The organism is Nonomuraea sp. NPDC050733, assembly GCF_040654215.1.
In the GTDB taxonomy this organism is placed as follows: domain Bacteria; phylum Actinomycetota; class Actinomycetes; order Streptosporangiales; family Streptosporangiaceae; genus Nonomuraea.
Genome location: NZ_JBFAHO010000044.1, coordinates 1 through 56,623 on the forward strand (window position 1 = coordinate 1; position 56,623 = coordinate 56,623).

At 71.6% G+C, this 56,623-nt stretch carries 50 protein-coding genes and 1 other RNA gene (1 of these 51 cut by a window edge); 19 read left to right on the top strand and 32 right to left on the bottom strand.

The window, feature by feature from the left end; translation table 11 throughout:
* Positions 1-36: 36 nt before the first annotated feature.
* Positions 37-192 carry a hypothetical protein gene (locus AB0H64_RS38375; protein ID WP_175587533.1) on the bottom strand — a complete coding sequence of 52 codons (156 nt, stop codon included), beginning with the start codon at positions 190-192 and terminating at the stop codon, positions 37-39.
* A 214-nt stretch (positions 193-406) separates the two neighbouring features.
* Here AB0H64_RS38375 and AB0H64_RS38380 point away from each other — a divergent pair, with 214 nt between their 5' ends.
* Entirely contained in the window at positions 407-1,273 is an 867-nt protein-coding gene (locus AB0H64_RS38380) for an alpha/beta hydrolase (protein ID WP_357634913.1), read from the top strand.
* 12 nt (positions 1,274-1,285) lie between these two features.
* On the opposite strand, the gene AB0H64_RS38385 is transcribed toward AB0H64_RS38380, so the two are convergent.
* A complete protein-coding gene (locus AB0H64_RS38385) occupies positions 1,286-2,314 on the bottom strand; it encodes a helix-turn-helix domain-containing protein (protein ID WP_357634916.1) in 1,029 nt (342 codons plus the stop codon).
* 96 nt (positions 2,315-2,410) lie between these two features.
* Here AB0H64_RS38385 and AB0H64_RS38390 point away from each other — a divergent pair, with 96 nt between their 5' ends.
* The gene (locus tag AB0H64_RS38390) at positions 2,411-3,670 is read left to right on the top strand and encodes an MFS transporter (protein ID WP_357634919.1); all 1,260 of its coding nucleotides are present in this window, start codon (positions 2,411-2,413) and stop codon (positions 3,668-3,670) included.
* Positions 3,671-3,693: 23 nt separating this feature from the next.
* Here the strand turns inward: AB0H64_RS38390 and ssrA are convergent.
* From ssrA to ftsE, 5 genes are all read right to left on the bottom strand, one after another.
* Positions 3,694-4,077, bottom strand: a transfer-messenger RNA (tmRNA) gene (ssrA, locus tag AB0H64_RS38395).
* A 393-nt stretch (positions 4,078-4,470) separates the two neighbouring features.
* Positions 4,471-6,348 carry a penicillin-binding transpeptidase domain-containing protein gene (locus tag AB0H64_RS38400; protein WP_357634922.1) on the bottom strand — a complete coding sequence of 626 codons (1,878 nt, stop codon included), beginning with the start codon at positions 6,346-6,348 and terminating at the stop codon, positions 4,471-4,473.
* Positions 6,345-6,812 carry an SsrA-binding protein SmpB gene (gene smpB / locus AB0H64_RS38405; protein WP_357634924.1) on the bottom strand — a complete coding sequence of 156 codons (468 nt, stop codon included), beginning with the start codon at positions 6,810-6,812 and terminating at the stop codon, positions 6,345-6,347. Before smpB ends, AB0H64_RS38400 begins: the two co-directional genes overlap by 4 nt.
* A 99-nt stretch (positions 6,813-6,911) precedes the next feature.
* Positions 6,912-7,823 carry a permease-like cell division protein FtsX gene (gene ftsX, locus AB0H64_RS38410; protein WP_357634927.1) on the bottom strand — a complete coding sequence of 304 codons (912 nt, stop codon included), beginning with the start codon at positions 7,821-7,823 and terminating at the stop codon, positions 6,912-6,914.
* Positions 7,824-7,843: 20 nt separating this feature from the next.
* Positions 7,844-8,533, bottom strand: a complete 690-nt coding sequence (ftsE, locus tag AB0H64_RS38415; RefSeq protein ID WP_185088544.1) for a cell division ATP-binding protein FtsE — start codon at positions 8,531-8,533, stop codon at positions 7,844-7,846.
* A gap of 203 nt (positions 8,534-8,736) precedes the next feature.
* Between ftsE and AB0H64_RS38420 the strand changes: the two genes are divergently transcribed.
* Positions 8,737-8,928, top strand: coding sequence for a hypothetical protein (locus tag AB0H64_RS38420; protein WP_355442730.1), 192 nt, complete (start codon positions 8,737-8,739; stop codon positions 8,926-8,928).
* On the opposite strand, the gene prfB is transcribed toward AB0H64_RS38420, so the two are convergent.
* Positions 8,925-10,040 carry a peptide chain release factor 2 gene (gene prfB / locus AB0H64_RS38425; protein ID WP_357634932.1) on the bottom strand — a complete coding sequence of 372 codons (1,116 nt, stop codon included), beginning with the start codon at positions 10,038-10,040 and terminating at the stop codon, positions 8,925-8,927. The genes AB0H64_RS38420 and prfB overlap by 4 nt on opposite strands.
* 47 nt (positions 10,041-10,087) lie before the next feature.
* Here prfB and AB0H64_RS38430 point away from each other — a divergent pair, with 47 nt between their 5' ends.
* The gene (locus tag AB0H64_RS38430; RefSeq protein ID WP_357634934.1) at positions 10,088-11,125 is read left to right on the top strand and encodes a hypothetical protein; all 1,038 of its coding nucleotides are present in this window, start codon (positions 10,088-10,090) and stop codon (positions 11,123-11,125) included.
* Positions 11,126-11,182: 57 nt separating this feature from the next.
* Here AB0H64_RS38430 and AB0H64_RS38435 read toward each other — a convergent pair whose 3' ends face one another.
* From AB0H64_RS38435 to AB0H64_RS38445, 3 genes are all read right to left on the bottom strand, one after another.
* Positions 11,183-16,126, bottom strand: a complete 4,944-nt coding sequence (locus AB0H64_RS38435) for an NAD-glutamate dehydrogenase (protein WP_357634937.1) — start codon at positions 16,124-16,126, stop codon at positions 11,183-11,185.
* Between the two features lie 444 nt (positions 16,127-16,570).
* Positions 16,571-16,768, bottom strand: a complete 198-nt coding sequence (locus AB0H64_RS38440) for a zf-HC2 domain-containing protein (RefSeq protein WP_357634939.1) — start codon at positions 16,766-16,768, stop codon at positions 16,571-16,573.
* On the bottom strand, positions 16,768-17,313 hold the full coding sequence (locus AB0H64_RS38445) for a sigma-70 family RNA polymerase sigma factor (RefSeq protein WP_357634941.1): 546 nt from the start codon (positions 17,311-17,313) through the stop codon (positions 16,768-16,770). Before AB0H64_RS38445 ends, AB0H64_RS38440 begins: the two co-directional genes overlap by 1 nt.
* A gap of 117 nt (positions 17,314-17,430) precedes the next feature.
* On the opposite strand from AB0H64_RS38445, the gene AB0H64_RS38450 reads away from it, so the two are divergent.
* From AB0H64_RS38450 to AB0H64_RS38475, 6 genes are all read left to right on the top strand, one after another.
* On the top strand, positions 17,431-18,075 hold the full coding sequence (locus tag AB0H64_RS38450; protein ID WP_357634944.1) for a DUF4142 domain-containing protein: 645 nt from the start codon (positions 17,431-17,433) through the stop codon (positions 18,073-18,075).
* Positions 18,072-19,499 (top strand): DUF1996 domain-containing protein, encoded by a 1,428-nt coding sequence (locus AB0H64_RS38455; protein WP_357634947.1) that lies wholly within the window; start codon positions 18,072-18,074, stop codon positions 19,497-19,499. The genes AB0H64_RS38450 and AB0H64_RS38455 overlap by 4 nt, the downstream gene beginning before the upstream one ends.
* Positions 19,500-19,725: 226 nt before the next feature.
* The gene (locus AB0H64_RS38460; protein WP_357634950.1) at positions 19,726-20,508 is read left to right on the top strand and encodes a hypothetical protein; all 783 of its coding nucleotides are present in this window, start codon (positions 19,726-19,728) and stop codon (positions 20,506-20,508) included.
* A complete protein-coding gene (locus AB0H64_RS38465; RefSeq protein WP_357634953.1) occupies positions 20,505-20,687 on the top strand; it encodes a hypothetical protein in 183 nt (60 codons plus the stop codon). Before AB0H64_RS38460 ends, AB0H64_RS38465 begins: the two co-directional genes overlap by 4 nt.
* Positions 20,684-22,180, top strand: coding sequence for an NADH-ubiquinone oxidoreductase-F iron-sulfur binding region domain-containing protein (locus AB0H64_RS38470; RefSeq protein WP_357634955.1), 1,497 nt, complete (start codon positions 20,684-20,686; stop codon positions 22,178-22,180). Before AB0H64_RS38465 ends, AB0H64_RS38470 begins: the two co-directional genes overlap by 4 nt.
* 150 nt (positions 22,181-22,330) lie before the next feature.
* Entirely contained in the window at positions 22,331-23,779 is a 1,449-nt protein-coding gene (locus AB0H64_RS38475; protein WP_357634958.1) for an FAD-binding oxidoreductase, read from the top strand.
* Here AB0H64_RS38475 and AB0H64_RS38480 read toward each other — a convergent pair.
* The 3 genes from AB0H64_RS38480 to AB0H64_RS38490 are packed head-to-tail and all read right to left on the bottom strand — an operon-like array spanning position 23,747 to position 27,565.
* Positions 23,747-25,735: an acetoacetate--CoA ligase gene (locus AB0H64_RS38480; protein WP_357634961.1), complete on the bottom strand. Its 1,989-nt coding sequence runs from the start codon at positions 25,733-25,735 to the stop codon at positions 23,747-23,749. The two genes, AB0H64_RS38475 and AB0H64_RS38480, sit on opposite strands and share 33 nt — an antisense overlap.
* A 58-nt stretch (positions 25,736-25,793) precedes the next feature.
* Positions 25,794-26,651, bottom strand: a complete 858-nt coding sequence (locus tag AB0H64_RS38485) for a serine hydrolase (protein WP_357634964.1) — start codon at positions 26,649-26,651, stop codon at positions 25,794-25,796.
* A complete protein-coding gene (locus AB0H64_RS38490; protein WP_357634966.1) occupies positions 26,648-27,565 on the bottom strand; it encodes a LysR substrate-binding domain-containing protein in 918 nt (305 codons plus the stop codon). The genes AB0H64_RS38485 and AB0H64_RS38490 overlap by 4 nt, the downstream gene beginning before the upstream one ends.
* 86 nt (positions 27,566-27,651) lie before the next feature.
* Here AB0H64_RS38490 and AB0H64_RS38495 point away from each other — a divergent pair, with 86 nt between their 5' ends.
* Positions 27,652-29,265, top strand: coding sequence for a penicillin-binding transpeptidase domain-containing protein (locus AB0H64_RS38495; protein ID WP_357634968.1), 1,614 nt, complete (start codon positions 27,652-27,654; stop codon positions 29,263-29,265).
* 3 nt (positions 29,266-29,268) lie between these two features.
* Here the strand turns inward: AB0H64_RS38495 and AB0H64_RS38500 are convergent, their stop codons facing one another.
* The 11 genes from AB0H64_RS38500 to AB0H64_RS38550 all read right to left on the bottom strand — a co-directional run bounded on the left by AB0H64_RS38500 (position 29,269) and on the right by AB0H64_RS38550 (position 38,132).
* Positions 29,269-29,961, bottom strand: coding sequence for a haloacid dehalogenase-like hydrolase (locus AB0H64_RS38500; protein WP_357634971.1), 693 nt, complete (start codon positions 29,959-29,961; stop codon positions 29,269-29,271).
* An 82-nt stretch (positions 29,962-30,043) separates the two neighbouring features.
* Positions 30,044-30,670 carry an HAD family hydrolase gene (locus tag AB0H64_RS38505; RefSeq protein WP_357634974.1) on the bottom strand — a complete coding sequence of 209 codons (627 nt, stop codon included), beginning with the start codon at positions 30,668-30,670 and terminating at the stop codon, positions 30,044-30,046.
* A 103-nt stretch (positions 30,671-30,773) separates the two neighbouring features.
* The gene (locus AB0H64_RS38510) at positions 30,774-31,223 is read right to left on the bottom strand and encodes a DUF2690 domain-containing protein (protein WP_357634977.1); all 450 of its coding nucleotides are present in this window, start codon (positions 31,221-31,223) and stop codon (positions 30,774-30,776) included.
* A gap of 99 nt (positions 31,224-31,322) precedes the next feature.
* Positions 31,323-31,904 (bottom strand): hypothetical protein, encoded by a 582-nt coding sequence (locus AB0H64_RS38515; RefSeq protein ID WP_357634979.1) that lies wholly within the window; start codon positions 31,902-31,904, stop codon positions 31,323-31,325.
* A gap of 54 nt (positions 31,905-31,958) precedes the next feature.
* Positions 31,959-32,606: an HAD family phosphatase gene (locus AB0H64_RS38520; protein WP_357634982.1), complete on the bottom strand. Its 648-nt coding sequence runs from the start codon at positions 32,604-32,606 to the stop codon at positions 31,959-31,961.
* A 62-nt stretch (positions 32,607-32,668) separates the two neighbouring features.
* Positions 32,669-34,018, bottom strand: a complete 1,350-nt coding sequence (gene nagZ / locus AB0H64_RS38525) for a beta-N-acetylhexosaminidase (RefSeq protein WP_357634984.1) — start codon at positions 34,016-34,018, stop codon at positions 32,669-32,671.
* A gap of 229 nt (positions 34,019-34,247) precedes the next feature.
* On the bottom strand, positions 34,248-35,975 hold the full coding sequence (gene ptsP / locus AB0H64_RS38530; protein WP_357634987.1) for a phosphoenolpyruvate--protein phosphotransferase: 1,728 nt from the start codon (positions 35,973-35,975) through the stop codon (positions 34,248-34,250).
* Positions 35,972-36,229, bottom strand: a complete 258-nt coding sequence (locus AB0H64_RS38535; RefSeq protein ID WP_310715744.1) for an HPr family phosphocarrier protein — start codon at positions 36,227-36,229, stop codon at positions 35,972-35,974. The genes ptsP and AB0H64_RS38535 overlap by 4 nt, the downstream gene beginning before the upstream one ends.
* A 113-nt stretch (positions 36,230-36,342) precedes the next feature.
* Positions 36,343-36,789: a PTS glucose transporter subunit IIA gene (locus tag AB0H64_RS38540; protein ID WP_357634989.1), complete on the bottom strand. Its 447-nt coding sequence runs from the start codon at positions 36,787-36,789 to the stop codon at positions 36,343-36,345.
* 11 nt (positions 36,790-36,800) lie between these two features.
* Positions 36,801-37,037 carry a glucose PTS transporter subunit EIIB gene (locus AB0H64_RS38545; RefSeq protein WP_310715748.1) on the bottom strand — a complete coding sequence of 79 codons (237 nt, stop codon included), beginning with the start codon at positions 37,035-37,037 and terminating at the stop codon, positions 36,801-36,803.
* 60 nt (positions 37,038-37,097) lie between these two features.
* A complete protein-coding gene (locus tag AB0H64_RS38550) occupies positions 37,098-38,132 on the bottom strand; it encodes an SIS domain-containing protein (RefSeq protein WP_357634992.1) in 1,035 nt (344 codons plus the stop codon).
* Between the two features lie 117 nt (positions 38,133-38,249).
* Between AB0H64_RS38550 and AB0H64_RS38555 the strand changes: the two genes are divergently transcribed.
* From AB0H64_RS38555 to AB0H64_RS38565, 3 genes are all read left to right on the top strand, one after another.
* The gene (locus AB0H64_RS38555; RefSeq protein ID WP_357634995.1) at positions 38,250-38,990 is read left to right on the top strand and encodes a GntR family transcriptional regulator; all 741 of its coding nucleotides are present in this window, start codon (positions 38,250-38,252) and stop codon (positions 38,988-38,990) included.
* Positions 38,991-39,098: 108 nt separating this feature from the next.
* Positions 39,099-40,454, top strand: a complete 1,356-nt coding sequence (locus tag AB0H64_RS38560; protein WP_357635040.1) for a PTS transporter subunit EIIC — start codon at positions 39,099-39,101, stop codon at positions 40,452-40,454.
* Positions 40,455-40,813: 359 nt separating this feature from the next.
* Positions 40,814-41,254 carry an Rv3235 family protein gene (locus AB0H64_RS38565; RefSeq protein WP_357634998.1) on the top strand — a complete coding sequence of 147 codons (441 nt, stop codon included), beginning with the start codon at positions 40,814-40,816 and terminating at the stop codon, positions 41,252-41,254.
* 164 nt (positions 41,255-41,418) lie between these two features.
* On the opposite strand, the gene secA is transcribed toward AB0H64_RS38565, so the two are convergent.
* Positions 41,419-44,211: a preprotein translocase subunit SecA gene (gene secA, locus AB0H64_RS38570; RefSeq protein WP_357635001.1), complete on the bottom strand. Its 2,793-nt coding sequence runs from the start codon at positions 44,209-44,211 to the stop codon at positions 41,419-41,421.
* 162 nt (positions 44,212-44,373) lie between these two features.
* Here secA and AB0H64_RS38575 point away from each other — a divergent pair, with 162 nt between their 5' ends.
* Together AB0H64_RS38575 and AB0H64_RS38580 are read left to right on the top strand one after the other, a co-directional pair.
* Positions 44,374-44,697, top strand: coding sequence for an HGxxPAAW family protein (locus AB0H64_RS38575; protein ID WP_310715760.1), 324 nt, complete (start codon positions 44,374-44,376; stop codon positions 44,695-44,697).
* Positions 44,698-45,284: 587 nt separating this feature from the next.
* The gene (locus tag AB0H64_RS38580) at positions 45,285-46,598 is read left to right on the top strand and encodes a crosslink repair DNA glycosylase YcaQ family protein (protein ID WP_357635004.1); all 1,314 of its coding nucleotides are present in this window, start codon (positions 45,285-45,287) and stop codon (positions 46,596-46,598) included.
* Here AB0H64_RS38580 and AB0H64_RS38585 read toward each other — a convergent pair.
* From AB0H64_RS38585 to mtrA, 6 genes are all read right to left on the bottom strand, one after another.
* Positions 46,591-47,289 carry a response regulator transcription factor gene (locus AB0H64_RS38585; protein ID WP_357635007.1) on the bottom strand — a complete coding sequence of 233 codons (699 nt, stop codon included), beginning with the start codon at positions 47,287-47,289 and terminating at the stop codon, positions 46,591-46,593. The two genes, AB0H64_RS38580 and AB0H64_RS38585, sit on opposite strands and share 8 nt — an antisense overlap.
* Before the next feature lie 160 nt (positions 47,290-47,449).
* Positions 47,450-48,127: a ribosome-associated translation inhibitor RaiA gene (gene raiA / locus AB0H64_RS38590; RefSeq protein WP_357635010.1), complete on the bottom strand. Its 678-nt coding sequence runs from the start codon at positions 48,125-48,127 to the stop codon at positions 47,450-47,452.
* Between the two features lie 624 nt (positions 48,128-48,751).
* The gene (locus AB0H64_RS38595; RefSeq protein ID WP_357635013.1) at positions 48,752-49,447 is read right to left on the bottom strand and encodes a phosphoribosyltransferase family protein; all 696 of its coding nucleotides are present in this window, start codon (positions 49,445-49,447) and stop codon (positions 48,752-48,754) included.
* A gap of 46 nt (positions 49,448-49,493) precedes the next feature.
* Positions 49,494-51,278 carry an LpqB family beta-propeller domain-containing protein gene (locus tag AB0H64_RS38600; RefSeq protein ID WP_357635015.1) on the bottom strand — a complete coding sequence of 595 codons (1,785 nt, stop codon included), beginning with the start codon at positions 51,276-51,278 and terminating at the stop codon, positions 49,494-49,496.
* A complete protein-coding gene (mtrB, locus tag AB0H64_RS38605) occupies positions 51,265-53,007 on the bottom strand; it encodes an MtrAB system histidine kinase MtrB (RefSeq protein WP_357635018.1) in 1,743 nt (580 codons plus the stop codon). Before mtrB ends, AB0H64_RS38600 begins: the two co-directional genes overlap by 14 nt.
* Before the next feature lie 21 nt (positions 53,008-53,028).
* Positions 53,029-53,706 (bottom strand): MtrAB system response regulator MtrA, encoded by a 678-nt coding sequence (mtrA, locus tag AB0H64_RS38610; protein ID WP_106236674.1) that lies wholly within the window; start codon positions 53,704-53,706, stop codon positions 53,029-53,031.
* A gap of 267 nt (positions 53,707-53,973) precedes the next feature.
* Between mtrA and AB0H64_RS38615 the strand changes: the two genes are divergently transcribed.
* The 3 genes in view from AB0H64_RS38615 to AB0H64_RS38625 are tightly spaced (at most 11 nt apart) and all read left to right on the top strand, a layout consistent with a single transcriptional unit that may run on beyond the window.
* A complete protein-coding gene (locus AB0H64_RS38615; RefSeq protein WP_357635022.1) occupies positions 53,974-55,269 on the top strand; it encodes a glycerophosphoryl diester phosphodiesterase membrane domain-containing protein in 1,296 nt (431 codons plus the stop codon).
* Positions 55,270-55,280: 11 nt separating this feature from the next.
* Positions 55,281-55,910 (top strand): DUF4129 domain-containing protein, encoded by a 630-nt coding sequence (locus tag AB0H64_RS38620; RefSeq protein WP_357635025.1) that lies wholly within the window; start codon positions 55,281-55,283, stop codon positions 55,908-55,910.
* Positions 55,907-56,623, top strand: partial view of a DUF4350 domain-containing protein gene (locus AB0H64_RS38625; protein ID WP_357635028.1) — the 5' portion only. Its footprint extends 513 nt past the window's final position; the window shows 717 of its 1,230 coding nt (coding positions 1-717); it begins with the start codon at positions 55,907-55,909; its stop codon lies off the right edge, out of view. The genes AB0H64_RS38620 and AB0H64_RS38625 overlap by 4 nt, the downstream gene beginning before the upstream one ends.

The following is a 56,623-nucleotide window of genomic DNA, read 5'->3' on the forward strand; positions in this document are numbered from 1 at the left end:
GTGGCGGGCGGGCGCCCGCCACGCCGGCGACCGACCTCACCACCAGTACCGCCGCCCACCGACGGGACGCCCGACCGATCCGAGGACGAGGAAGACGACGCCGATGAGCAGCAGGATGCCGCCGATGGTGTAGAGAATCGAGATGCCGAGCAGCCATCCCAGCACCACGAGAATCAGACCGAGAATGATCACATTGCCCTCCATGGACAACCGGGACTGACCCGGACTCGCCTCTTCCACTTCCCCACCACCGATCTCTAATCACCCTGGTTCCCATTAAGCCTTCGACCAGGGCTTTCATCGATGATCTCGGAGGGAGTCCCGCGCCGGCACGCCGTGCTCGGCGGAAATCCGCCCAGAACGAAACCATGTGAGTCATAAGTCCCGTCCCAGCTAGATTGCCGGAATGCGCGAAGTGATCACCGTGGACGGCCGCACGCTGGCCGTCGAGGAGTGGGGCGTGCCCGACGGGACGCCGGTCTTCTGTCTGCACGGCAGCCCGATGGGCCGGCTGGCCCGCCACCCCGACGACTCCCTGTTCACCGGCCTCGGCATCCGACTGATCACCTTCGACCGCCCCGGCTTCGGCGGCTCCACGCCCCTGCCCGGACGGCGGGTGGTGGACGGGGCCGACGACGTCGCCGCCGTCGCCGACGCCCTCGGCCTCGACCGTTTCGCCGTGTACGGCGTCTCCGGGGGCGGGCCGCACGCGCTGGCGTTCGCCGCCCGCCATCCCGGCCGGGCCCTGCGCGTCGCCTCGCTGGCCGGGCTCGCGCCGCGCGACGCCGGCGGGCTCGACTGGACGGCCGGGATGATGGACGGCAACGTCCGCAGCGCCGAGGTCGCCCTGCGGGACCGGGCCGCCATGGCGGCGTACCTCGCCGCGGAGAGCTCCGGCGCCTCGGGGCCGCCGCGGCTCCCGGCCACCGAGGCGGCCGTCCTCGGCCGCCCCGAGATCGGCTCCATGCTCGCCGCCGCGTACGCCGAAGCGGTCCGTCCCGGCCTCGGCGGCTGGGTGGACGACGTGCTGGCGCTGTTCGGCAGCCCGTGGGGCTTCGACCCGGCCACCATCACCGTGCCGGTGCGGCTGTGGCACGGGGAGCTGGACTCGGTCGTGCCGGTCGCCCACGCGCGCTGGCTCGCCTCCCGCATCCCCACCGCGACGCTCACGGTGCAGCCGGACGCGGGCCACGCCGGCCACTTCGACGCCACCCCCGCCACGCTCGCCTGGCTCCTGGAGCCGTCTTCGGCCGGTGTCGCAGCGAGCGGCTGAGCAAGGGGCCGGTCAGCCGCTGACGCCGGTCCGGGCTTTCATCGCGGCTGCCGCCGGGTTGACCGAGGTCTCGGTCAACCGGTCGCCCAAGCCGCTGCGGCGGTACAGCACCTGCCGTCCGTCACGCGAGCGGGTGACCAGGCCGGTGGCGTACAGCACGCGCAGGTGCTGGGACACCGCGCTCGGCGTCACCCGGAGCCGGCGGGCGATCTCGACCGTCGGCAACGGCTCCGCGAGCAGGCCGAGCAGCCTGGCCTTGGGTTCCCCGAGAAGTGAGACCAGAGCGGCCGCGTCGGTGGGCGGCGCCGGGCTCCACAGCGTCGCCACCCCACGGCTGGGATAGGCCAGCATCGGCGCCTCCTCCGCGCTGACCGGCGGCGCGGGCTTGTGCGCGAACACCGACGGCACCAGCAGCAGACCGCGGCCTGACGCTTCGACGCGGTGGTCGCCCATCACGTTGTCGATGTGCAGCACGCCGTCGTGCCATCGCAGGTTCGGGTGCATGTCGGCGAACAACAGCCGGGCGCCGCCCATGGCCAGCCGCCTCGCGCGGTAGGTCATGTCCGCTTCCAGGACGAGGCGCATCTGCGGCCACAGCGGCTCGACGGCCAGCTCCCAGTACCGCCGCAGAAGCGCGCAGATCTCGTCGCGGAGTCCGATGACGGACGCGTCGTCGCCCACGCAGGCGTCGTGCAGAACATCGGGGAGCGGGTCCGGCCTGTGTGCGGCCAGCAGGTCCCGGCGCACCACGTCAGAGGAAGTGCCGCGGATGACGGCCAGCTCTTCCTCCCACGCGGGGGCGAAGGTCGCGGGCCGCGGAGTCAGGAAGTCGGGCAGGGTGAGCCTGCCCGCGACCAGGGACATCAGCAGGCGAGTGTCGCTCGGGGCGAGTGCGCCGAGCACCGACCTGCGCCACGGCAGGTGCAACGCGTGCAGCCCCGGATCGCGGAGCACCCGCAGGCTGAGAATGGTCTCGTACATGGGCGAGACGGCGAAACGGGTGTCGGCCAGGTCCTCGACGCCGAGCGCAAAGCTGATCATTAAGTCACACGCTACATCGATTGGCGGCGAAGCGGCGGTGCCGTGCAATGCATGGCATGACACCTGGACTCCATGTTCGACGGACGGTGGGCTGAGATGAGCCGCAGGCTGCTCCTGCTCCTGTCCCTGACCTGCGCGGTCGCGGTGGGCAACCTGTACTTCCCGCAGGCGATCAGCCCGCTGATCGCCGACGCGCTGCGGGTGTCACCGGACTCGGCCGCGCTGGTGGTGAGCGCGACCCAGCTCGGCTACACGGTGGGAATCTTCCTGCTGGTGCCGCTCGGTGACCGGGTCCGGCACCGGCCGTTCATCGTCACCCTGCTCGCTCTCACCGCTCTGAGCCTGCTCGCCGCGGGCAGCGCGCCCACACTGCCGTACCTCGTCGGCGCCGCCGCCCTGATCGGCGTCACGACCATGGCCGCGCAGATCGTCGTCCCGCTGGCCGCCGGGCTGGTGGCCGATGATCGCCGCGGGGCGGTGATGGGCACCCTGCTGAGCGGGTCACTCGGCGGCATCCTCCTCGCCCGCACCTTCGGCGGGGTGCTCGGCGAGCGGCTGGGATGGCGCGCCCCCTACCTGGTGGCCGCCGTCCTGGTCCTGCTCCTCGCGACGGTGCTGGCCTGCACACTGCCGTCCACCTCTCCACCGTCGAGGCAACGCTACCCGGCGCTGCTGGCCGAGTCGCTGCGCCTGCTGCGCACCGAGCCGGACCTGCGCCGCTCCTGCCTCTACCAGGCGACCATCTTCGGCGGATTCTCCGCCGTCTGGACGTGCTTCTCGCTCCTGCTCACCGGCCCGGCGTACGGCCTGGGACTTCAGGTGGCCGGGGCGCTCGCCCTGGTCAGCGGCGTGACCATGTTCTGCACTCCGTTCGCCGGACGCCTGGTGGACCGCCACGGACCCGACAAAGTCAACCTCGTCTGCATGCTCGGCGCGCTCGCCTCGGCCGCCGTCCTCGCGGCGGGCGCTCTGGGCGGCACACCGGGCCTGGCCGGCCTGATCGCGGGCATCCTGCTGCTGGACGTCGCGATGCAGTCGGGCATGGTCGCCAACCAGGCCCGGATCCTCGCCCTGCGTCCCGACGCCCGCAGCAGGCTCAACACCGCCTACATGACCTGCGCTTTCCTGGGCGGCAGCACGGGGTCCTGGCTCGGGGCGCGCGCCTACGCCCACGCCGGCTGGTGGGCCGTCTGCGCCCTCCTGGCGACGCTGAGCACCCTTGCCCTGGCCCGCCACCTCGCCGCCCTGCACCGCCGAAGCCTCCGCGACGACGCTCACGGCATCGAGATCCGCACAGGCGGGCCGATCGGCGGATTGATCAACGTAGGAGGAACGCAAAAACGGCGGTGCCCGTGAGGGCACCGCCGTTGATGACACACAGGTGGAGGTGGCGGGAATCGAACCCGCGTCCTTCAACCCCAAGACAGGGCTTCTCCGGGCGCAGCCTGCTGTGCTTTTCTCAGCCCCGGCGATCACGCAGGCGAGTCGCCGACGGGCTCAGCCACTGTGAGATTTCCCGATCGCCCCCGTGGCCGGGTTGATCGGTTGAGCCTTCTAACGATGTCAGACACCGGGCCGAAGGCGCTCCCGGGCTGACAGAGGTTTCGCTACTTAGGCAGCGAGAGCCAGGGAACCCTGGCCGACCTCAGTGCGCTTGGAATTGGCACTTGTTGTTTGCGGTCACAGGATTAACGAGGTTATGTCCGCAGTCCTCGGCCCGCTTCACCTGACTTGCAAAGTCGAAGTCGAAGCCAGTCACCCCCTGTGCAGTTGTCAACACGGTCCCCGCTCTCGCGGCGACCGAGCAACATGACGATACCCCTGATAACAGCTCCGATGCCAACTTGATTCCCGGAGTCCGCCGCGTGTTCACCGCCGCAAGCGCATGAAACCCGCCGAAGGCGCGCGAAACCCCCGGAAGCGCGGCCTGAAGCGCGCGCCCCCGGGGGCCGACCGGCAGGGTCGAGCCGGTCCGACGGCAGGACTTCCCCCGAGATGAAGTCCTGGTCTCATCGCGATGACTGGAACCGCAACCCCCCGAGCGGCCCAGTCACTCTGTAAGACGCCACCGGAGGCCCGCCGGGTTGCTCCGCCGTATCAGCGTTGCGCCAGCACCTGGTCACGGAACGGCATGAGGGCTCCCGCCGGGGCGGGCGTCAGGTCTGGTCGCGCAGGGCGCCGAAGAACTCACCCGCGATGGCCGCCGGGTCGTAGTTCTTGGCCAGGACGGCGATCGCCAGGTCGCCCTGCCAGCCGACGAACCACCGCTGCCGGCTCTCCTCCTCGCCCGCGGGCGCGGTCACGCCGTGCACGGTGCCGTCGCCCGCCTGCGCGGGCGTGCCGGCGGCGCCGGCCCGCATCATCGCGGTCAGCGCCGTGCGGACCTTCGGGTCGAGCGGCACCGGCTGCGGCGCGGGTACGGGCGTGATCTCGCCGGCGGGGTCGGGCGAGGCGGGGTCGGTGACGAGCACCGGCGGCCGCCACGTGCCGGAGGCCACGGCCCCCGCGACGAGCGCCATGGACAGCGGGCTGACCTGTACGTTCTGCCCGGCGATGGCCTTGGCCTTGTCGGCGTCGCTGCTCAGCTCCCCCAGCGATCCGCTGAACGACTTGAGCGGGAGCTGCCACGCCTGCCCGATGCCGAACGCCTTGGCGCTCCGTGCGAGCGCCCCGGCGTCGACGAGGCGGGCGAGGGAGGCCAGCGCGGTGACGCAACCCCTGGCGAAGTTCTCCTGGAACGTCGGCGCCGTCCCGGCCACGCCGCTCACCTGGCCGGACTCGACGAACCGGGCGCCGCCGACCGTGCGCTCGGCCGGGCACGCCAGCCGCAGCCTGGTGCTCACGCCCGCCTTGACGAGGGCGTCGGTGGCCACGATGGAGAACGCGGTGCCTGCCGGGTACTTGCCGGCCAGCGCGTCCTTCTCCTGGTTCATCCCGTTCGTGGCGACGGCCCGGATCTCCCCGGTCGACGTGTCCACCGCGACGAGGGCGCCCGTCCCGCCCTCGGAGAGCGCCCGGTCGGCGGCGTCCTGGACGGAGCTGTCGATGGTGGTCTTGACCGGCTGGTTCTTGCGGTCGGGCCGCCACTCCTTGAGCAGCGCGACCTCCTTGCCGGTCCTGGAGTCGAGGATGACCACGCGGGTCTGGGTGGAGCCGGTCAGGTAGTCCTGGTACGCCTTCTGCAGGCCGCTCTGGCCGACCGAGTCGCCGGCGCGCTGCGGCCCGCCGAGCTTCTGCTCGGTCTGGGGCGTGAGCGCGCTGACCTTGCCCACGATGTCCTTGGGCTCCTTGGGCGCGAACGGCTGCTCCTGCGGCTGGACCGTGAGCTGCTCGATCTGGCCGAGCCTGTCCTTCAGCTGCTGGTAACGCTTGCTGCCGAAGTGGGCGAGCGGCACGAACTCGTTGGGCGGCGACGACCGGATGCGGTTGAGCAGCCGGTCGTGGGCGAACCCCGTCTCCTTCGACAGCTGCTGGACGACCTCCTCGGCCCGCGCGCCGAGCTCCGACGGGCGCACCCCGGCGACGTACACCACCTGGGAGGTCTGCAACGACTCACCGGCGCGGTCGTCGATCGGCTTGCGCTGGATGGCCTGAGGGTCCACCGCGAACCGCTGCCCCTCCTTGAGCTGCGGGTGGATGACCGAGGGCGACCAGCGCACCTTCCACACGCCGTCGACCAGGTGCAGCGGCAGCCGGCCGTCGTAGACCCAGAGCGGGCTGTTCTCGCCCAGGTCGACCTCGGCCCGGAAGTCGGCCTGCGACTCGTCGCCGTTCAGGTCCACTTTTTTGATCTTGAAGCGGAAGGACGCGGCGTCCAGCTCCACCTTCACGTCCGACAGCGTCTTGCGCACCGCCGCCTCGTCGCCGTCGGTACGGCGGGCGGCGAGCGCGTAGTCACCCGTCTGCCAGCCGACGAGGAAGTCGCGCAGCGCGTCGTGCGGCGACGACTCGTCGAGGCACCCGGTCAGGGTGGTGGACGCGGCCGCGACGGCGAGCGTCGCGGCCAGCGTACGGCGTAGGCGGGGACGGCTCATCGGTTGCGGTGGCGCAGTGCCCTGGCCATCTCCCGCTTGGCCTGCTGCTCGGCCAGCGACTGCCGCTTGTCCCAGTCCTTCTTGCCGCGGGCCACGCCGATCTCGACCTTGGCCCGGCCGTCCTTGAAGTACAGGGAGAGCGGCACGATCGTCAGACCGCCCTCCTTGGTCTTGGCGGCCAGCTTGGCGATCTCCTTGCGGTGGAGCAGCAGCTTGCGCTTGCGGCGCGCGGCGTGGTTGGTCCACGTCCCCTGGGTGTACTCGGGGATGTGGACGTTGAGCAGCCACGCTTCTCCGTCGTCGATGGTGGCGTAACCGTCGACGAGCGAGGCGCGTCCTTCGCGCAGGGACTTGACCTCGGTGCCCTGCAGCACCAGACCCGCCTCGAAGGTGTCCTCGACATGGTAGTCGTGCCGAGCACGCTTGTTCTGGGCGATGACCTTCCGCCCCGTCTCACGTGGCATGCCTCGACCTTACCGGCGTCCGGAGCGACGAGCAGGACCGCGGAGAGCGAGCCCGCGATGCCAACGGAGGTCCGTCGGGAGTGCGACCATGAACACGGCTCAGACCCTGAGATAGCGGCGGAGCGTCACGAACGAGGCCAGCACACAGATCACCACGCCGATCACCATGGTCAGCGTGATGGCCTGCGCCACCTGGTCCCAGCCCAGCTCGGCGCCGATGGCGACGAACCGGCTCAGCTCCTCGAACATGAAGACCTTCGCCACAATGAGCATGATCGCGGCCAGCACGCCGCCGATCAGGCCGGCGATCATGCCTTCCATCACGAACGGGAGCTGGATGTACAGGTTCGAGGCGCCGACCAGACGCATGATCCCGGTCTCGCGGCGGCGGTTGAAGGCCGACAGCCGCACCGTGTTGCCGATCAGCAGGGCGGCGGCGAGCACCAGGATGATGGCCACCGTGAGCGCGGCCGATCTGAGCGTGTCCAGCATGCCGAAGAACTTGCCGATCAGCTCCTTCTGGTTGATCACCTGAGAGACGCCCGGCTGCCCCTGCATCGCCTGGACGACAGGTTGGTAGATGTCGGGGTCCTTCAGCTTCACCCGGAACGAGGTCGGCATGTCCTTGACCGTCGTGGCCGCGAGCAGCGCCTTGTTGGAGGCATAGGCCTGCTTGTAGTTCTCGTAGGCCTGCTTCTGGTCCTCGAAGATGACCCCGCCCGGAGCCACGCCCGGAGTCTGCTCGAGCTTGGCCTTGAGCGCCGCGGTCTGCTGGGGAGTGATGGCCTTGCCGCCGCACGACTCGGCGACCGAGGTCTTGTCACAGAGGAAGACCGAGATCTCGACCTTGTCGTACCAGAAGTCCTTCATCATGCCGACCTGGGCGTTGATCATCAAGCCGACGCCCAGCATCGCCATGCCGACCGCCACGGTGATCACCACCGCGATCGTCATGGTCAGGTTGCGACGGAGGCCGATCCAGACCTCGGAGAAGATGAAATTCGCCCGCATGGTTTGCCTGCTGCTCCCTGTCAGTACGCCTGGCCGTACACGCCACGCGACTGGTCGCGGACGATCTTGCCGTCCTCCAGCTCCACGACACGCTTGCGCATGGAGTCGACGATGGCCGCGTCGTGCGTGGCCATGACGACAGTAGTGCCGGTCCGGTTGATCCGGTCGAGCACCTTCATGATGCCGATGCTCGTCGCCGGGTCGATGTTGCCCGTCGGCTCGTCGGCCAGCAGGATCATCGGCCGGTTGACGAACGCACGGGCCATGGCGACGCGCTGCTGCTCGCCGCCGGACAGCTCGTCGGGCATCCGGTGCGCCTTGCCCTCCAGGCCGACCAGCTCGATGACCTCGGGCACCACCTTGCGGATGAACCGCCGCGGCTTGCCGATGACCTCGAGCGCGAACGCCACATTCTCGTAGACGTTCTTGTTCGGGAGCAGGCGGAAGTCCTGGAACACGCAGCCGATGCGGCGGCGCAGGTGCGGCACCTTGAAGTTGGAGAGGCGGCCCAGGTCCTTGCCGGCGACATGGATGGCGCCGGAGTTGGGTCGCTCCTCCTTGAGCACCAAGCGCAGGAACGTGGACTTGCCTGATCCCGAGGGACCGACGAGGAACACGAACTCGCCCTTGTCCACGTCAACCGAGACGTGGTCGAGCGCGGGCCGGTTCTGGTTCGCGTAGACCTTGGTGACATTATCGAAATGGATCACGAGAGCATCACGGCATGCCAGTCTAGGGGTCAGGACGGAAGCGAGGGTGGCACATGCCCACTTCCCGCCGCGCGGCTATCGGGGACGCCAGGTTTTACCGATGATCGACGTTCCGATTGGCCAGAGGACAGTCTAGGGGGAAGACTGGCATGGAACGTCCATAACGGAAACAAAACGATTGTGCGGCTACACTTGGGGCTGACATGAGTTGCCAACACCTCGTCTGCGCGCAGTGCGCCCACCCCGTCATCGAGGGGCGCTGCGCCCTGTGCCGCGCCAATCGCGAGCGGCTGCACAACCACGGCTTCGCCGGGCTGTCACCCGCTCTCATCGTCGGACTGCTGCTCGCGCTGCTGTTCCTGACCCTGGTGCTCGAGCACCTGAGCCGTCTCTAGGCGGTCTCCGACTCCTGCCGGCGCATCCACCGGATCTCCGACTCGATGAACCCGTCGAGGTCGCCGTCCAGGACCGCCGTCGGGTTGCCCGCCTCCGTGCCCGTGCGCAGGTCCTTCACGATCTGGTACGGGTGCAGCACGTAGTTGCGGATCTGCGTGCCCCACGACGTGGTGGTGGCGCCGCGCAGCTCCGACATCTTCTCCGCCTCCTCCTGGCGCTTGCGCTCCAGCAGCTTGGCCTGGAGCACGACCATGGCGGTCGCGCGGTTCTGGAGCTGGGAGCGCTCGTTCTGGCAGGAGACGACGATGTTGGTCGGCAGGTGGGTGATGCGGACCGCCGAGTCGGTCGTGTTGACGCCCTGGCCGCCAGGGCCGGAGGAGCGGTAGACGTCGACGCGGATCTCGTCCTCGTTGATGTCGATGTGGTCGGTCTGCTCGACGACCGGCACGATGTCCACGCCGGCGAACGAGGTCTGCCGGCGGCCCTGGTTGTCGAACGGGCTGATGCGGACCAGGCGATGGGTGCCGTGCTCGCCGCGCAGCGTGCCGTACGCGTAGGGGGCCTTGACCGTGAACGTGGCCGACTTGATGCCGGCCTCCTCCGCGTAGGAGGTCTCGTAGACCTCGGTCGGGTAGCCCTTGCGCTCGGCCCAGCGCAGGTACATGCGCAGCAGCATCTCGGCCCAGTCGGCGGCGTCGACGCCACCGGCCTGGGAGTTGATCGTCACGAGCGCCTCGCGCGCGTCGTACTCGCCCGACAGCAGGGTGCGGACCTCCAGCGCGCCGATGTCGGAGCGCAGCGCGGCCAGCTCCTTGTCGGCCTCGGCCCGCGTGTCGTCGTCGGCCTCCTCGGCGGCCAGCTCGTACAGGACGGTCAGGTCGTCCATCCGGCGCGCCAGCCCGTCCACCCGGTTGAGCTCGCTCTGGAGGTGGGACAGCTTGCTGGTGACCTTCTGGGCCTGCTCGGGGTCGTCCCACAGGTCGGGGGCGGCCACCTGCTGCTCCAGCTCCTCGATCTGCTTGCGCATCCCGTCGAGGTCGAGGACGTCCTGGATGCTCCGGAGCGTGCCCGCGAGCTCGTTGATCTCTTCTGCCGGATCGATGACTGCCACGTCTCCCAAGGGTACGCGACCCTCGCGCGCCCGAATAACATGGCGAGGTGCGTGCATACGGTCGGCTGAAGGCGCTGGCGCTCGCCGGCGGGCTGCTGGCCGGTGCGGTCGCCTGTTCGAGCGGTCCGGCCGCGCCCGTGCCGGCCCTCACGGGCGCGGCGGTCACCTCCTCGGCGTCCGCCGCGCCGGCGCTGCCGCTGCCGGCCGTCACGCCCGCGCAGGCCGGCGAGGTGTTCTCCACGCTGACGGCCACCGACGACGCGCTCCGGGCCGCCGCGCCCAAGCTGCGCGACGGCACGCTGCGCGACGCGCTCGACCTCACCCGCGACGCCGAGGCCCAGCTCACCATCGCCGCCTACCAGTCCACCGACTACCATCCGCGGCGCTACGAGTGGGGCTCACCCGTCCTGTACGTGCCACGCTTCCCGGCCGACGAGTCGTCGCCGTGGTTCACGGCGCTGGTGACCCGCGACGGCCACCCGACCCTGGTGACCTTCACCAAGGGCGCCGAGTGGCAGATCAGCGCGGTGACCCGGCTGCTCGACGGGCAGGACCCGCCGCCGGTCCAGCTCGACCCCGAGGGCTACGCGACGGCGCTGGCCCTGGGCGACAAGAGCGTCACCATCAGCCCGCAGTACATGGGCCCGCTGCACGCGACCGTGGCCGAGGCGGGCGCCACCGGCGTGACGGCCGGTCTGATCGCGCCCGGCCCCTACACCACCGACCTCGCCGAGGAGATCAGCCGGGAGCGCGTGCAGGCCAAGGGCACCGACGGACTGAGCTACGACTCGATCTTCAGCGGCAACGACTACCCGGTCTACGCGCTGCGCACCCGCGACGGCGGCGCGCTGATCCAGTACTCCCTGTCTCGCAACACGACCACGACGATGCGGACCGACGAGAAGGGCCCCGGCATCCCGGTGCCCGGCAACGCCGAGTGGGCGATCGACACCAAGACGGTCCGGCGCACGCTGAAGCTGACCGAGACCCACCAGTACGCCACGGTCGTCCCCCCGGCGTCGGCTCCGGCCGCGGCCCGGGTCATCGCCCATGAGGGCTCACTCACCCGCGCCTCCGGCGAGTGAGCCGGGGCGGGCAGGGCGGTACGGCCCGCCCGCGGCGGGACGGGCCGTACCGGTGAGTCAGGACTCGGCGTGCGGGAGGTTGCTGGTGGCGACCAGCGTGCGGACGGCGCGCAGCGCGACCGAGAGCGTGGCCAGGTCGAAGTTGTCACTCTCCCAGATCTCCGACAGCGTCTGCCTGGCGCGGCCGACGGCGGCCGAGTTGGCCTCCGTCCACAGGGCCAGCCGCTCCTCCGGCGACAGGCCCGGCGTGCTGTGCGCCAGGACGTCGCGGGTGAGGGAGGCGTGCGCGGCGTAGAGGTCATCGCGCAGCGCCGAGCGGGCCATCGCGTTCCACCGGTTGTCACGCGGCAGGGCGATGACGCGCTCCCGGAGCCGGGCGAGCTGGAGCCGGTCGGCCAGGTCGAAGTAGACCTCGGCCACCTCGTTGGCCGGCCGCTCCGTCACCGCCGAGACCTCCACCAGGTCGAACGTGGAGTAGGCCGGCACCATCGCCGCGACCCGCTCGGCGAGGTCCACGGGCACGTCCCGTGCCACGAAGGAGTCGCGGCGCTCCTCGAAGGCCGCCAGGTCGGGGCCGGTGAGCAGCTTGGGGATGTGCGCGAGCAGGCCGTTGACGCCCTTGAGGAAGAAGCCGGCCGAGCCCGCGAGGTCGAGCGGCGGGCGGCGGTTGGTGAGCAGCCAGCGGGTGCCGCGCTCGGCCAGCTTGCGGGCCTCCAGCAGCATGGCGATCTGCGTGCTCGTGTCGACGACGTTGTCCAGCGCCTCCACCTGGCGGTAGAAGCTGGGCAGGTCGAAGACCTCGCGGGCGACCAGGTAGGCGCGCACGATGTCGGGCGTCGAGGCGCCGGTCTCCTCCGCGAAGCGGTACATGAACGTGGTGCCCATGGAGTTGACCAGCTCGTTCACCACGCAGGTCGTGATGATCTCGCGGCGCAGCGGGTGGGCGTCCATGTACTCCCGGAACCGCTCGCGCAGCGCCGAGGGGAAGTACGACACGAGCCAGGACGCGAGGTAGGGGTCGTCGGGCAGGTCGGAGGCGAGCAGCTCGGCGTCCACCACCAGCTTGGTGTAGGCGAGCAGCACCGAGAACTCGGGCGCGGTGAGCCCGAGCCGCGCCTGGCGGCGCTCGGCCAGCGTCTTGTCCGACGGCAGGAACTCCAGCTCCCGGTTGACCAGCCCTTCGCGTTCGAGCCGCCGCAGGTAGCGGGCGTGGATGTGGAGCATCTCCACGGCCTGGGAGCGGGCGGCGGCGAGCACCACGTTCTGCGCGTGGTTGTCGCGCAGGACGAGGTGCGCGACCTCGTCGGTCATCGAGGTGAAGACCTCGTTGCGCTGCGTGTCGGTGAGCTTGCCGTCGCGGACGACCTGGTCCAGCAGGATCTTGATGTTCACCTCGTGGTCGGAGGTGTCGACGCCCGCGGAGTTGTCGATGAAGTCGGTGTTGACCAGGCCGCCGTTGAGCGCGAACTCGATGCGGGCGAGCTGGGTGAAGCCGAGGTTGCCGCCCTCGCCGATGACCTTGCAGCGCAGGTCGGCGGCGTCGACGCGGAGCGGGTCGTTGGCCTTGTCGCCGACGTCGGCGTTGGACTCGGCGCTCGCCTTGACGTAGGTGCCGATGCCGCCGTTCCACAGCAGGTCGACCGGGGCCTTGAGGATGGCGCTGATCAGGTCGTTGGGCGCCAGGGAGTTGACGCCGGAGGGCAGGGCGAGCGCCTCGCGCATCTGCGGGGTGATGGAGATCGACTTGGCGGTGCGCGGGAAGACGCCGCCGCCGGGCGAGATCAGCTCGGGCGCGTAGTCGGCCCACGAGCTGCGGGGCAGCTCGAACAGGCGCTGCCGCTCGGCGAAGGAGGCGGCGGCGTCGGGCGTGGGGTCGATGAAGATGTGGCGGTGGTCGAACGCGGCGACCAGGCGGATGTGCCGTGACAGCAGCATGCCGTTGCCGAACACGTCCCCGGACATGTCGCCGACGCCCGCCACGGTGAAGTCGGTGCTCTGGACGTCCACGCCCATGGTGCGGAAGTGGTACTTGACCGACTCCCAGGCGCCGCGGGCGGTGATGCCCATGACCTTGTGGTCGTAGCCGATGGAGCCGCCGGAGGCGAAGGCGTCGCCCAGCCAGAAGCCGTACTCCTTGGCCACGCCGTTGGCGATGTCGGAGAACGTCGCGGTGCCCTTGTCGGCGGCCACGACCAGGTAGGGGTCGTCGCCGTCGTGCCGGACGACGTCGGCGGGCGGCACGACCTTGCCGTCGACGAGGTTGTCGGTGACGTCGAGCAGGCCGGAGATGAAGGTCCGGTAGCAGGCCACGCCCTCGGCCAGCACCTCCTCGCGGGAGCCGGACGCGGGCGGCCGCTTGACGACGAACCCGCCCTTGGAGCCGGTCGGCACGATGACGGTGTTCTTCACCATCTGCGCCTTGACCAGGCCGAGGACCTCGGTCCGGAAGTCCTCCATCCGGTCCGACCAGCGCAGGCCGCCCCGGGCCACCTTGCCGAATCGCAGGTGGACGCCCTCGACGCGCGGCGAGTACACGAAGATCTCGTACTTGGGCCGCGGCAGCGGCAGCGCGCTGATCGCCTGCGAGTCGAACTTCAGCGAGATGTACGGCTTGCGGCGCCCGTCGACCGTCTGGAAGTAGTTGGTGCGCAGCGTCGCCCGCATCATCTCCAGGTACGCCCGCAGGATCCGGTCCTCGTCGAGCGAGGCGACCTCGTCGAGCGCGCCCAGGATCTCCTCCTCCAGGGCGCCGGCCAGGTCGGCGCGCGCGTCCTCGGAGCGCCGCGGGTCGAGCCGGGCCTCGAACAGCCGCACCAGCAGGCGCGACAGCCGGACGTTGCCGGTCAGCACCCGCTCCATGTACCGCTCGGAGTAGGCGCTGCCCGCCTGGCGCAGGTACTTGGCGTAGACCCGCAGGATCTCGACCTGCTCCCAGGTCAGGCCGGCGCGCAGGATCAGCGCGTTGAAGTTGTCGGCCTGGATCCGGCCGCTCCACAGCGCGACCAGGCCGTCCTCGAACAGGCGCTTGACGTCGTCGCCGGCGGCCTCCTCCGAGGCGGTGAAGCGCAGGCCGAAGTCGTAGATCCAGCAGTTGCGGACGTCCTCGCCCGGCCCTCCGGAGTTCTCCTCCAGGGTGACGCCGGTGGCGGAGTCGGGGACGGCCGTCCGGTACGTGTCGATCTCGTACGGGCGCTCGTCCACGACCTCGACGCCGAGCCGCTGGATGAGCGGCAGCGCCTTGGACAGCGAGATGGGGCGGCCGACCTTGTAGATCTTCAGCCGCCGCTCGCCCTCCTCGGCGTCGTCCGGCACGTACAGGTCGATGTCGATGGCGTCGTCGTGGCCGGCAGCCAGCCGCTCCAGCCGGCGCACGTCGGCGACGGCCGTCTCGGGCGAGAAGTCCGCTTTGTACCCCTCGGGGAACGCCTGCTGGTAGCGCCTGACCAGGCGGGGCGCCTCCTCCTCGGAGGACGTCTCGGTCAGCGCCACGGCCAGGTCGTCGGGCCAGGAGCGGGTGATCGCGGCCAGCCGCGCCTCCAGCTCCTCGACGTCCACCTCGGGCTGCGGCAGTTGCTTGCCCCGCTCGCCGCGCACGACGACGTGCAGCCGGGCCAGCGCGGACTCGCCGATCATCGCGCTGTAGTCGAGCGACCTGCCGCCGAGCGCCTTCAGCAGCACCTCCTGCATCTTCAGCCGCACCTGCGTGGTGTAGCGGTCGCGCGGCAGGTAGATGAGGCAGGAGATGTAGCGGCCGTAGTCGTCGCGGCGCAGGAACAGCTTGACCTGCTTGCGCTCGCGCAGCCGCAGCACGCCCAGCGCGATCGGCAGGAGCTGGTCGATCGAGGTCTGGAACAGCTCGTCGCGCGGGAACGTCTCCAGGATCTCGATGAGGTCCTTGCCGTCGTGGCTGTCGGCGGTGAACCCGGCGCGCTCCAGGACCGCGCCCAGCTTGCGGCGCAGGACCGGTATCCGGGAGATCGACTCGTTGTACGCCACGTGGGTGAACAGGCCGAGGAAGCGGCGCTCGCCGATGACCTCGCCCTCGGGCGAGAACAGCTTCACCCCGATGTAGTCGAGGTAGGCGGCCCGGTGGACGGTGGCGCGGGAGTTGGCCTTGGTGATGATGAGGAGCTGCTTCTCGCGGGCCTTCGCGCGCACCTCGGGCGGCAGCACCGAGAAGCTGGTGGAGCCGATCTTGTCGTCGCGCAGGATGCCGAACGCCGTGCCGGGCAGCGCGCGCAGCGCGTCGCCCTCGTCGGTGCTCTCCAGGCGGTACTCGCGGTAGCCGAGGAATGTGAAGTGCCCGTCGGCGAGCCAGCGCAGCAGGTCGAGACTGTCCTCGACCTCGGCCGGCTCCAGCGGCGGCGGGTTCATCGACAGGTCCTCGGCGGTCTGCACGGCCAGGGCCCGCATCCTCGAGAAGTCCTCGACCGCGTGCCGGACGTCGGCCAGCACCCGCTGGAGGTCGTCCTCCAGCCGCTTGAGCGCCTCGGGGTCGGCCTGCCGGTCGATCTCCAGGTGCATCCACGACTCGACCATGAGCTGGCCGGTGACGTCCTCCTGGCCGCGGCCGAGCATGCGGCCCGTCATGTCGCGGCGCACCCTCATCTGGGGGTGGACGAGCAGGTGGATGCCGATGTCGTGCCGGTCGAGCTCCATCGTGACGGAGTCGACCAGGAACGGCATGTCGTCGGTGACCACCTCCACCACCGAGCGGCCGGGGTCCCAGCCGTGCTCGGCCACCGTGGGGGTGTAGACCCGGACCGTCGCGCGGCCCTGCGGACGCACCGCGGCCAGCCGTCGCTGGGACATGGCCGGGCCGTACACCTCGACGGGACCGCGGTCGAGCAGGTCCTCCGGCGCCACGTGCCGGTAGTACACCCGCAGCAGGGCCAGTGCCTCCTCGGGACTCATGTGGTCGCTCACGGCCGCGTACCTCTGCGCGGCTCGCTGGAGCAACTCGTCCTTGGCCTCGTCGAGCTTGGCCTCGTCGAGCGGCATGTCGCTCTCACTCCTTTGTGAGGGTTTGCCATACATGTTCATAGCCAGGCCTCTGGTTCCCACGGAGGCGGGAAGTAGTACGCGCGCGTCATCGCCCGCGAACGGCGAGGGCCCTTCGGACCGCCCGTGCCCGGACCTTCTGTGTCCGGCACGGCGCCGGTCCGCATGCGGGGGCCGCCGCGGTGAAGCGGCAGGCCACGCTGGGAAAAGGCGGTGCCACCAGCATCCCACAAGGCGGGCGCGCCCGCCTTGGAGAAGGGACTGACGTGACGACGCGACGGAGCGCCGCGAGATGGCGGGCCGCCTTCTTCGCCGGCCCATCCGTACGGGAGGATGAGCGCAGCCGTTACGGGCCCCACCGAACACCTCCCCCAGATCGCCCGGCCTTTGGGCGGCCGGACGCATGCCTTGCCGTACCGATATCACCCGAAAAGGGCGAAGACGTCAACGTGACATCGACATGGGGGGATCGTCTTCGGAGGCGGAGGAGTGGTGCTTCAACTCGTCGAGCTGGTCGGGGAGCGTGGCCAGCTCCTTGAGCTCCTCCTGGCACGACGCGCACGCGTCGAGGTGACGCTCGAACGCCTCCAGCTCCTCTTCGTCGAGGACGCCAAGGACGTAAGCGGCCACCTCTTCGTGCATCAGCCGGCTACCCCCTTGTCCCGCAGAAGCTCGCGCAGCGCGCGGATCCCGTAATACAGCCTTGACTTCACCGTACCCGGTGGGATCCCCAGTATCTCCGCCGCCTCACTTATCGTACGGTCCCGGAGATACGTCTGCTCAATGACTTCGCGGTGTTCCTCCGACAGGCTTCGCAGCGCGTCGGCGACGACGATCGCCGACAACGCCCGCTCGGACCCGTCGGGGACCGCCAACATGTCGACTTCGGGGGGTTCGACCTCATGGGGCCGGACGCTCTTGCGCCGGCGACCGTCGATCACGATGCGGCGGGCCACGGTCAGCAGCCACGCCCATATGAGACTCGGTTCCCATTGCAGTCTTGCCGAGTTACGCCAGGCCCGGACGAGCGTCTCCTGTACGACGTCCTCGGCCCATTGAAGATCGTTGCCGGTCGACTTGCGTATGTGGCGCAGCAGAGGGCCGCCGAACTCCTGGTAGAGCACCGCGATGCGATGCTCCGCCTCGGCATCCGCACTCTCGAACCTGCCGTCGAGGTGACTTAGCACGGGGCACATCTTTACACCTTCGTTATGCGTCCGGTAGCCACTCCGATAACTCCAGTCATTTCTAACTATTCGCCGGTATGAGTGAACCGGTCCTGGAGGCTCCGCGTACCTCCGGTCATGCACAGGCTTCTACGCGGTGAGGTCCTCATGTTCGGCGGCTTCGCCGTGGCCGCGGTGGCGACGATTTTCCTGGTCATGCCATCGTCGGCCGCGCCCGTGTCCGCCGAGTGGACGGTGCTGCCCTCCGGCCCGCTGGGGCCGGCCGACCGCGACCTCCTGGTCAAGGTACGGCAGGCGGGGCTCTGGGAGATACCCGTCGGACGGTACGCGCAGGAACGCGCGGGGTCCGATCGGGTCAAGGACGTCGGCATGCATCTGGTGGAGGACCACACCAAGCTCGACGTGGCCACCCGCCAGCTCGCGGCCAAGCTGGGCGTGCCGCTGCCCGACCAGCCCAACCCCGACCAGCAGAGCTGGATGGCTCAACTGGCGGCCGAGAACGGCCCCGCCTTCGACCGGGACTTCGCCAACCTGCTGCGCGCCGCGCACGGGAAGGTCTTCACCGTCGTCGCGGGCGTCCGGTCCGGGACCCGGAACGACGAGGTGCGCAAGTTCGCCCAGCAGGCGGTGAACGTGGTCATGAAGCACATGACCCTGCTGGAGTCCACCGGTCTGGTCGAGTTCGCCGACCTGCCCGAGCCCCCGACCCCCTCGGCCAGTCCACCCGCCCCCGCGGCGGTCGAAACAAGGAGACAACCATGAGTAGATCGAGACGCATGGCCGCGGCCATGTCCGCCCTGGCCATGGTGGCCGGCGGTCTGGTGTCCGCGGCCGTCTTCAGCGTCAGCCCGGCGCTCGCCGACCACTGCGACCCCGCAGAGCAGGGCCACCAGGAGCAGACGACGACGAGGGCCCAGCGCCAGGGGCAGCCCACGCAGGCGCCGGACGGCCAGGACCAGGACCAGCAGGACCAGGGCGACCAGGACCAAGGCCAGCAGGACCAAGGCGACCAGGACCAGAACCAGCAGGACCAAGGCCAGGACCAGGGCCAGGATCAGAACAACCAGAACCAGCAGAACACGAACCAGCGCAACAACAACCAGCAGCAGAACACCGACCAGCAGGGCGACGGCGGCGGGGCGCTCTCCCCGGCGCCCGACCCGAACGGCCAGGACCAGAACGACCAGCAGGCGGCCCAGCCCAGCCAGTCGGCGAACAACCTGTTCCGCCGGCGCGGCAGGGGCAACCAGCAGCAGCCGACCCGGCAGCCCACCGCCACGCCGTCCCCCACGGCCACCGGCGGCGGCGAGGCCGAGTGCGCCGACCTGGGCCCGTTCCTGACCGACTTCGTCGACATCCGCCAGGTCCAGCAGACCTCGATCGACCCGCCGCGTGGCGGCCGGGGCAGTTCGCGCGGCACGTTCGTCTCCGCGTGCGGCACCAACCGCAACGGGCACAACAACCCGGACAACTTCATCGTCGCGCCGGGCGTGTCGAACGGCGCCCACCACCTGCACGACTACGTGGGCAACCTGTCCACGAACGGGTTCTCGACCGACCAGAGCCTCTCGGCGGCGGGAACGACGTGCCGGTTCGGCGACAAGTCGACGTACTTCTGGCCGGTGCTCCGCGACCGCAAGGTGGACGTGAACGTCAACGACCCGGACGGCAACGTCGGCCAGGTGCTGCGTGCCCGCTCGGTGACGCTCCAGTTCCGCGGCAACGCGACCTCCCGGGTGACGGCCATGCCGCGGTTCCTGCGGCTGATCACCGGTGACGCCAAGGCGGCCACGAACGGCGGGGCCAACGCCCGCGCGGCATGGAGCTGCACCGGCTTCCAGAACCGAATCACCACGAAATATCCGCTTTGCCCGCGGGGTAGTCAGGTGCTGCGTATTCTGGACTTCCCGAGTTGCTGGGACGGGCAGAACACCGACAGCGCCAACCACCGCACGCACGTGGTCTTCCCTGACCAGAGCGGTGCCTGCCCCGGAGGTACGAAGGCTGTTCCGCAGCTGCGGATGACCCTCTCCTACAGCGTTCCGCAGGGTCCCTCGTTCGCCGTGGACGCCTTCCCCGAACAGCAGCACAACCCCATCACCGACCACGCGGACTTCGCCAACGTCATGCCCGACCGGCTGATGTCCTTCGTGGTCGACTGCATCAACCGGGGCCGCCGCTGCTGACCTGATCACGCGCCATCCACCGGGTCGCCCGCCGGCCCCGCCCACCCGACACCACCCTCCCGCCGTACCGCGCACGAGCCCGCCTCCCCGGGCCGGGCGCGACGGCAAGCCGGAGCGGCGGTCACGGGCCGGCGGGCACCGGACGGGCGATCTGGGTGGGCGGCGAAAGATCAGGACGGCCCGGACCCTCCCGAGGCGCACCCTCAACTGACCTTGGAGGGAAAGAATGCTCCACAGACGACACCCTCGGCACGCACCGGCCAAGCTGGACACCAGGAACGTCCGGCTCGGCCTGAGCGCGGCCATCATGGCGCTGGCCCTGTCGGTCTTCGCCCTGACCAGGACCGACCGCGGCATGTCCGTGTTCGGTCAGGGGGTGAGCTTCCTCGAGTTCTACGCCGGGGTCTTCGCCCTGGTGCTGCTGACCGCCACCGTCGGGCTCGGCCTGCTCACGACCGAGCGCGTCTTCCTCTCCCCGTCGAACCGCGTCAGGGCCCAGCTCGCACACCGGGCCACCGCCGCGATCGGCATGGGTTACATGTTCACCCACATCGGTCTCATGGTCAGCCTCGGCCACGTCCCGCCGGCCGCGGCCGTGATCCCCGTGGCCGGTGTCTGGGTGGGCTTCGGCGCCCTCGCCTCCAACCTCATGATCGCGGTCGTGGTGACGGGCGTCATCCGGGGACGCTTCGCGGTGACGGGCAAGCCGTGGATGTGGCGGACGATGCACGGCGGCGCCTACCTGGCCTGGCCGGTGGCCATCCTGCACGGGCTGACCGCCGGCCGCAACGCCGCGGCCTGGGTCACCTGGTCGTACTCGGCCTGCCTGGCGGCGGTCGGGTCAGCACTGCTCGTCCGGGTGCTGGCCACGGTCCTGCGCCCGGCGGTACGGCCTGAGCTCGTGCCCACGCCCGCGGTCTCCGACGCGCCCGCGGCTCGCCGCCCGAAGGAGGTCGACGCCCCGGTCAGCCTGGCCGCCGCACGGCGGAAGTACAGGGAGGCGGGATGATCCCGCCCCGCGCCTCCCAGGAGACCCCCGCTCCCACGGGACTCCGCAGCTCGCAGGAGACCCCCGCTCCCACGGGACTCCCCGTCTTTCAGGAGACCCCCGCTCCCGGGGACCTCCGCATCACCAAGGAGATCCCTCTCCTCGCCCCCCAGGAGACGACCATCCAGGAGACGTCGTGATCCCGCACCGAGCACCGGATGTGCTGCGGCTGGGCCCCGCCCGGCTGACCGCCGGGCTGGACCACACCAGGCGGCTCGACCTGCCGGCGCACCGCACGCTGCACGGCGAGCCCACCCCCCGCGACGTGGAGACCCTCATCGCGGAGGTGAACGAGGTCGACATGCGCGGCCGGGGCGGCGCCGCCTTCCCCTTCGGCCGCAAGCTGCGCGCCGTCGCCGACGCCGCCGGCTCCCGCGAGAGCGTGGTGCTGGTCAACGGCGCCGAGGGCGAGCCGGCCAGCTCGAAGGACGCGATGCTGCTCATCCGCGCCCCCCATCTCGTCCTCGACGGCGCCGTGCTGGCAGCCGAGGCGCTGAACGCCCGCGAGGTGATCGTCGCCACCGCCCGCGGCGAGGTGGCCGAGTCCTCCATCGCCGCCGCCGTGGCCGAGCGGCGCGCCGCCAAGGTCGCGGGCGCGACCGAGAGCCACATCCCGATCCGCGTGGTCGGGATCGAGGAGCGGTTCATCTCCGGCGAGGGTGGGGCACTCGTCCGCGCCGTGAACGGCCTGGAGGGCATCCCGCCGGGCCGCAAGAAGCGGGCCGCGACGAGCGGCGTGGACGGCCTGCCGACCCTGCTGTCCAACACCGAGACCTTCGCCCAGCTCGCCCTGCTCGCCGAGCTGGGCCCCGAGAAGTACGCCGAGGTGGGCACCAGCAAGGAGCCCGGGACCGTGCTGCTCACGGTCAGCGGCGGCGCCGCGACCAACGTGGTCATCGAGGCGCAGACGGGCACGCTGCTGGCCGACGTGCTCGACCTGTGCGACGCCGAGCCGGGCGAGGGCGTGCTGATGGGCGGCTACCACGGCGCCTTCCTGACGCCCCAGGCGGCCGTGTCGGCGGTCATCTCCCGCGAGGGCATGAAGCAGGCCGGCGCCGACCTCGGCGCGGGGATCATCGTGCCGCTGGGCGAGGCGACCTGCCCGCTGGGCGAGGCGGCCCGGGTGGCCGCCTACCTGGCCGCGCAGTCGGCCGGCCAGTGCGGCCCGTGCCGGCTGGGCCTGCCGGACGTCGCCCGGCAGCTCCTCGCGCTGGCGGACGGGACCGGCTCGACCGACGCCGTGCGCAGGGCGGTGCGGGCCGTCGAGCGGCGGGGCGCGTGCTTCCACCCGGACGGCACGGCCAAGTTCGTGCTGTCGGCGCTGGACGCGTTCGAGAGCGACATCGCGCTGCACCTGGAGTTCGGCTCGTGCGGCCGGCCGGTGCTCGGCGTGCTGCCGCTGCCGGAGCAGGAGGTCGAGCCGGAGTATCGGCTGGACGTGGACTGGACCCGCTGCCAGGGGCACGGGCTGTGCGCGCACCTCCTGCCGGAGTTCGTGGAGCTGGACGAGTACGGCTTCCCGTCGTTCAGGACCGTGCCGGGCTGGATGGCGAAGGAGGCGCGCCGCGCGGTCGACATGTGCCCCGCGCTGGCGCTGCGCCTGTCCGAGTCGTCGATGGCGCGCACGGGCTGAGCGGCCCGCGGGCCCGCCGGGAGGGGCTCCGGCGGGCCCGCGGGCTCCCTTCGTGGGCCCGGGACGAGCGGCTCCACCGCGGGGACACCAGATCGTGGTGAACCCGCACGTCCACGGCGGCATCTCACCGGATGTACTGACGATGACCGCTTGGAGCTGACCATGGACCGCCGCCACTTCCTTCGCGCCGCGGCGCTCGCCCCTGTGCTGGCCCCCGGGCTGGCTCCCGTGCTCTCCACCGGGCACACCCGGGCGCCGGACTGGGCGAAGCTGCGGCGCGGCCTGTCGGGCACGCTGGTGCTGCCCGGCGACTCCGGCTACGGCTCGGCCCGCCGTCTGTTCAACCCGGTCTTCGACCGGATCAGGCCGCGCGGCGTCGCCTACTGCGCGAGCCCGGCCGACGTCGGGCGCTGCCTGGCGTTCGTCCGCGCGAACGGGCTGCCGGTCACCGCCCGCTCCGGCGGCCACTCCTACGCGGGCTGGTCCACCGGCACCGGCCTGGTCGTGGACGTCTCCCGGATGAACAAGGTGAGCTACGCGGGCGGCCGGGCGACGGTCGGGGCCGGGGCCAAGCTGATCGACGTGTACTCCACGCTGGCGCGGCACAAGGTGGGCGTCCCGGCGGGCACCTGCCCCACGGTCGGGGTGGGCGGGCTCGCGCTGGGCGGCGGCATCGGCGTGCTGTCCAGGAAGTACGGCCTGACCTGCGACACGCTGGAGTCCGTGCGGATCGTGACGGCCGACGGCCGGGTGCTGGACTGCGACGAGCGCAACCACCCCGACCTGTTCTGGGCGTGCCGGGGCGGTGGCGGCGGCAACTTCGGCGTCGCCGTGTCGTTCACGTTCCGCACCCACGCGACGCGCGACCTGACCGTGTTCTTCCTGCGCTGGACCTGGGCGAAGGCGGCCGCCGCGCTGGCGGCCTGGCAGGAGTGGGCGCCCGCCGCGCCCGACGAGCTGTGGTCCACGCTGCACCTCACGCGCGACCCGGGCGGGCCGGAGGTGCGGATCACCGGGATTCACCTGGGCGGCAAGGCCGAGCTGGACCGGCTGCTCGCCCCCGTCGTGGCCAGGATCGGCCGCCCGGCGTCGCGCACCGTCTACCGGACGTCGTACCTCCAGGCGATGAAGGTGATGGGCGGGTGCTCGTCGCTGACCGTGGACCAGTGCCACCCCTCGCCGCACGGGCGGCTGGGCCGGGCCGCCTTCGCCGCCAAGTCGCACCTGGCCTACCGGCCGCTCACCCCCGACGGGGTGCGGACGCTGGTGGCCGAGGTGAGCCGCCCCGGGCCGCACTCGGTGCTGATCGACGCCATGGGCGGCGCCGTCGCCCGGGTACGGCCCGACGCGACGGCCTTCCCCCACCGGGCGGCGCTGTACACGGTGCAGTACTACCAGGAGGGCAACGACCGCGCCTGGCTGCGCCGGATCCAGAGCGCCATGGCCCCGCACTTCGGCGAGCACGCCTACGTCAACTACATCGACCCGGACCTGAAGGACTGGCGTACCGCCTACTACGGGGCGAACGCCGCCCGCCTGGCCCAGGTCAAGGCCGCCTACGACCCGTCACGCCTGTTCCGGCTCCCCCAGGGGGTCTAGTCTGAAGTGCTCCAGGACCTCCGGGTTGGCCATGGCGTCGGGGTTGGCGGCCTGCTCGACGGGGGTGCCGAGGAGGATCCGGCGGACCGGCACCTCCAGCTTCTTGCCCGACAGGGTGCGCGGGATCCCGGGGACCGCCCGGATCTCGTTGGGCACGTGCCGGGGCGACAGCTCGTCGCGCAGCGCCACGCACAGGGCGCGCGTCAGCTCGTCGGTCAGCTCGGCCCCCTCGGCCAGGGTCACGTACAGGAGCAGCCTGCCCTCCTGGCCGAGCACGCCGGTGTCGATGACCAGGCTGTCGGCGATGTCCTCGAACCGCTCGACCACCCGGTAGAACTCGCTGGTGCCCATCCGGACGCCGCCCCGGTTGAGGGTGGAGTCGGAGCGGCCGTAGATGACGCAGCTCCCGTCGTCGTTGAGCTTGATCCAGTCGCCGTGCCGCCAGACGCCGGGGTAGACGTCGAAGTAGCTCTCGCGGTAGCGCTCCCCCTCGGGGTCGTTCCAGAACATGACCGGCATCGACGGCATCGGCCGGGTGAGCACCAGCTCCCCCACCTCGCCGACGACCGGCCGGCCCTCGGGGTCGTAGGCGTCCACGGCGGCGCCCAGCGAGCGGCACGGGATGACGCCCGCCCGGATGGGGTGCAGCACGGTGGCGCCGACGAAGCCGGTGCACACGTCCGTGCCGCCCGAGAACGAGCCGATCGGCACGCCCGGCAGCTCCTCGTGCACCCAGGCGAAGCCCTCCGGCGGCAGCGGCGAGCCGGTCGAGCCGACGCCGCGCAGCCGCTCCAGCCCTTCGGGGTGGAGACCCGCCTTGAGGGAGGCCATGATGTACGGCGCGCCCACCCCGAAGTAGGTGACGCCCTCCGAGGCGGCGATCCGCCACAGGGTGGCGGATGAGGGATACGTGGCCGAGCCGTCGTACAGCACCGGGACGGCCCCCACCAGCAGGGCGCCGATGAGGTAGTTCCACATCATCCAGCCCGTGGTGGTGTACCAGAAGAACACGTCCCCCTCGCCGAGGTCCTGGTGGAAGGAGAGGGACTTCAGGTGCTCCAGCACCACGCCGCCGTGCCCGTGGACGATGGGCTTGGGCAGGCCGGTGGTGCCGCTGGAGTAGAGGATCCACAGCGGGTGGCCGAACGGCACCCGCTCGAACTCCAGCGGGCCGCTCTCCGAGCGCAGCCCCTCCCAGCCGATCACCTCGCCGTGCGGGAGGGACCGGGCCGGCCCGGGGGCGGGCTCGGCCTGCTGGGGCGGCAGGCCCTCGGCCGCCGCCGACAGGTACGGGATGTACACGGTGGCGCGCAGCGACGGCAGCGCGGCGGCGATCTCGTTCACCGCGGCCGAGCGGTCGTAGGCCTTGCCGTTGTAGCGGTAGCCGTCGACCGCGATCAGCACCTTGGGCTCGATCTGCTTGAACCGGTCGACGATGCTCGCCACCCCGAAGTCGGGCGAGCCGGCCGACCAGATCGCGCCGAGGGAGGCGGTGGCGAGGAAGGCGACGAGCGCCTGCGGGATGTTCGGCAGGTAGGCGGCGACGCGGTCGCCGCGGCCGACGCCGAGGCGCACCAGGCCGGCCCGGACGCGGGCGACCTCCTCGCGCAGCTCCTCGTGGCCGATCTCCTGGCGGGCGCCGTCCTCCGAGACGAACACCATGGCCGTGCCGCCGGAGTGGCGCAGCGCGTTCTCCGCGTAGTTGAGGCTGCTTCCGGTGAACCATTCGGCGCCCGGCATCGTCCCGGAGATGACGGGCCCGTCTCCACGCTCGCCGACGACCTCGAAGTGGTCCCAGATCGACGTCCAGAACTCCTCCGGACGCTCGACGGACCACCGCCATATGTCCTCGTAAGAGGCTCCTGCCCGGCCGAGCCACTCCAGGTACCGGGTGAGCTTGGCCTGCTTGACGATCTCTTCGGTCGGCTCCCAGAGAAGTGCCCCTTCAACAACCATGTGCCCCATCCTGTCGCCCGTGTGGCCGGAAGTCATACCCGATCCGCCACACAACTAGCTAGCGCCTCAGGTGGTCCACCGCCATACGCGCGACGGTGCCGATCACGGCGTCGGCGCGCGGCTGGTTGACCGCGGGGCTGAAGGAGCGGGTGAAGACGGCCACCGCGTACCGGCCCCCGTCGGGGTACTCGACCACGCCCGCCTCGCTGCGCAGCGTCGGCATCGTGCCGGTCTTGCCGCTGACGTCCACGTCGTCGTACGGGAAGCCGGAGGCCAGCCGGTGCGGCCACACCTGCTTGTTGAGCACGGCCCGCATCCAGGCGCAGGAGGAGGGAGAGGCGGCCTCGTCGCGCCAGATGAGCCCGAACAGCGCGGCCGTCTCGCGCGGCGTGCTGCAATTGGTGCGCCGCGGGTCGAGCACGCGCAGCCGGTCGATCTCCTCCAGTTCGAGGTACGGCCAGGCGTGGCCGGCGTCCTCGGCCATGCTCGCGTAGAGGTCGGCCGCCTTCTGCCGGACCTGAGTGCCCGTCAGCCCGAACCCGGCCAGCATGGCGTTGACCGCCTCGAACCCCACCCAGGCCGACAACACGTCCGCGGCGGTGTTGTCGCTGACCGCGATCATCAGGTAGGCGAGGTCCCGCAGCGACATCGTGACGTCGTCCAGCATGGCCGACACCCCCGTGGGGCCGAAGACCCGCTCGTCCGCCCGCACGGTCACCGGCGCGGCCGGGTCGAGCACCCCGGCGTCGGCCTGCCGGCAGAAGGCGACCAGCAGCGGCACCTTGAACACCGACGCCGTCGGCACCGGGTCGTCGGAGCCGTGCCCCACCTGCCTGCCGGTGTCGATGTCGGTCGCGTGCATCCAGCCGGTGACGCCCGCCGCGCGGAACACGTCGCCGAAGTCCGGCCCGCTCATGCCAGCACTCCCGGCCGGCGGCTGACCCGCCGCACGGGCGCCGCGCCCTCGTCCACCATCCCGGCGCGCTCCTTCAGGGTTCGTACGGCCATCGCGGAGAACGCGGCGACCGCTTCGCTCTCGGCCCGCCAGGCTGTGGAGACCCGACCGGCGATCGGCGAGCCTAGCAGCGGGCGCCAGGCCAGCCCCGGCAGCTCCGCCCGCGGCCCGAACGCGACGGCCGCGCCGGCGAGCACCAGGCCCAGCCCGGCGCCCTCGTGGACCTGCGGCGGCACGTACCCGTGGCGGCGGCACTCGGCCAGCACCTCCGCGTGGACGCCCGGCTCGCCCTCGCGGGGCGGCATCAGCAGCTCGCGGCCGGCCAGGTCGGCCAGGTGCAGCTCGCCGCCCCGGGCCAGCGGGTCCTCCTCGGCCAGCAGCACGCCCTGCGGCTGCACCAGGGCCGGGCCGAACAGCAGGCCGGGCCCGGTGACGGGGTGACGCACGATGCCGACGTCGATGGCGCCCTCGGCCAGCGCGGCGACCTGCTCGGCCGTCCAGATCTCGGCGGGCGCGAGCCGTATCCCGGGGTGGCTCTCCCGGAAGCCGGCGACGAGCCCGGCGATCACGGCGGGCGCGAGGTCGGGCGGGACGCCGACGCGCAGCACGGCGCCCTGGCCGTGGCGGGCCAGCTCACGCAGCCGGTCGACCCGGGAGACGATCTCGCGGGCCTCGCCGAGCAGCAGCCGGCCGGGCTCGGTGAGCCGGACCTGCCGGGCGGAGCGGTCGAACAGCCGCACGCCGAGCTCCTCCTCCAGGCGCTTGATCCGCTGGCTGAGCGGCGGCTGTGCCATGCCGAGCCGGATCGCGGCGTTGCCGAAGTGGAGTTCCTCCGCTACCACGATGAAGTAGCGAAGGTGCCGGACGAGGTCCATGAGCAGCAACTATATCGGGATTCATATGACTTCTTCGCCCATACCAGTATTGGACAGGGCGCAGGCCATTCTGGTCTTCTCGCCTCATGGCACCACCAACGGGGACAATCTACGCCCATCTCAGAGAGGAGGGCCCACGCCCGCGCAGGCGGCGCAGGTGGCGATGGGTCGCCGCGGCGCTGCTCGTCCCGGCCCTCGCGGCCGGCGGCACGCTCTGGGTCCTGCGCACGGAGGGCACGCCCGAGCAGACCGCCGACGACTACCTGGACGCGTGGACGGCGCAGAGCTACGCCACGATGCGCGAGCTCGTCGCCGACCCGCCCGCCGACTTCGAGCAGTGGCACCGGCGCTTCCTCACCGACCTCAAGGCCATGCACGCCTCCTTCTACCGCCCCATCCCGAACGGGGTCTTCGCCCAGACCGTGGGGGACGACGACACCGTGTCCTTCCAGGCCAAGATCCTGGGGGCGAGGGACTGGAACTACGACGGCAAGCTGAAGCTGGTCGAGCGCGACGGCAGGTGGAAGGTCGCCTGGACCCCGGCCACCCTCCACCACCGGCTCGTCGGGAAGGGCAGGTCGCTGCGGGCGGTCACCCGGCCGGGCGAGCCGGCGCACGTCCAAGCCGCCGACGGCCGGCGCATCGACACCCCGGACACGCCCGGCTCGGTGCAGCAGCTCGTCGAGGGTCTCAAGCAGACCTACCCGGACTGGTTCGCCCCCTACAAGGAGACCACGATCGAGCTGTACGAGGGGGACCGGCCGGTCGAGACGCTCGTCGCGGCCGGCGGCAAGGTGCCGCTGAAGACGACGATCGACCTGAAGGTGCACCGGGCGGGGGCCGCCGCGCTGGAGGGGGTGGACAAGCCCGCCTCGCTGGTGGCGCTGCGGCCCTCCACCGGCGAGATCCTGGCGGTGGTCAACAAGCCCGGCGGCTTCAACCGGGCGCTGCTCGGCAAGTACCCGCCCGGCTCGACGTTCAAGGTCGTCACCGCCTCCGCGCTGGTCGCGGACGGCGCGAAGCCCGACGCGCAGGTGAAATGCCCCGCCGAGCAGAACATCGGCGGCTTCCCCTTCCACAACGCCGGCTTCAAGGACTACGGCACCCTGCCCTTCCGCGACGCCTTCGCCCACTCGTGCAACACCACCTTCGGCGCGATGACGGTGGACCGGCTCGGCGCCGACCGGCTCGCCAAGGTGGCCGCCGACTTCGGGTTCGGCGCGGCGATCACGCCGGGCGTGCCGGCCGTGAAGGCGGAGTTCCCGGCGCCGAAGGACGACACGGACCTCGCCTCCGCCGCCATCGGGCAGGGCCGGGTGCTGGCCAGCCCGCTGAACATGGCCTCCGTCGCCGCGGCCGTCGCCGCCGGCGCCTGGTGGCCGCCCCGGCTGGTGCCGGAGGAACGGATGCCGGACCACACGCTCCGGCCCCGTCCCCTGGAGAAGAACGTGGTGCGGGCGCTGCGCGACCTCATGCCGGCCGTCGTGACCGACGGCACGGCGCACGACGTCAGCTTCCCGGAGGGCACCGCCGGCAAGACCGGCACGGCGGAGTACGGCTCGGGGAAGGAGCCGCCCGCGCACTCGTGGTTCGTCGGCTACCGCGGCGACCTGGCGTTCGCGGTGATCGTGGAGGGCGCCGGAGCGGGGTCGGCCGTCGCCGCCCCGGTCGCGGCCCGCTTCCTCAAGGCGCTCGCCTGAGCGTCAGGCCGGGGTGGTGACGCGGGCGACGGCGGCCACCACCTCGGCGGCGTCGGACAGGTCGGGCAGCACGATGTCGGCCCCGGCCTCGCGCAGCTCGGCCGTGGTCGAGCGGCCCGAGGCCACCGCGATCATCGCCGCTCCGCCGATCCGGGCGGCCTGGACGTCACGCGCCGAGTCGCCGATGACCACCGTGTTGGCGGCCGTGAACGGCGTGCCGAGCCGCTGCCTGGCCCGCCCCTGCGCGACCTGGAGCAGCGTCGCCTTCGGGTAGGCCTCCTCGCCGTAGCCGCCGATGTCGAAGTCGATGTGCTTGTCCAGGCCGAACGCCTTCAGCTTCAGGACAGCGTTGCTCTTGATCGTGCCGGTCAGCACGGACTGGACCACGCCGTCGAGCCGGGCCACGGCCTTGAGCGCGTCCTTGGCCCCGGGCATCGCCCTGCCCTCCTTCGGCAGCCGGCCGCGCCGGTCGGCGAAGGCCGTGGCCAGCGCCGCGAGGAACTTGGGCAGGTGGGCGTCCTCGGCCACGAAGCCGTTGACGGCGAGGGTCTCGAAGACGATCTCGGAGTCGGGGCGGCCCAGCGCCGGGGCGAGCTTGACGAGCGGGCGGCCGGTCACGGCGCGGAACGCCTCGGCGTAGGCGTCACGGGTGACGATGGCGACGTCGACCAGGGTCAGGTCGATGTTCCAGAGCACTAGGCGGTTGATGGCGGCCTCCTGGGGGGACCCTGCAAGGGTACGGCCGGGGAACCGCCGTGGCTCCCGAACGCGGCGGCCGTCAGATGTGGTCGAGAGCCTGGGCCAGGGTGTCGACGACCGGCAGGCCCGTGGCCTCCAGATCCGCCCGCGAGGTCATGCCGCCCGTGTAGAGGACTGCCCGCGCCCCCACGTGGCGGGCGGCGATGCCGTCGTCGACGCTGTCGCCGATCACCAGCACCTGGCCGGGCTCGACGTCGAGCGCCTCGATGTGGGCGGCCATGTGCTCGGCCTTCTCGCCGCCGGTGACCCCGACCAGCCCGTCCACCCGGGTGAAGTGGCCGGTGATGCCGAACGACTCGACGATCGGCACCAGGTGGGAGTGAGGGGCCATCGAGCACAGCGACTGCGTGCCCGTCCAGCTCGCCAGCGTGGCCAGCGCGCCCTCGGCCAGGCCGCAGGCCACGCTCAGCCGGAAATAGTGCTCGTGGAAGCCGGTGTCGAGCGTCTCCCACTCGCCCTCGGTCAGCGGCCGGCCCAGCAGCCGCTCGTAGGCCAGCCAGATGGGCCGGGTGTAGACGGCGCGGAAGCCGTCGGCCGTGAGGGGGGCCAGCTCGTAGGCCCTGAAGACCTCGTTAGTGGCGCCGACGACGGCGTCGATGTCGTGGAAGAGGGTGCCGTTCCAGTCCCAGATGATGTGCTTCGTCATGGCGGCTCCAGAGTAGCGGCCCCCAGCGACAAACCGGTGAACGGACCGGTGAACGGACCGCCGCGGCGCACGGGGCCGCGGCGGTTGTCCGTTCGGGCGGAGGTTACTTGCAGGCCTGGCCGGTCGCGCCGGAGCCGCGCTGGCCGCCCATGCCGCTGCCCCAGGCCACGCTGGCGCTGCCCCAGGCGCAGATGTTGTTGCCGTTGACCATGTTGCCCCAGTGACGGCCGCCGTTGCCCTTCTTGTACTGGAAGGTGTCCACGGCGCCCTTGGCGTTGCGGACGGTGATCGAACCGTAGCCGGCGGTGATCGTGTTGATCTCGATCCAGTTGGTCTTGCACCGGAACGAGTACATGAGCTTGATCGTGCCGATCTTGCCGTCGAGCCGGCTGTTGATGTTCGCGGTGCGGACGGCGCGGGCGGAGTTGCCGCATCCGGTCTGGTAGGGGTCCTTGTGGTCGTACCCACTGGCGGAGGCCGCCTGGGCGGGGGACGTCACGATCAGGGCCGTGGCCAGCGCGCCGACCGCGGTCACCACTGCTCGGAGCTTCACGGGAACCGACTCCTTCTGTCAGGGACAAGTCCGGCCTGTGATCCTAGCCACCCCGATCAAGAAAGGGTCAAGGCACTTTACCCGGTATTTAACATGCCCCTAATGATCGTCTTGGAGCAGGTGCGGGATCTCCTGCGTCGCGTACCACATGAGCTCGTGCGCCTCGGCGCCGTCCACGGTGAAGCGGGCGTCGTCGTCGCCCGCGTCGGAGGCGGGCAGCGCTTCGATGGCCGCCTCGACGTCGGGCACGGCGTACAGGTCGTCCACGTGCACCGCGGCGACCTTGGACATCGGCACCGGGCGGGTCAGCCGTACCGTGGCCCGCTCCTCCAGGTCGGCGCCGGCCTTCAGCGTGTCGTCGGGCACCTCGGCGGCCACCACCACCCGCCGTGGCACCCACGCGTGGCCGTCCTCGTCCTTCTCGGGCCGCGGCTCGTCGCCGGTCAGCGGCTCGTCCCCGGGCTTCACGGGCTCGGCGGGGCGGCCCGCGGCCAGCAGCCTCAGGGAGGCGCGGGCGGCCTCGGTGAGCGCGACGTATTCGAGCTCCTCGGTGTCGCCCGAGGCGTACCACTCGGTCAGCGCGGGCGTCACCGCGTAACCGGTCAGCGGAGCCGGGCCCAGCTCGCCCGCCTCGACCGCGCGGGCGAGGGCGGGCAGCGTGCACGGCAGGTAGACGCGCATCAGGAACCTTTCAGAGCGTGCGGAGGCACCGGTCGGCAGGGTGCGAGAGCACCATCATGCCGGTCGGAGGGGGATCTGGAGGAGCGACTCGAGGGACGCGATGGTCGTCCCGGGGTCGCGGTGGTGGATGCCGTGGATGCCGAGGGCGCGGGCCGCGGCGATGTTGGCCTCGATGTCGTCGATGAACACGCACGACTCGCCCGGCAGCGCCAGCAGGTCGAGGGCGTGCCGGAAGATGCGGGGCTCCGGCTTGCGCATGCCGACCTCGCCGGAGATCACGACCGCGTCGAAGAGCTCGTCCCAGTCGTCGCGCGGGTAGGTGTTGGACCACGAGTTGGACAGCAGGCACGTGCGCAGCCCGTGCCCCTTGACCGCGCGCAGCATGTCGTACATGGCCTCGTCGCGCTCGAAGCCGACGAACATCCGCTCCAGCAGGCCCTCCGCCTCCGGCGGCACCCCGTCGAGGGTCAGCAGCCGGGCGGCCAGGTCACGCTCGAAGACGGAGCCGTCCAGCTCGCCGCGCTCCAGCGCGTGGACGACCGTCTCCTCCTCCGCGTCGCCGTACGCCTGGCGCACCAGCTCGCTCATGACCGCGTGATAGTGGGCGTGGTCGATGCGGTCGGCCGCGATCCACTTCGCGATGGAGTCGGACATGCTGGTGGTCAGCACCCCGCCCCAGTCGATCAGAACACCCGCGACCACACCGCCTCCTCGCACCGCTCCGGCTCCAAGCCTAGAGCGTCACGCCGGGCGCCCTCGCGTGGCTACCCGCCCTCGCGGGCGACACGGGCGGCCAGGCGGCGGTGCTCCGCCGAGCGCAGGACGCCGGCCGCCTCGGCCGCCGAGGCCCGCGGCGCCGCGCGCAGGAAGCCACGGGCCTGCCGCAGGGTCAGCAGCCGCGTCACGGACTGGTCGAGCCGGGCGCGGCTGATCCGTCCCGACTTCACGGCGGACAGCACCGCGTCGTACGCCTTGGGCAGGTCGTTGGGCATGAGCAGCAGGTCGGCGCCGGCCAGCACGGCGCGCACGGCCACCTCGCCGTCGCCGTACTTCTTACGCACGCCCTCCATGTTGAGCGCGTCGGTGGAGATCACGCCCTTGAAGCCGAGCTTCTCCCGCAGCAGCCCGGTCAGGATGGGCCTGGACAGCGTCGCGGGGTCGCCCGACGGGTCGAGCTTCGGGAACACGATGTGCGCGCTCATCACCGCGTCCACCCCGGCCGCGATGGCCGCCCTGAACGGCGGCGCGTCGATCCGCTCCCACTGCGCGCGCGTGTGCTTGATCACCGGAAGCCCGGTGTGGCTGTCGACGTCGGTGTCGCCGTGGCCGGGGAAGTGCTTGGCGGTGGCGGCCACCCCGGCGTCGCCGAAGCCCTTGACCGCGGCCGAGACCATCGTGGCGACCTTCGCCGGCTCGTCGCCGTAGGCCCGCCGGCCGATGACGGGGTTGTCCGGGTTGACGTTGACGTCCGCGACGGGGGCGAAGTCCAGGTTGACGCCGACGGCGCGCAGCTCCGCGCCGGTCGCCTTGGCGACGGCCCGCGCCTGCGCCGGGTCCCGGGTGGCGCCCACGGTGGAGGCGCCCGGGAATCTCGTCATCAGCGCGCCCATCCGGGACACCAGGCCGTTCTCCTGGTCGGTGCCGATGATCAGCGGCACCCGCGGGGACGCGGCCTGCAGGCCGTTGGTGAGGGCGACGACCTGCGAGACGCTCTTGATGTTGGCGGGGAAGAGGATGACGCCGCCGAGGTGGTACCTGGCGATGACCTTGGCCGGGGTCTGGGCGCCGTACCTGGCCTGGTTCTCGCCGGACACCGTGCCGGCGGCCGTGCCGTACAGGACGGGCATGAAGAGCTGGCCGACCTTCTCCTCCACGCTCATCCGGGCCAGCACCCGGCGCACGTCGCCGCTCGCGGCGGGGACGCGGCTCGGCGCGGAGGCCCCGGACGTGCTCGCCGGGGTGTCCGCACCGGCCGTGGCCGTGGCCGTGGGAGAGGCGGGCGCGGCAGGTGTGGCGGCGGCGCGGGTGCCCGGTGCCGCCCCCGCCGTGCCGCCTCCCCCGCACGCCGTCAACGCGAACACGAGCAGCCCTGCCATGCCGATCCGTCCAGACATGCCTCCAACCGTATCCACGCCACGGCCCCCTCGGCGCCGCCCGCGGCTACCGGCCACCCGCGCGGAGCGGGCCCGACGCGCCACCGTGAGTCACCGGCCGCAGGTCACAGGCCGTCCGGTCACCAGGCCGTCCGGTCCTCAGGCCGTCCCGTCGCCAGGCCGTCCGGTCCTCAGGCCGTCCCGTCGCCAGGCCGTCCGGTCACCAGGCCGCCGGGTCCAGGCCGTCCGGTCACAGGCCGAGGGCGGTGAGGGCCGGAAGCTCGGCGCGGGCGGCGGTGCGGGCCTGAGCCGGGGTCGTGGCCGCGCGTGCCGCCTCGGCCGCCAGCCGGCACTGGTCCAGCGTGTGCTCCCCCAGCCCCGCCCGTACGGCCGGCAGCGCCGCCGCCCCCATCGACAGCGACGTGACCCCGAGCCCCACCAGCACGCAGGCCAGGGCCGGATCGGCCGCCGCCTCACCGCAGACGCCGCACGGCCGCCCCGCCCCCGACGCGCCGGCGGCGGTCAGGTGGACGAGGTCGAGCAGGGCGGGCTGCCAGGGGTCCTGGAGGTCGCCCAGCGTGCCGAGCTCCCGGTCCGCGGCGAAGGCGTACTGCGCGAGGTCGTTGGTGCCGATCGACAGGAAGTCCACCTCGGCGGCCAGGCTCGCGGCCCGCAGCGCCGCCGCCGGCACCTCGATCATCACCCCCGCCCGGGGCAGCCCCCTGGCCCGGCACGCCTCCGCGAACCACGCGGCCTCCTCGGCCGTGGCCACCATGGGCGCCATGACCTGGAGCTCGGCCGTCTCGGAGGCGGCGGCCCTGGCGAACGCCCCGAGCTGGACGTCCAGGACGTCCCCGAACCTGCGCAGCAGCCGCAGGCCGCGCTCCCCCAACGCCGGGTTCGGCTCCTCGGCGGGAGGCGGCAGGAAGGCCAGCGGCTTGTCGGCGCCGGCGTCGAGCGTGCGGGCCACCACCGTGCGGCCGGGGAAGGCCGCCAGCGCCGCCCGGTAGGCCCGCTCCTGCTCCTCGGCCGGCGGCGCCTGCCTCCTGCCCAGGAAGAGGAACTCGGTCCGGTAGAGACCCACGCCCTCCGCCCCGTGGCGCAGGGCGGCGTCGAGGTCGCCGGGGCCGCCGATGTTGGCCAGCAGCGGCACGGGGTGGCCGTCACGGGTCCTGCCGGCCTCGCCCGCCCGCTGCACGGCCGCCCGGCGGGCCCGGGCGGCGCCCGCGACCCTGGCCAGCTCCTCGCCGGTCGGGTCGGGCCGTACCTCGCCGGAGGTCCCGTCGACCAGGACGGTCGTGCCGGGCGGGATGGCGGTCGCGCCGGCGCAGCCGACGACGGCGGGCACGCCCATCGCGCGGGCGAGGATCGCGGTGTGGCTGGTCGGCCCGCCCTTCTCCGTGACGAACGCGGCGACGACGGCTCTCGACAGCAGCGCGGTGTCGGCGGGGGCGAGGTCGCGCGCGATCAGCACGTACGGCCGGGGCGCTCCGCCGGGCTCGGCGGGCGGGGCCGGCTCGCTGGGCAGGCCCGGCAGGGGGTGGCCGGTGAGCAGGGCGATCGCGCGGTCGCGGACGTCGTCGAGGTCCGCCACGCGCTCGCCCAGGTAGCCTCCGGCGCCCGCCAGCGCGGCCCGGTACTTCGCGAAGGCGGAGAAGATCGCCCGCGGCGCGGCGACCCCCTCGTCGACGAGCGCCTCCACCCCCACGGCCAGCCCGGGATCGGCGGCCATGAGCGCCTGCGCCCGCAGGATGTCGGCCCCCTCGCGCCCAGGGGCGTCGGGGTCGGCGTCCAGCCGGTCCGCGCGAGACTCCAGCTCGCCCGCCACCTGGTGGAGCGCCGCCAGGGCGCGCTCCTTCTCGGCGTCCGCGTCGCCCGTGTGGGCGGAGTCCTCGGGGGGTTCTGGTACGGACGCCGTCAGGATGTAAGCGGGCCCGTGTCCGGCGCCCGGGCTCACTCCTGCCCCCGCCAGACTCATGGCGATCCGGCGATCTTCGCGAGCTCGTCGAGGACGGCGTCGGCGCCGTCGCCCTCGGCCTTGATCACGACCGTCTCGTCCTGCTGCACGTCCAGCGCGAGGATCTGCAGGATGCTCTTGGCGTTGACCGGGTCTCGGCCCGGCTTGGCGATCGAGACGTCCATGGGCGCCTTGACCGCCGCCCGCACGAACGTGGCCGCCGGGCGGGCGTGCAGTCCCACCTCCGCCACCACGGTGACCTTGCGTTCAGGCATGAAAAACTCCTCCTCCTGTGCCGGTCCAGACCGTGCTGGACCTCGTACCATCATCGATGCCGGAATCGGCGCGAAGCCACGCGGGTCATCACCGCCCGGTCAGACCAGACGGGTCAGAGCCAACGGAACAACTCCTCCCCTACCCGGACGGTTCCCGCCGCGACGCCGCTGACCGAGCCGGCGTCCGCGTCGAGGGCGACGACCGGGCAGACCGGCGACCGCCCGCCCGCCTCGATCGCGGCCGGGTCCCAGGCCACGACGGGCTGCCCGGCGCTGACCCGGTCGCCCTCCGCCGCGAGGAGCTCGAACCCCTCGCCCTTGAGCTGCACCGTGTCGATGCCGAGATGTACCAGCACGCCTTTGCCGTCGTCCCCGACGATCACATAGGCATGCGGGTGCAGTTTCATGATTTTCCCCGATATGGGAGCCACGGCTTTGCCGGGCTCCCGCAGCGGGTCGATCGCCGCTCCGGGACCCACCATCCCCGCGGAGAACACCGGATCGGGCACGGCCGTCAGCTCCACCGCAGACCCCTGGACAGGGGCGAGAACAGTCGTCATGATCTCGCCCTCTAGCCGATGAGGTCCTCGATGTCGCTGGCGATCGTGTCGGCCTCCGGACCCACGACGACCTGGACCACGTTGCCCGCCGCCATCACGGCGTGGGCGCCCGCCGCCTTGAGGGCGGCTCGGTCGACCTTGGACGCGTCGCGCACCTCGGTCCGCAGCCGGGTGATGCAGGGCTCGATGTCGATGATGTTGCCGGCACCGCCGAGCCCGGCGATGATCGCGCTCGCATCCGCCGCCATCCGTCCTCCTCCTTACTGTCCGACCAAGGCTAGACGACCGTCCGTGACCTGCCGTCCCGCTCAGTCGGTCTGCGTCACCTTGTTGAGGCCGCGGGGGGCGTCGGGGTCGACGCCGAGCCGGCGGGCCAGGGCCTCGGTCAGGAGCTGACCGGGGACGATCAGCCCCATCGGCGCGACCCACTCCGGCAGGTCCGGGCCGTTGAGCGAGGCGGTTCCGGCCGCGGCGAGCGCCCGGCCGCCGCCGATCGTGAACGCGGGCGCGCCGGCCGCGACGACCCGCTCGGCCAGGGCGACGGTCCCGGCCAGCGTGGGGCTGTTCTCCGCGGCGAGGAGCAGCGCGGGGGTCTCGGCGTCCACGACCGCGATCGGCCCGTGCAGCAGGTCGGCGTACGACAGGCCCATGGCGTGCAGGTAGCACGCCTCCTTGAGCTTGAGCGCGGTCTCCAGGGCGGTGGAGAAGGCCAGGCCGCGGGCCGAGACGACCGCGCCGTGCTTGTCGGCCAGGCCCTCGACGACGGCGTCCAGGTCGCCCGGCGCGTCGATGAGCCGCTCGACGGCGTCCGGCACCCGCTGGAGGTCCTTCTCGTCCACATCGGCGCCGAGGCCGAGCGCGAGCACGGCCAGCGCGGCGAGCTGCGTGGTGTAGGTCTTGGTGGCCGGGACGGCCTTCTCCTCCCCGGCGAGTGTGCACAACGCCAGGTCGGCCGCCTGCGCGAGCGGGCTGTCCGGACCACCGTTGGTGATGCCGACGGTCTTCGCGCCGCAGTCGCTCGCCCAGGCCAGCGTCTCCACGATCTCCTCCGTACGGCCGGACTGGGAGATCGCCACGGCCAGCACGCCGTCCAGGTCCAGCCGGCGGCGGTACGTCGTCGCGATGGACGGCGCGGCGAGCGCGGCCAGCCTCCCCGCGCGCGACTCGATGAGGTAGCGGCCGTAGACTGCGGCGTTGTCCGACGTGCCGCGGGCGATGAACAGCAGCTGGCGGGTCCGCTCACCCAGCGCCCGCACCTCGCCGACCCGAGGGAGCAGCGAGTCGAGCGTGGCCCTCAGCGCCGCGGGTTGCTCGGCGATCTCGCTGCGCATCTTGCTGGTCATCTCACGCTCGCAATCGTTACCGTTCGGACTTGACCCTGTTTTGCGACATGTGGTCTAGTCCGGACTAGACCAGTACGAACCATAGCCCATTGCCCAGGTCAGATCGAGGGGAGATCCGTGGCCCGCATCGATCCGGACAGCCCGGTGCCCAAGTACTTCCAGCTGCGCGAGATCCTGCTGGACCTCATCGACAGCGACGAGCTGAGCATCGGCGCGGCCATCCCGTCCGAGCGGGAGCTCTGCCAGCGCTTCGGCCTGTCCCGCATGACCGTGCGGCAGGCGGTGGACCACCTGGTGTCCGAGGGGCGGCTGCACCGCGTGCCCGGCAAGGGCACGTTCGTCGCCCGCCCCAAGATCGAGCTGGCCCTCCAGCTCACCTCGTTCACCGACGACATGCGCGCCCGCGGCATGGAGCCCGGCTCGCGCGACCTCGACCGGCGGATCGTGCGCGCCAGCGCCCATCTGGCCAAGGAGCTGGGCATCCAGCCGGGCGAGGAGGTCCACTTCATCGAGCGCCTGCGCACCGCCGACGGCGAACCGCTGTCCATCGAGCGCGCGCACATCCCCGTCCGCCTCGCCCCCGGCCTCGGCGACCTGGACCTGTCCGGCAAGTCGCTGTACGAGCTCCTGGAGAGCCGCTACGGCCTCGTCATGGACGCGGGCGAGCTGACCATCGACGGGGGCATCGCCGACCCGAGCGACGCCGACCTGCTCAAGCTGCCGCGCGGCGGCGCCGTGCTCCTGCTCCAGCGCAGGTCCTTCGCCGGCGGTGTCTGCGCCGAGCTGGGCGTCTCGACCTACCGCGCGGACCGCTACCAGTTGCGTACCATCCTGGAAATGCCCGCCAGACGGGGCTGAGGGCCCGACTCCCACCCTCAGGAGGAACGCCCGGTGAACGAGACCACCGCCCGGCCTTCGCCGTCCGCCCGCGCCCTGAGCGCCCTCCGGCCGCGGTTCTCGCGGGTCATGGCCGTACTCCAGCGGCTGGGCCGCTCCCTCATGCTGCCCATCGCCGCGCTGCCGGCCGCCGCGCTGCTCATGCGCTTCGGGCAGTCCGACATGCTCGGCTCCAACGGTCCCGCCCCCGGCGGCCTGGCCGACGTGGCCGGGTTCGCGTGGATGGCGCAGATCGCCCAGGTGCTGGAGGCGGCCGGGGACGCCCTGTTCAAGAACCTGCCGCTGCTGTTCGCCGTGGGCGTGGCCATCGGCTTCGCGCGCAAGTCCGACGGGACGACCGCGCTGGCCGCCGTCGTCGGCTACCTGGTGTTCGACCGGGTGTCCAAGGTGATGTTCCTCGGCTCGTCCATCCGCGACACCGTGCTGCTGCGCAAGGTCGAGGACGGCGGGGTCAAGGAGGTCGTCGACTACGGGCTGCAGAACCCGACCCAGGTGCTCGGCGGCATCATGATGGGGCTCGTCACCGCCGTGCTGTGGCAGCGCTTCCACCGCATCAAGCTGCCGTCCTGGCTGGCGTTCTTCGGCGGGCGGCGCTTCGTGCCCATCGTCACGGCCATCGCGGCGCTGCTGCTCGGCGTGGTCATCGGCTGGGTCTGGCCGTTCCTCGGACAGTGGATCAGCGACGCCGGCCAGGCCCTCACCACGCTGGGGCCGCTCGGGACCGGCATCTACGGGCTGATCAACCGGCTGCTCATCCCGCTGGGGCTGCACCACTTCGTCAACTCCATCGTGTGGCACGTGGTGCCGCAGTGTGAGGTGGGCGGGCGGGTCCTCGGAGGCGACTGGAACTGCTACTTCGGCGGGGCCGAGCACTCCGGGCAGTTCATGGCCGGTTTCTTCCCCATCATGATGTTCGCGCTGCCGGCCGCCGCGCTGGCCATGTGGCGGGCCGCGCCGCCGCACCGGCGCCGGGCCGTGGGCGGCATCATGCTGTCGGCCGCGCTCGCGTCCCTGGTCACGGGCATCACCGAGCCGATCGAGTTCGCGTTCATCTTCGTGGCGCCGCTGCTGTTCGTCGTGCACGCCGTGCTGACGGGGGTGGCGGTTGCGGTGACGACGCTGGCCGGGGGGCAGCTCGGGTTCGGCTTCTCGGCCGGGCTCCTCGACATGCTGCTCAACGCCAGCAAGTCCAACACCCGCAACCTGCCGGCGATCCTCGCGATCGGGGTCGTGTACGGGGTGGTGTACTACGTGGTGTTCAGCTTCCTCATCCGCCGGCTGAACATCATGACGCCGGGCCGGGAGCCCGAGCCTGACGTGGACTCCGGCGAGCCCCGCACCGCTCCCGAGACCCTCACCCATACTGAGCCGGCCACCGAGCGGCCGCCGAAGACGGCACCGCCGGAGACGCAACCCCTCCCCTAAGCCGTTCAAGCCCTTCCGCTCGCCCGCCGTTTCGCTTGCGCCGTTCCCGCCGGCGACCCTGCTGCTTGCGCCGTTCCGCCGACGACGCTTTCGCTGGGGCCGTTCCCACCGGCGACCGTTTCGCTGGGGCCGTTTCACCGATCGGTGGCGGTCCGGAACGCTTCCGGACGGCCGGATCCACGTCGCCGGCGACCGGAACGCCGCGCGGGACGGCCGGACACCACTCCAACTTCCGGTGATCTTCTCCGCCAACTCCCCCGAACCACCGCCCTCACCTGAGAAGTTGGCGGCCGAGGTATCTGAGGGCCGGGCCGAAAACTCCTTGTAGCGATCGTCTCCCCCGCGATTCTGGAGGGCCCATGCCATCCCTTCCCCGCACACGCGCCGCGCGCCTCACCCCCGTCCCCACCCGCCGCCCCGAAGCGGAGCCCCCCGCGGTGGCGGGGTCGCTCGCCCTGGACTCGCCGCCGCTGGTGTGGGGTCCGCCGGGCGCCCCGCCGGACGAGCGGAGCCTGCGCCTGCTCGGTCAGGCGGTGGCCGAGGTCCTCGCCGGGCGCCGCCCGCCCGAGTCGGTCGCGGACCGGCTCACCGACCACGCGTACCGGGGGCTGGTCCGGGCGGGCCGCATGCTGGACACGCGCCGCCCGCCGTTCGCCGCGGTGCCCCACGTGACGGAGCCCGCGGAGGGGGTGGTGGAGATGTGCGTGCTGCTGCACTGCGGCGAACGCAGCCACGTCCTGGCCATGCGCCTGGAACGACGCGGCGTCCAGTGGCTCGTCACAGACCTCGAAACCGCCTGACCCGGAAAGACGACGCCCGACCCGGAAAGACGACGCCGACCCCGGAAGGCGGCGCTCACCTCAGAAGGCGGCGCTCATCCCGGACGATGGCGCTGACCCCCAATGCCGAGCGGCCCCGCTCCCCTCGCGTGGCGAGAGGGGCGGGGCCGCCGTGGAGCCTCGGGTCAGGCCGCGTTGCGCGGGTCGCCGTGGCAGCGCTTGTACTTCTTGCCGGAACCGCACGGGCACGGCGCGTTGCGCTCGACGTTGCCGTAGGCCGCCCGCTCCGCCGCACTGGTGCGGACCCGGGTGTGCTCGACGTCGCCCTGCTCGCCCGGCGCGGTGTACTCCAGCTCCGCGGGCCGCTCGGGCCCGCGCAGGCCGCGCGCGATGATGGAGCGGGTCTCCGCCATCACCGCGTCCTCTTCCTCCTCGACGATCGGGTTCTGCTGAACCTCGACCTCGATGTTGAACAGGAACCCGACGGAGTCCTCCTTGATGCCCTCGAGCATCGCGGCGAACATCTCGAAGCCCTCGCGCTGGTACTCGATCTGCGGGTCCTTCTGCGCGTAGGCCCGCATGCCGATGCCCTCGCGCAGGTAGTCCATCTCGTACAGGTGCTCGCGCCACTTGCGGTCGAGGACGGACAGGATGACCCGGCGCTCGAACTCGCGCATCGCCTCGGAGCCGAGCTCCTGCTCGCGCCGGTCGTACGCCTCCAGCGCGTCCTTCTTGACCTTCTCGCTGATGAACTCGGCGGTGAGCTCCTCGCGCGAGCCGGCCTCCTTGACCAGGTCGTCGACCGTGATCTGAATCGGGTAGAGCTCGCTGAACGCCTTCCACAGCTTGTCGAGGTCCCACTCCTCGGCGAAGCCCTCGGAGGTGGCGCCCACGACGTAGCCGTCGATCACCTCGCCGACGAAGCCGCGGACCTGCTCGTGCAGGTCGGCGCCCTCCAGCACCCGGTGGCGCTCGGCGTAGATGACCTTGCGCTGGCGGTTCATCACCTCGTCGTACTTGAGAACTTCCTTGCGGATCTCGAAGTTCTGCTGCTCGACCTGGTGCTGCGCGGAGGCGATGGCCTTGGAGACGATGCCGGACTCGATCGGCTGGTCGTCGGGGATGTTGAGCCTGGTCATGATCATCTCGACGCGGGCCGAGTTGAACAGGCGCATCAGGTCGTCGCCGAGCGAGAGGTAGAAGCGCGACTCGCCGGGGTCGCCCTGACGGCCGGAACGGCCGCGGAGCTGGTTGTCGATGCGGCGCGACTCGTGGCGCTCGGTGCCGAGGACGTAGAGGCCGCCGATCTTGGTGACCTCGTCGTGCTCGGCCTTGACCGCGGCGTTGGCCTTCTCCAGCGCCTCCGGCCAGGCCTTGTCGTACTCGTCGGGCGTCTCGACCGGGTCGAGGCCGCGCTGGCGCAGCTCCAGGTCGGCGCGGAACTCGGGGTTGCCGCCGAGCATGATGTCGGTGCCGCGGCCGGCCATGTTGGTGGCGACGGTGACGGCGCCCTTGCGGCCCGCCTCGGCGATGATCGCGGCCTCACGCGCGTGGTTCTTCGCGTTGAGCACCTCGTGGGGCACGCCACGGCGCTTGAGCGCCCGCGACAGCCGCTCGGACTTCTCGACCGAGGTGGTGCCGACGAGCACCGGCTGGCCCTGCTCGTAGCGCTGCCTGATGTCCTCGACCACGGCGTCGAACTTGGCGTCCTCCGTCTTGTAGACCACGTCCGCCTGGTCCTTGCGGATCATCGGCCGGTTGGTCGGGATGGGGACGACGCCGAGCTTGTAGGTCTTGTGGAACTCGTTGGCCTCGGTGACGGCGGTGCCGGTCATGCCGGACAGCTTCTCGTAGAGGCGGAAGTAGTTCTGGAGCGTGACGGTGGCGAGAGTCTGGTTCTCGTCCTTGATCTTCACGCCTTCCTTGGCCTCGATGGCCTGGTGCATGCCCTCGTTGTAGCGACGGCCGTGCAGGATGCGCCCGGTGAACTCGTCGACGATCAGGACCTCGCCGTCGGAGACGATGTAGTCCTTGTCCTTCTTGAAGAGCTCCTTGGCCTTGAGCGCGTTGTTGAGGAAGCCGACCAGGTGGGTGTGCTCGGGCTTGTAGAGGTTGTCGATGCCGAGCCAGTCCTCGACCTTGGCGACGCCCGCCTCCAGCACGCCGACCGTGCGCTTCTTCTCGTCGACGACGTAGTCGCCGGTGCTCTCCTCGCCGGGGTTCTTCGCCTCGACGCCCTTGCGCAGGCGGGGCACGATCTTGGCGAACTCGGCGTACCACTTGCCGGACTGCTCGCCGGGGCCCGAGATGATCAGCGGCGTGCGGGCCTCGTCGATGAGAATGGAGTCGACCTCGTCGACGATCGCGAAGAAGTGGCCGCGCTGCACGCACTCGTCCAGCGACCAGGCCATGTTGTCGCGCAGGTAGTCGAAGCCGAACTCGTTGTTGGTGCCGTACGTGATGTCGGCCTCGTACTGCTTGCGGCGCTCGTCGGGCTGCTGGCCGGACAGGATCACGCCGACCTCGAGCCCGAGGAAGCGGTGGATGCGGCCCATCTTCTCGGCGTCGCGCTTGGCGAGGTAGTCGTTGACCGTGATCACGTGCACGCCGTTGCCCGCCAGCGCGTTGAGATAGGCGGGCAGGGTGCAGGTGAGGGTCTTGCCCTCACCGGTCTTCATCTCGGAGATGTTGCCCATGTGGAGGTTGGCGCCGCCCATGATCTGGACGTCGTAGGGGCGCTGGCCGAGCACACGGCGGGACGCCTCACGCACGGTGGCGAACGCTTCGGGAAGCAGGTCGTCGAGCGATTCGCCGTCGGCGTGGCGCTGCTTGAACTCGTCCGTCAGCGCGCGCAACTCCGCGTCGGACAGGCTCGTGAAGTCGTCCTCAATGGAGTTGACCTGGTCTGCGATCCGCTTGAGCTTGCGCAGGATCTTGCCCTCGCCGGCACGCAGGATCTTGTCGAGAATGGCTGCCACTTTATGTAAAGCTCCTCGCAGGTCTACCCCGGCGGCGCCGCCAGGAGGAGAGGCCGAGACAAACTTCCCCGTTGCCATGGTAGGCGGTTCCGCCAGCGGACACAGCCACCGCGGCAGCGAGGGCGCAGGTGATGTCTGGGAGAATGGGGTCAGGCAGAGGGTATGCCGGTTGACAGCCGGCTCGCACCAAATAGCGGGATATCCGGCAAAGGGAAGGATTTTGTCATGGTTGAAGGCCAGAAGACGGAGCAGACTGAGAATCTCGGCAGTCACGGCGGTCGTGCGTCTTCGTGGCTGGCGGTCACCGTCATGCTGATCGGGTTCATCGTCGGCGGAGTCGGAATGACCATGGCGACCTGGACGCTCATCTGGATCGGCGTCGGCCTGGTGGTCGTGGGCGGCATCCTCGCGCTCGTCTTCGACATCTTCACCGACGTCGTGATCGACGCGCCCCGCGTCGGCATGTCCACCGAAGACCACCGCTGACCCCGTCCGTCCGGGCACCGGAGCGGCGCCACCCACCGATGCCGCCGCTCCCCCGCCCGGACGCGCCACGGACCCGCTCGGGCCGAGTGGCACGTACGGGCGGTCCGGGTCCGGCCGGGCGATCCCGGCCCGGCCAGGGGGTCCGGGCCCGGCCAGGGGGTCCGGGCCCGGCCGGGCGTCGCGGATCGCCGGACACTCAGGGAGTCTCCGGAGTGCCGGGGCCTTTCGCGCTCACCGGCCACGTGTGACGAGCTCGCGTGCGAGAGAGTGCGCATAGGTCACGTGTGACGACAGGCGCGCGGCCACGTCTGACGCTCGCGTGCGACAGAGTGCGTGCGGCAGGGTCCTCGTCAAGATTTTTCGACGGGGCGCCACGGTCGCGCGTGTCGGCCACCGTGCGCGCGATCCGAGTCCGCCCCACAGGCAGCGGCCCCACACGACCGTGTCGTACCGGTTCCAGCAGGACACTCCCGCCATGGGCCGCAGGCGGTGACTTGGTGTGGTTTCTCCGCTCTCCACCCCCGCCCCGTTCTGTCGGTGGACGGCGCTAGCATGCGCGGCATGCTTCGCCGTACGGAGTCGTTGACATGACGGACCTGACCGCTGACGAGGCGCGCCGGATCATCCTGCGCGCGCAGGGACTGCTCGGCGCCGAGGGGCGCCGGGGCGGCGTGCACGGCATGCTCCGCAGGCTCGGCGCGGTGCAGCTCGACACGATCTCCGTCCTCGCCCGCTCCCACGAGCTGGTCGCCTACGCGCGCCAGGGAGCCGTCGGCAGGCCGGTGGTCGAGCGGGCCTACTGGGACGACCCCGCCCGGAGCTTCGAGTACTGGTGCCACGCCGCGTGCATCCTGCCGATCGAGCACTGGCCGCTCTACGCCTTCCGCCGCCGGGCCTACCAGGAGCGGAAGTTCCGGTGGCACCAGGTTCCCGGCGGCCATGTCGAGGAGCTGCTGGAGCGGGTGCGTGCTGCGGGTCCGGTCACGACGGCGGACGTGGGCGGCGCCCGGGCGGCCAGGCGCTCCGACGGCGACGGGCAGGCCGGCGAGTGGTGGGACTGGTCCGAGTCCAAGATCGCGCTGGAGTGGCTGCTCGACATCGGCGAGCTCGTCTGCACGCGGCGCGTCGGCTGGCGGCGGGTCTACGACCTCGCCGAGCGTGTGGTCCCCGCCGAGCTCCTGGCCGAGGACCTCACCGACGAGGAGTGCGTCGTACGGCTCGCGCGCGTCGCGGGGCGGGCGCTGGGCGTGGCGACCCGGGGCGACCTGATCGACTTCCTGCGGCTCAAGGGAAAGTACGCCGCGATGCTGGACGAGTGCCTGCTCAGCGGCGCGGCCGGGCTGGTGCCCGTCACCGTGTCGGGCTGGCCGGCACGCGGCGCGTCCAACGGCGCCACCACCACGAGCGGCGGCAACGGCAAGGTGGCGGTCGCGGTCGACGGTCGGGGCCGAGGCGTGGCCGGGGCCAAGGGGGCGACGGGCAGGGGCGCGGCGGCGTGGGCCGATCCCGAGGCGCTCGCCGCCGAGCCGCGCGGCCGTCACCGCACGACGCTGGTCTCGCCGTTCGACTCGCTCATCTGGCACCGTGGCCGCACCGAGCGGGTCTTCGGCTTCTCGTACACGCTGGAGCTGTACGTGCCGCGCCACAAGCGCGTGCACGGCTACTTCACCATGCCCGTGCTGGCCGGCGGCCGGCTGATCGGGCGGGTCGACCCGGCGCGTGAGGGGTCCACGCTGGTGGCGCGTCAGCTCAGCCTGGAGCCCGGCCTGAGCGGCGCGAAGTGGGCCGACGCGCTGCGTGACGCCCTGTGGTCGGCCGCCGAGTGGGTGGGCTGCGACGCCGTGCGGGTCGAGCGTGCCGACCCGGGCCTCGCCGCCCACCTGGAGGCGGCCGTCAGGTGATCTCCAGCATGCGCTCGCGCACGGCGTAGACGACCGCCTCCATACGCGAGTGCAGCTGCAGCTTGTCCAGGATGTTGCGGACGTGGTTCTTCACCGTGTTCTCGCTGATGAAGAGCTGCTTGGCGATCTCCCGGTTGTTCATGCCCTTGGCGACCAGGCGCAGCACCTCCATCTCGCGCTCGGTGAGCCGCGGCACCGGCAGCTGAGGGGGCCGCTCGGCCTCCTTGCGGCTCATGTTCGCGAACTCGGAGATGAGCTTGGCCGCCATGGCCGGGTTGATGAGCGACTGGCCCTCGTGGACGCCGCGCACCGCCGCCGGGACGTCGTTGATCTGGACGTCCTTGAGCAGGTAGCCCGTGGCACCGGCCTTGATGGCCTCGAAGAGGTCCTCCTCCTCGTCGCTCACCGTGAGCATGATGATGCGGGTGCTCGGCACCGAGGCCTTGATGCCCTTGGTGGCCTCGATGCCGTCCTGCCGGGGCATGCGCACGTCCATCAGCGCCACGTCGGGCATGAGGCGGTCGGCCAGTTCGACCGCCTCATGACCGTCGCTCGCCTCTCCGACCACGTCGATGTCGGGCTCGGCGGCCAGCGCCAGAGCCAGACTCCGCCTGATCAGCTCGTGGTCGTCCACGATCAGCACGCGGATCGGCTCGCCGCCGGGCGCGCCGCCATCATCGGGCTCGGTCACGAGGCCTCCTCGGTCAGCCTCGCGACCTCGCTTCGCTCGCTCACACACACCTGACTGAGCTCGCTCACGTCTCCTCCTCGTCGGGGGGCCAGAGCCGTTGGACCGATGATGACACGAGTGCCCGATCCTCGGTTGGTCGAGAAGATCCTTTAAGACGCTATCAGGGCTCGACGAGCCGCAACACGCCGTAGTTGTACCCGCGCCGGTTGTAGACGACGCACGGCTGGCCGCTCTCCTTGTCACGGAACAGGTAGAAGTCGTGTCCGACCAGCTCCATCTCCAGGAGGGCCTGGTCGATGGTCATGGGTTCGGCGCGGTGGAACTTCTCCCGGACGATGAGCGGGCCGTCCCCGTCCATCTCGATGGGGACGATGTCGTCGTACCGCTGGTCGTCGTACTGGGAGTCTTCGGGCAGTTCGTCGTTCTCGGGCTCGGCCTCGTCGGTGACGAGCGGGGACGGGGTGGGCGCCAGGTCCGCGGCGTCAGGGATCGTCGCGGTGAGCTCCGCCACGGAGGGCGGGCAGTGGTTGCCGTGGTGGACCTTGCGCCGGTCGGCGACCCTGCGCAGGCGGCCTTCCAGCTTGTCCAGGGCGATGTCGAGGGCGGAGAAGCGGTCGTCGGCGGAGGCCTCGGCCCTGATGGCGGGCCCCCGGGAATGGATGGTCAGCTCGACGCGCTCGCGTTGTCCCGCGAGACGCGGATTGCGCTCCTTCGACACCTCCACGTCGACTCTGATCAGCTTGCTGTCGAGACGCTCGATTCTGGCCAGCTTGGTCGTCACTTGGTCTCGGAACCGGTCACTCACTCCTGTGTGCCGGCCCTTGACGATGATGTCCATGCAACAGCCCCCCTTCGCCTAACGACTGAGATAGAGCGCCCGGCGACGCGCCTGCCGAGCGGGGTCCTCTGTTCGCCTCCTGTTCACCGTTCCCCGCTTTTGGCCGTCCATCACCGGGGTTTCGGGTGGCACCCGTCCGGCCGACCTGGTCTTCGACCCCACATCCGCCTGCTGAGGGTTTCGCGGCTCTGATGCCACTACTGCCCTTCTCTCCTGACGAGGGACATCTGGACCCTCGGGAAGGCAGGACTTACCCCTAAGCCGCACCGTGATCAGTCGACAAAGAGTCGCCTTACGTGGACCGTTTCGCCTGCGGCTGGCATCGGCTAGCAGAGCCGGGACTCCCGGCCCTGCGCAACCACGGACCCGAACGGGTGCCATGTCAGAACGCTATCCGGATCGGACCCGAATGTCAGCCGGAGGATTACCTAAATGATCACTTTCTGTGATTTTCGCTTGGTGTGACCTGGGGGAAAGTTGCCCCGGTTTAGGATCTCCCTACCTTTATGTACGGCGAGATGATCTCTCTGAGCTGGTCTCATGCGGCACACCGGGTAGTCAGATGTGACCTCGCCGTGAGCGCGGCCGGCCACTCACCGTAACCGCGATGACCGTAAATCCTTGTTAGAACCTTCGGCGTGTCGCCGCCACGGTCGCGGCGCACACCACCTCCGCGCCCGACCCGCGCAACGCCCTCGCGGCCTCGGCGAGCGTGGCCCCGGTGGTCACCAGGTCGTCCACGACCACCACGGGGCTCCCCAGAAGGCCGAGAGCGCCCCTGTGCGGGCTCCGGGGCGCGGTGGTGACGCGCAGGGAGCCGGCCAGGTTGGCGGCCCGCTCGGCGGCGCCCAGCCCTGCCTGGTCGGCCACCCGCCGGGCCGGGGTCAGCGCGCGGCACAGCACGGCCGGACGGCCCAGCCGCCTCAGCCCGCGCACGGCCCGCTCGGCGAGCCGGTCCATGGGGTCGTGGCCCCGGGCCCGCACGGCGCGACGGGCGCTCGGCACCGGCACGACCAGGAACGGGCCCTCGACGTGGTGGGCCTCGGCGAGGGCCGAGGCGACGGTGAAGGCCAGCAGCGCGGCGAGCGGGGCCGCCAGGCCGGTCTGGGCGCGCTCCTTGTAGGCGATCACGGCCCGCCGCACCGGCCCCTCGTACGGGGCCCCGGACCAGCACCCGGGAAGCCCGGCGGGACGCGGGACCGGCATTCGGGGGGCCGGGGCGACGAGGGGCCCGAGGCACTCGCCGCACAACGGCTCGCCGGCCGCGCCGCAGCCCACGCAGGGGCGCGGCAGGAGCACGTCGAGTACGGCGTTCAGCACGCGGCCCAGCATGCAGGACCCCACCGACATTCCCGCCGGGGACAGGTCAGCCGAGGGAGAAGACCGGGTTCTCGGCCTCGCCCGTGGCCTTGGAGACCCACGCCTGCTTGTCCTGGTTGAGCTCCAGGATCTCCTTGCTGTCCGCCGTGGCCGCCAGCACCCGCACCCCCAGGGCACTGATCGAGGAGAGCCGCTTGACCGGCGGGAGCTGCGTGGTCTGCCCGTCGCCGACGTAGATCTCCCTGACGCTCTGCACGTTGTTGCTCTGCACCAGCACCAGCAGCCGCTCGCCGTCGCGCCAGGCGATGTCCTTGATCTCCTCCTCGTCGGCCACCGTCGTCAGCGTCTGGAAGTTGCCCAGCATGGGCGCCCCTCCGCCCCCGGTGATCGCGCCCACCCGGACCTCGTTCTTGCCGATCGTCACCGCGACCCGCACGCCGTCGCGGGAGATGCGCAGCCGCGTGACGTCGAGCCCGTCGAGGCCGGGCGCGGCGACCCGCTCGGGGCCGCGGCCGGCGCCCGGGTCGCACCGCAGCACGGCGTCGTTGGCCCGGTCGTAGGTCCACAGGGTGCCGTCGCGGTGCCAGGTGGGCGGGGTCAGGTCCGCCTCGCGGCCCTGGATCCAGCGCTGCCACCGGCCGTCGGGGGCGACCCGGGCGACCCAGATGCCGCCGCCGGCCGCCTCCGTCCCGCGCCCGGCGACCATGGCGCCGCCGTCGGCCATCGCCAGGCTGCGGTACAGGTCGTTCGGCTGGCCCGCCGGACCCTGGACGGCGTTGCCGGGCCGCTCGTCGCCGAGGGAGCGCACCGCGCCCCGGCTGACGTAGTAGGCGGGGCTGACATTGCTGCCCAGCCAGTCCTCGCGCATGTCGTCGGCCCGGATGACCAGCGGGTCGGAGGAGTAGAACGGCTCGCCGTCGATCTGCACCTCGATGGTGCGGCCGTTGGCCATGTCGTTGTTGTTGAGCGTCCACTTGAGCTGTGCCTTCAGCCCGTCGGTGTAGAGCTCGTCGGGCTCGATGGGGCCGTGCAGGTCGACCACGACGCGGTCGTCGTCGGACCTGACCGAGCGGACGCTCATGCCCTGCGGGAAGACGCTGCCCACCGCGCCGTGCAGCGCCTTGCTCGGCCCCTCCAGGAGGCGGCGGACGATGGTCTGCGCGAAGTTCTCGGTGGGCTTGATGCGCAGCCAGACCCGGTCGACGATGAGCCGCCGCTCGGCGAACGCCTGGCTCGTCCCGGGCGGTCCGGCCAGGTAGTACAGCTTGGTCGGCTGGTAGGCGCGGGCCACGTCGTCCATGGTGAGCAGCAGCCCGGCGCCCCGCTCGATCGACTGGACGTGGTAGGCGCCCTGCGCGTCCTTGACCAGGGTGAAGTCCACGGAGATGTCGCCCGCCGAGGCCGCGAACGGCATGTACGTGTCGTCGGCCTCGATGCGGGCGACCGGGGTGCCGGTGAGCCGGATGACGACCTGGTCGCCGTCGCTCTTGCCGACGTAGTCGTACTTGGGGCGGTTGGCGATGACGGTGACGGGGCCGTCCGGTTGCCACGCCTTCGCGGTCGCGGGCGTGAGGTAGGTGAGCAGCACGTCCGGCTCGTCGGCGTACGCCGCCATCGCCGCCTGGAGGCCCTGGACGACCTGGAGGGGCGCCCACGCCGGCTGCGGCGTTACGGCGATCATGCGCTGGAACGGCTTGCTCATCGGGTCGCCGCCGCCGGCCTCGTCCACGGGGAACGGCCCGCCGACCGGGATCACCGCGCAGCCGGCGCCCGCCCACGCCGTGACGGCGACGGCCAGGGCGGCGGCGGCGAGCGCCCTATGCCTCCTCATGCACGGCCCCGTCTCCCGACGCCGGCAGCAGCACCGGGGTCATCTGGCCTCGCCAGGTGCGGCGCATCTCGATCTCCGGGGGCACCAGCGACAGCGGGGACCCCTTGAGGTCGGCCCCCGCCGTCCTGGGCAGCGTGAGCCGGAACTGGGAGCCCTCGCCCGGCTGCCCCCACGCCTGGAGCCAGCCGCCGTGCAGCGTGGCGTCCTCGCGGGAGATGGCCAGGCCGAGCCCGGTGCCGCCGATGGTGCGCGCCCGCGAGGGGTCGGCGCGCCAGAACCGGTCGAACACCATCGTCTCCTCGCCGGCCTTCAGGCCGATGCCGTGGTCACGTACGGCGACGGCGACGGCGTCGCGGTCGGCGCCCACGGTGACCACCACGTCGCGGCCCTCGCCGTGCTCGATCGCGTTGAACAGCAGGTTGCGCAGGATCCGCTCGACCCGCCGGTTGTCCATCTCGGCCATGCACGGCTCGTTGGGCAGCCGGAGCTCGAAGCGGGTGGCGTGGCGCTCGGCCAGCGCCTCGGAGTCGGCGATGGCGCGCAGCACGACGTCGCGCACGTCGACGGAGTCGAGGTCGAGGGTGGCGGCGCCGGCGTCGTAGCGGCTGATCTCCAGCAGGTCGGCCAGCATCGACTCGAAGCGTTCGAGCTGGGCCTGCATGAGCTCGGCCGAGCGGGCGGCCATCGGCTCGAAGTCCTCGCGGGCGTCGTAGAGCAGGTCGGCGGCCATCCGCACGGTGGTCAGCGGCGTGCGCAGCTCGTGGGAGACGTCGGAGACGAACTGGCGCTGCACCTGGGAGAGCTCCTCCAACTGGTGGATCTTGAGTGCGAGGTTGCCCGCCATCTCGTTGAACGAGGTCGCCAGGCGGGCCAGGTCGTCCTCGCCGCGCACCTTGAGCCGCTCGTCGAGCTTGCCGGCGGCCAGCCGCTCGGCGGCCTGGCGCGCCAGGCGGACGGGAGTGACGACCTGGCGTGCCACGAGGTAGGCGATCGCGGCGAGCAGCAGCACCAGCCCGAAGCCCACCACGACGATGGCGAGCCGGACGTTGGAGAGCATCTGCTCTTCGTCGTTGAGCGGGAAGAAGTGGTAGACCTCGTAGGCCGGCTGGGCCTCGGGCGGCACCAGGCCGCCGATGACCAGCGTCAGCCGGGGCTGGCTGTCGCCGCTGAAGCGGATGAGCGCCTGGTGCCGCAGCGGCTTGTCGTAGCGCATCTTCTGGGCCTGGCGTTCGAGGCCCTGCCGGAGCGCGACCGGCACGTCCCGCGGCGACACCTTGCCGGAGGCGCGCGAGGCGCCGGGGGTGGTGGTGTTGAGGACGAGCACCTCGTAGCGCTTCTTGGAGCCGTTCTCGCCGGAGCCGGTGATGGTGTTCATCACGGCGTCGAGCGGGTCGGCGGGCGCGCTCTTGCCCGTCTCCGAGGGTTTGGCCTGGTCGTCGGGCTCCTGGCTGAGCGCGGCGGCGATCTGGACGCGGTCGGCGAACGCCTCGCTGGCGGCGGACGCCTGGCTGCTCGCGATGACCGACTTGTTGATCTGGTCGGAGAGGAACACCCCGAGCACGACCACGACCGTCACGGAGATGACCAGCGTGCTGGTGACGACCTGGAGCTGGAGCGAGCGCCGCCAGGCCCGGCGGACCGCCCCCGCCGCACGCCGCGCCCGCCGGCGGACCCCGCCCAGAATCTGGCGGAGCGTCCGTCGACGGAGACCGTTCCTCGTAGGGGGCATGGCGTGGGGGAAGGGACCGCGCTAGGCGGGTCCGGCCTTGTACCCCACGCCGCGGACGGTGACCACGATCTCGGGGTGCTCGGGGTCCTTCTCGATCTTGGCCCGGAGACGCTGCACGTGCACGTTGACCAGGCGCGTGTCGGCGGCGTGCCGGTAGCCCCAGACCTGCTCCAGCAGCACCTCGCGGGTGAACACCTGCCGCGGCTTGCGGGCGAGCGCGACGAGCAGGTCGAACTCGAGCGGCGTGAGGTTGATGGTCTCCTCGCCCCGCTTGACGGAGTGGCCGGCGACGTCGATCGTGATGTCGCCGATCTGCAGGATCTCCGGCGTCGGCTCGTCGGTGCGGCGCAGCCGCGCCCGCACGCGCGCCACCAGCTCCTTGGGCTTGAACGGCTTGACGATGTAGTCGTCGGCGCCGGACTCCAGCCCCAGAACGATGTCGATCGTGTCACTCTTGGCCGTGAGCATGACGATCGGGACCCCTGACTCGGCCCTGATCCTGCGCGCCACGTCGATGCCGTCGGCCCCCGGCAGCATCAGGTCGAGCAGCACGAGATCCGGGCGCGTGTCCCGGAACGCGTCAAGCGCCTTGTCGCCGTCGGAGACAAAGGATGGTTCGAAGCCTTCCCCGCGCAACACGATGCCCAGCATCTCGGCGAGAGCGGCATCGTCGTCGACGACCAGCACGCGACCTTTCATGGCCCCTCATTCGTTCTACGCATTCTGGGACATACCAGCACGATCGCTGAAGGTTACCCTTGGTCGGCTCATGTGTGGGACACGAGACCTTCAAATGACGAATTTTAGACTCGCACCACGATCGCCATCTCAGTCTGCGGTAACCGACCGCCTTTCTGCCATCCCTCGGCGAGATCACCCCGCTTGAATCACCCGCGAATGCGGGCAAGTACGCACCGAAAGCCCTCCCCGACACCATGGCGTCCCCCAGCGTGCCAGGATTGGGATATGTCTGACGGTCACGGCCCCTCACCCGAGACGCCACCAGGCTGGGCGGCCGAGCAGCCCCCACCCTACGGCGCTCCGCAGCCTTCGCCGTGGACCGCCCCCGGCTCCGCCCCGGGAGCTCCGCACGGCGACGGCCCGGAGACTCCCCACCAGCAGGCCGCTCACTCTCCGTACACGGCCCATCCCCCGCAGCCGCCGGGCGGCCAGGCCCACGGGTACGGGTCCCAGGGCCACGGACCGCAGGGATACGGGCCCCAGGGCTACGGCTACGCGCCCCCGGCGGCCCCGCGGCCCGGCATCATCCCGCTGCGCCCGCTGCGGCTCGGCGACATCCTCGACGGCGCCATCAAGCTGGTCCGCTCCAACCCCAAGGCCGTCCTCGGCCTGTCCGCGGTCGCCGCGCTGCTGGCCTCCGTGCCGGTCGCCGTGGGCCAGGCGTTCCTGCTCGGCTCGATGCGCACGTCCATCCGCGACTCGTTCACCGACCCGTCGGCCGTCGGCGCGACCGGCCTGTACGACGACTTCCTCGCCCAGTACGGCGGCACGCTCGTCTCGCTGGCCGTCAGCTTCGTGGTCGTGACGATCCTGACCGGCGTGCTGACGCGCATCCTCGGCCGGGCCGTCTTCGGCGGCTCCATCACCGCGGGCGAGGCGTGGCGGCTGACCCGGGGGCGCGTGCCCGCGCTCTTCGGCATGGTGGCCCTGCTGGCGATCGTCATGGTCGTCCCCCTCCTCGTCTTCGGCCTGATCCTCTGGGCGCTGGCCGGCACCGGGTCCCTCTCCGAGGGCGGCCTGGTCGGCGTCGTGCTCCTGATGGTCGTCCTGTACCTGGCGTACGCGTTGTACTTCCGCACCGTCTTCGGGCTGGCGTCCCCGGCCGTCGTCCTGGAGGGGCTGGGCCCGGTCGCCGCCCTGCGGCGCTCCTGGGAGCTCGTGCGCGGCGACTTCTGGCGCGTGTTCGGCATCCTGCTGCTCACCTCCCTGATCGTGGGCGTGGTCGCGAGCATCCTGCAGGTGCCGTTCACCATGGTCGGCACGGTGCTGGGCGTCCTCGGCAGCGGCGCGGGCTCGGCGATCGTGGCGGCGGTGCTCATCGCCGTCGGCGGCACGCTGGGCGCGATGATCAGCTACCCGATCGAGGCCGGCGTCGCGGGCCTGCTGTACGCCGACCGCCGCATGCGCAGCGAGGCGTTCGACCTCGTCCTGCAGACCGCGGCCGTCGAGCAGCAGCGGCAGGGCTGGGTGCACGCGTCGGCGGACGACCTGTGGCGTCCCACCGGCACGCCGCGGCCGTGAGCCTCCCGCCCGTGATCCTCTCCGGGAGCCCGATCGGCAGGGACGAGGCGGCCCGCCGGGCCGCCGAGGAGCTCTCCGGGCCCGCGTACGCCCACGAGTCGCTGATCGACGTGGTCTACCGCCGCTTCCTCCAGTTCGTGGAGGACCTCATGGACGCGGTGACCGGCGGCGGCACCACCGGGGGCGTCATCGCGGCCGTCCTCATCACGCTGGTCCTCGTCGCGCTGGTCGCGCTGGGCGCCTGGCGGCTGCGGCGCGCCGCGCGCGAGAACGCGCGGGCCCTGCCGGGCGTGTTCGGCGAGCGGGTGATGACCGCCGCCGAGCACCGGGAGGCGGCCGAGCGCGCCGCCGCCGAGGGCCGCCACGGCGAGGCGATCCGGGAGCGGCTGCGCGCGATCGCCCGCGACCTGGAGGCGCGCGCGCTGGTCGACGGGCAGCCCGGCCGCACGGCCGACGAGCTGGCGGAGGAGGCGGGCCGGGCGCTGCCGGGCTTCGCCGCCGACCTGGCCGCCGCCGCGCGCTCATTCGACGACGTGACGTACGGCGGCGTGACCGGCACCCCCGAGGCGTACGCGGCCATGCGCGACCTCGACGAGCGCCTCCGCCAGGCCAGGCCCGCTCCCCTGGGAGCACCGGCATGAGCGCCCCCCGACTTCAACATGTCGACGGTCAGTCAGGCGAGCCGACCGGTTCCGGCACGGGGCCCGCCCGGGCCGGGGAGTCGTCGTCCACCTCGCCGACCGTCCGCTCCGCCTGGCGCGCGAGCCGGTGGGCGGTGCTGCTCGGCCTGATCATCGTGGCGGCGGCGGTCCTGAGCGTGGCCATCGGCGGCGGCGAAGGCCCGTCGCGCCGGTTCGACCCCGACGACACCTCCCTCGACGGCTCCAAGGCGCTGGCCGAGCTGCTGCGCGACCGCGGCGTGACCGTGGACCGGGTGGACTCGGTGACGCGGGCCCGGGAGCTGGCGCAGCAGGGTGACCGGCTGCTGCTGGTCACCGGCACGAGCCTCGTCCTCGACCCGGCCGCGCTGGCGGCGATCCGCGGCGACCGCGTCGTGGTCGGCGACGTCCACCGCGTCGACCTGCTCGCCCCCGGCGTCCGCGTCACCGCCGAGGCCCCGCGTGAACGCTCGCGGGAGCCGGAGTGCTCGCTGCCCGCCGCGACGGCCGCGGGCAGCGCCTTCATGGGCGGCTCGGCCTTCACCGCCCCGCGCGGCGCCACCGGCTGTTACCCGGTCGCCGGCGGCGCGGGCTGGACCCTCGTCAGCCTGCCCAACGCGGGCGGCACGACCACGGTCGTCGGCGGCGGCGAGTTCATGACCAACCGGCGCCTGGCCGAGGACGGCAACGCGGCG

Excerpts from the sequence above, each read along its gene's own strand:
- AB0H64_RS38380 (WP_357634913.1), top strand. The coding sequence starts at position 407 with ATGCGCGAAGTGATCACCGTGGACGGCCGCACGCTGGCCGTCGAGGAG.
- AB0H64_RS38385 (WP_357634916.1), bottom strand. The coding sequence starts at position 2,314 with ATGATCAGCTTTGCGCTCGGCGTCGAGGACCTGGCCGACACCCGTTTC.
- AB0H64_RS38390 (WP_357634919.1), top strand. The coding sequence starts at position 2,411 with ATGAGCCGCAGGCTGCTCCTGCTCCTGTCCCTGACCTGCGCGGTCGCG.
- AB0H64_RS38400 (WP_357634922.1), bottom strand. The coding sequence starts at position 6,348 with ATGAGCCGTCCCCGCCTACGCCGTACGCTGGCCGCGACGCTCGCCGTC.
- smpB (WP_357634924.1), bottom strand. The coding sequence starts at position 6,812 with ATGCCACGTGAGACGGGGCGGAAGGTCATCGCCCAGAACAAGCGTGCT.
- ftsX (WP_357634927.1), bottom strand. The coding sequence starts at position 7,823 with ATGCGGGCGAATTTCATCTTCTCCGAGGTCTGGATCGGCCTCCGTCGC.
- AB0H64_RS38420 (WP_355442730.1), top strand. The coding sequence starts at position 8,737 with ATGAGTTGCCAACACCTCGTCTGCGCGCAGTGCGCCCACCCCGTCATC.
- AB0H64_RS38435 (WP_357634937.1), bottom strand. The coding sequence starts at position 16,126 with ATGCCGCTCGACGAGGCCAAGCTCGACGAGGCCAAGGACGAGTTGCTC.
- AB0H64_RS38440 (WP_357634939.1), bottom strand. The coding sequence starts at position 16,768 with ATGCACGAAGAGGTGGCCGCTTACGTCCTTGGCGTCCTCGACGAAGAG.
- AB0H64_RS38450 (WP_357634944.1), top strand. The coding sequence starts at position 17,431 with ATGCACAGGCTTCTACGCGGTGAGGTCCTCATGTTCGGCGGCTTCGCC.
- AB0H64_RS38455 (WP_357634947.1), top strand. The coding sequence starts at position 18,072 with ATGAGTAGATCGAGACGCATGGCCGCGGCCATGTCCGCCCTGGCCATG.
- AB0H64_RS38460 (WP_357634950.1), top strand. The coding sequence starts at position 19,726 with ATGCTCCACAGACGACACCCTCGGCACGCACCGGCCAAGCTGGACACC.
- AB0H64_RS38465 (WP_357634953.1), top strand. The coding sequence starts at position 20,505 with ATGATCCCGCCCCGCGCCTCCCAGGAGACCCCCGCTCCCACGGGACTC.
- AB0H64_RS38480 (WP_357634961.1), bottom strand. The coding sequence starts at position 25,735 with ATGGTTGTTGAAGGGGCACTTCTCTGGGAGCCGACCGAAGAGATCGTC.
- AB0H64_RS38485 (WP_357634964.1), bottom strand. The coding sequence starts at position 26,651 with ATGAGCGGGCCGGACTTCGGCGACGTGTTCCGCGCGGCGGGCGTCACC.
- AB0H64_RS38490 (WP_357634966.1), bottom strand. The coding sequence starts at position 27,565 with ATGGACCTCGTCCGGCACCTTCGCTACTTCATCGTGGTAGCGGAGGAA.
- AB0H64_RS38495 (WP_357634968.1), top strand. The coding sequence starts at position 27,652 with ATGGCACCACCAACGGGGACAATCTACGCCCATCTCAGAGAGGAGGGC.
- AB0H64_RS38505 (WP_357634974.1), bottom strand. The coding sequence starts at position 30,670 with ATGACGAAGCACATCATCTGGGACTGGAACGGCACCCTCTTCCACGAC.
- AB0H64_RS38515 (WP_357634979.1), bottom strand. The coding sequence starts at position 31,904 with ATGCGCGTCTACCTGCCGTGCACGCTGCCCGCCCTCGCCCGCGCGGTC.
- nagZ (WP_357634984.1), bottom strand. The coding sequence starts at position 34,018 with ATGTCTGGACGGATCGGCATGGCAGGGCTGCTCGTGTTCGCGTTGACG.
- ptsP (WP_357634987.1), bottom strand. The coding sequence starts at position 35,975 with ATGAGTCTGGCGGGGGCAGGAGTGAGCCCGGGCGCCGGACACGGGCCC.
- AB0H64_RS38535 (WP_310715744.1), bottom strand. The coding sequence starts at position 36,229 with ATGCCTGAACGCAAGGTCACCGTGGTGGCGGAGGTGGGACTGCACGCC.
- AB0H64_RS38540 (WP_357634989.1), bottom strand. The coding sequence starts at position 36,789 with ATGACGACTGTTCTCGCCCCTGTCCAGGGGTCTGCGGTGGAGCTGACG.
- AB0H64_RS38545 (WP_310715748.1), bottom strand. The coding sequence starts at position 37,037 with ATGGCGGCGGATGCGAGCGCGATCATCGCCGGGCTCGGCGGTGCCGGC.
- AB0H64_RS38550 (WP_357634992.1), bottom strand. The coding sequence starts at position 38,132 with ATGACCAGCAAGATGCGCAGCGAGATCGCCGAGCAACCCGCGGCGCTG.
- AB0H64_RS38560 (WP_357635040.1), top strand. The coding sequence starts at position 39,099 with ATGGCCGTACTCCAGCGGCTGGGCCGCTCCCTCATGCTGCCCATCGCC.
- AB0H64_RS38565 (WP_357634998.1), top strand. The coding sequence starts at position 40,814 with ATGCCATCCCTTCCCCGCACACGCGCCGCGCGCCTCACCCCCGTCCCC.
- AB0H64_RS38575 (WP_310715760.1), top strand. The coding sequence starts at position 44,374 with ATGCCGGTTGACAGCCGGCTCGCACCAAATAGCGGGATATCCGGCAAA.
- AB0H64_RS38580 (WP_357635004.1), top strand. The coding sequence starts at position 45,285 with ATGACGGACCTGACCGCTGACGAGGCGCGCCGGATCATCCTGCGCGCG.
- raiA (WP_357635010.1), bottom strand. The coding sequence starts at position 48,127 with ATGGACATCATCGTCAAGGGCCGGCACACAGGAGTGAGTGACCGGTTC.
- AB0H64_RS38600 (WP_357635015.1), bottom strand. The coding sequence starts at position 51,278 with ATGAGGAGGCATAGGGCGCTCGCCGCCGCCGCCCTGGCCGTCGCCGTC.
- mtrB (WP_357635018.1), bottom strand. The coding sequence starts at position 53,007 with ATGCCCCCTACGAGGAACGGTCTCCGTCGACGGACGCTCCGCCAGATT.
- mtrA (WP_106236674.1), bottom strand. The coding sequence starts at position 53,706 with ATGAAAGGTCGCGTGCTGGTCGTCGACGACGATGCCGCTCTCGCCGAG.
- AB0H64_RS38615 (WP_357635022.1), top strand. The coding sequence starts at position 53,974 with ATGTCTGACGGTCACGGCCCCTCACCCGAGACGCCACCAGGCTGGGCG.